This is a genomic window from Terriglobia bacterium (assembly GCA_020073185.1).
Taxonomy (GTDB): domain Bacteria; phylum Acidobacteriota; class Terriglobia; order Terriglobales; family Acidobacteriaceae; genus JAIQGF01.
The window spans coordinates 1-56,596 of the sequence record JAIQFT010000024.1; the positions used below are offsets into that span (position 1 = coordinate 1).

The window sequence follows — 56,596 nt, forward strand, 5'->3', positions numbered from 1 at the left end:
GGGCTGGAAGGACATCTGGCAACTGAGAGCAATCCTAGGAAGAGGAGAAACAGAAAAAGCTGCGACTAAGCAGGAGGTCGCGTAACATGATCCCGAGCGCCGCTCTTCAACCTCCAACTAAAAGCGGGACACTCTCCGGTTTTGCGGCGTTGCCGACACAGCCCGGACTATCGACAGCCAACATTGTGCCTACTCCGGACGGACGCTTCCACCTGCTCGACACTTATGTCACATGGAATGCCACGTCAAAGCTCACCCTCGTGGGGGAAGCCGATTACGTCATCAACCGTTCGTTCGAGCGCTCCGCGCCGGCGCACGTCACAGGCGGTGCAGCATACGCGCATTATCAACTCACACCTAAGGTGGCTCTAACGGCTCGGGCTGAATACCTGTCGGATCGTGGCGGCCTGTTCAGCGGGGTAACGCAAGCGCTGAAAGAGACCACCTTCACTACCGAATACCGTCTCGCCGAGGGGTTCCTGATGCGCGGCGAATGGAGACGCGATTTCTCCAACCAGCCGTTTTTTCTCACCGACCTTGCCAATGTGCTGAAGAAGGAACGGAACACCGCGACTCTCGGGTTGATCTGGTGGTGGGGACAAAAACAAGGGACATGGTAGTTGCAGGAGACAAGACTTATGCAGGACTTGATTTTCATCGTGGCGACCATCGCGTTCTTCGCAATGTCGATCGGATATGTGCGGTTCTGTGACCGCGTGAAGTGAGGAAGAAACGTATGCATCTGGAATCAGCAATCATGCTTGCCGTCAGCGCGCTGATGACCGTGTACCTGGTCTACGCGCTGTTGCGGCCGGAGAAGTTCTGACATGACAGCCAACGGATGGCTACAGATTGTCGTTTTCCTGCTATTGGTCCTGGCGGTGACCAAGCCGCTCGGGGTCTACATGGCGCGCGTGTTCAACCGCGAGCGGACATTCATGGATCCGGTGTTGCGTCCCCTCGAGCGGCTGCTCTACCGCGTGACGGGCGTGGACGAGGACCACGAGATGCGCTGGACCGAATACGCCGTCGCCATGCTGCTGTTCAGCCTGGTGTCGATGGTGGTGCTGTATCTGATGCAGCGGCTTCAGGGCTATCTGCCGTTTAACCCGCAGAAAATGGGCGCGGTCTCACCTCCAGCCCTGGCATTCAACACCGCTGCGTCGTTCACCACCAACACCAATTGGCAGAACTACGGTGGCGAAAGCACCATGAGCTACTTCACCCAAATGGCCGGCCTCGCCTACCACAACTTCATCTCGGCGGCGGTGGGCATTGCGCTGGCCATTGCCTTCATTCGCGGCGTCGCGCGCCGCCAGATGGAGACGATCGGCAATTTCTGGGTGGACATGGTCCGCAGTTGCCTGTGGGTGCTGCTGCCGTTCTGCATCGTGGGCGCGCTGGTCCTGGTTTCGCAGGGCGTGGTTCAGAACCTGAAGCCCTACGACACGGTCAAGCTGGTTGAACCGCAACAGGTGCAGAAGCTGGACGCGAATGCAAAGCCGGTGCTCGGCCCGGACGGCAAGCCCGTCATGGATGTGGTCACAGAGCAAACCATCGCCCAGGGGCCCGTTGCTTCGCAGGAAATCATCAAGGAACTCGGCACCAACGGCGGCGGCTTCTTCAACGCCAACAGTTCGCACCCGTTTGAGAATCCGACACCCCTGTCCAACCTGATTGAGTTGGTGTCTATTTTCGCCATCGGCTCCGGATTGACTTACACACTCGGGCGGATGACAGGATCGCCGCGCCATGGGTGGGCGGTGTGGGCCGCGATGGCGATTTTGTTTGTGGCGGGCGTGACCGTGGCGTACTGGGCTGAGGCGCGGGGCAATCCGCTGTATCCCGCAGCCGTAGCTCAACACGCCAACTCGTCACAGCCCGGCGGAAACATGGAAGGCAAAGACGTTCGCTTCGGAATTGCCAACACCGCCCTGTGGGCGACGGTTACGACCGACGCAAGCTGCGGTGCGATCAACGGTTGGCACGATTCCTTTACCCCCCTGGGTGGCATGGTGCCGCTGGTCAACATCATGTTGAGCGAAGTCATCTTCGGCGGGGTGGGCGCCGGCATGTACGGCATGCTCATCTACATTGTGCTCGCCGTATTCATTGCCGGACTAATGGTCGGGCGAACGCCGGAGTACCTGGGCAAGAAAATCGAAGGTTACGACGTGAAGATGGCCATGCTCGTGGTGCTGGTGTTCCCGCTGGTGATCCTGGTGTTCACGGCGATTTCGGCGGTGAAGCCGTTCGGCACTTCAAGCATCCTGAATGCCGGGCCGCATGGACTGTCTGAGATCCTCTACTCATTCACATCGCAGGCCGGAAACAACGGCTCCGCGTTCGCGGGACTCACCACCAATACCCTTTGGTACAACACCGCGGGCGCGTTCACCATGTTGATTGGGCGCTTCCTGATGATCATCCCCATGCTGGCAATCGCCGGCAACCTGGCGCGCAAGAAATACGTGCCGCCTTCCCTGGGCACGTTCCCGGTGACGACGCCGCTGTTCACCGTACTGCTGATCGGCGTGATCCTGATCGTCGGAGCGCTCACGTTTTTCCCGGCTCTGAGCCTGGGCCCGATTCTGGAGCACCTGCTGATGGGCGCCGGCAAGACTTTCTGAGGATTTATGGCGAGACAAAAAGCGATTTGGGAATGGAAGATCGTGCGCCGCGCGATCTGGGACGCAATCGTGAAGCTGAACCCGCGCAAGATGATGGGCAATCCCGTTATGTTTGTGGTGGAAGTGGGCAGCGTGATCACCACCGTGCTGCTGTTCCGCGGCGGCACGGCCTTCAAGTTCAACCTGCAGATCACGCTGTGGCTCTGGTTCACCGTACTGTTCGCCAATTTCGCCGAGGCGATGGCCGAAGGACGCGGCAAAGCCCAAGCGGACACGCTGCGCAAGGCCAGGGCGGAAACGGTCGCGAACCGTTTGCTCGCTAACGGGCAGATAGAAAAAGTACCCAGTTCCAAGCTGCGTGCCGGGGACATGGTCCTGGTTTCTGCCGGCGAGTTCATTCCCTCCGACGGTGAGATCACCGAGGGCGTGGCTTCGGTGGATGAATCGGCCATCACCGGCGAGTCCGCTCCCGTGATCCGCGAATCCGGCGGGGACCGCTCTGCCGTGACCGGCGGCACGCGCGTCCTTTCCGACCAAATCAAAGTCAAGATCACCTCGAACCCGGGTGAGACCTTCCTCGATCGCATGATCGCCCTGGTGGAGGGCGCCGAGCGGCAGAAGACACCCAACGAGATTGCGCTGAACATTCTGCTGGCGGGCTTGACAATCATCTTCCTGTTAGCGGTGGTGACCTTACAGCCGTTCGCGATTTACTCCGGCTCGCCCCAGACCGTGTTTGTGCTGGTATCGCTGCTGGTGTGCCTGATCCCGACCACCATCGGGGGCCTTCTGTCCGCCATCGGCATTGCCGGCATGGACCGGCTGATTCAGCACAACGTGCTTGCCATGTCCGGGCGTGCGGTGGAGGCGGCCGGTGATGTCAACACGCTGCTGCTCGACAAAACGGGAACCATCACACTGGGCAACCGGCAGGCCTCGCGCTTCATTCCCGCGCCCGGTGTTACCGAGCAGGAACTGGCGGATGCCGCCCAGCTTTCCTCGCTTGCCGACGAGACTCCGGAAGGCCGCTCGATTGTCGTGCTGGCCAAGGAGAAATATGGCCTGCGCGGACGCGAGTTGGGAAAGCACGAAGCGGAGTTCGTGCCCTTCTCCGCACAGACGCGCATGTCGGGCGTGAACATGAATGGCTTCCAGATCCGCAAGGGCGCGGTGGACGCGATCGCCAACTTTGTCAAGCAGGGAGGCCGCGACTTCCCGGTTCAGGTGCAGGCTAGCGTGGAGCAGATCGCCCGCGCCGGCGGTACGCCTCTGGTGGTGGCGGAGAAAAGCCGCGGCGCGCTGGGAGTGATCGAGCTAAAGGACATTGTCAAGGGAGGCATGAAGGAGCGCTTTGACCAGCTTCGCGCCATCGGCATCCGCACCGTCATGATTACCGGCGACAATCCGCTGACTGCTGCCGCCATCGCGCGCGAGGCCGGCGTGGATGACTTCCTCGCGCAAGCCACTCCCAAGGACAAGATGGATCTCATCAAAAGCGAGCAGGCGGGCGGCAAGCTGGTGGCGATGACCGGTGACGGCACCAACGACGCCCCGGCGCTGGCCCAGGCCGATGTGGGCGTGGCCATGAATACCGGCACGCAGGCCGCAAAAGAGGCCGGCAACATGGTGGACTTGGATTCCAACCCCACCAAGCTGATCGAGGTGGTGGAAATCGGCAAACAATTGCTGATGACGCGCGGCGCCTTGACCACGTTTTCCATCGCCAACGATGTGGCCAAATATTTCGCCATCATTCCGGCGATGTTCGCCGGCACGTTCCCGGTGTTGAACGCGCTCAACATCATGCACCTGCAGACACCGCAGTCGGCGGTGCTTTCGGCCGTAATCTTCAACGCGCTGATCATCATCGCGCTGATTCCGCTGGCGCTGCGCGGCGTGAAGTACCGCCCCATGGCCGCCGCGGCGCTGCTGCGCCGCAATCTCTGGATTTACGGGGCGGGCGGAATCATTGTTCCGTTCATCGGGATCAAGCTGATTGACATGCTGATCTCCAGCGTCCGTCTTGCATAGGAATTAGTTATGAAGAAAAATTTAATCACGGCTGTTCTGATGACCGTCGCCACCACCGTTCTCCTCGGCATCATCTACCCGCTGGTTGTGACCGGCATCGCCCGCGTCATTTTCCCGAACAAGGCCAACGGACAGCTGATCCAGCGCGACGGAACAATTGTGGGATCGCGAATTATTGGCCAGCCATTCACCGGCCCTGGATATTTTCACTCGCGACCCTCGGCGGCCGGGACCAATGGCTACGATGCCGCCAACTCCGCCGGTAGCAACCTCGGCCCCACGAACAAGGCGCTGATTGACCGCGTCCGGCAGAGTGCCGATTCCTTGCAGGCGGAGAATCCCGGCAAGCCTGTGCCCGTGGATATGGTCACGACGTCCGCGTCGGGTCTCGATCCCGAGATCACGCCCGCAGCGGCTGATTTTCAGGTGCGGCGCGTGGCGCACGAGCGCAGCATGAACGAGGACCAACTGCGCCAGTTGGTCGCAAAGCACACGGCGGGACGGCAGCTCCAGTTTCTTGGCGAGCCGCGAGTCAATGTATTGGAACTGAATCTTGATTTGGACGCGACTTACCCCCTGCAGAAGAGGGCGTCAAAATAATAACTGTTCAAAATGGCGTGACCGGATTTTCGGGCGTCTGCTACAGGTCATCGCTCTTATCGTTTTGCCGCGCCTGCTGAACCATCTCCACAAAAACGTTTCTGGTTTCCGCCGGATTGCTCGCTTCCCGCGAAAACGCAATGCGGCAGCCACGCACGCCATCCTGGGCCTTTAATCGCAGGTGAAACCCGAGCCGGTCGATCGACGTTACGGCTGCTTCCTGCGCTTCGATCCCGGCCAAAGCCCGCGCCAGTACAATCAGCGCATCCTTATGGTCTCGATTCATGTGCTCCATGATCCCGACGGCAGCGTCCGCCAGCGGGTCTGGTTGCGCGCCTTGATAGTCCGGGGCGGAGATCCAGCCCATCACGCCGAATCCACCAACGTAGTACACGTTCACCACGTCCATGCGGTAAAAGGCAAAATCCTCGAAGTCCACCCAGTATCGGCTGTTCTCGTGGCGGGCCACGTAGAGTCTGCGCGCTTCGGCGATCTCCCCTTTTTTGCCTATCGCCAAAACATTTCCCAGCAGGGTGGCCCTGGAGGCGCCCAGGGGATCGCTGCTGGCATCCGGTTGTGTTACCAGCAGGCTGGCGCGCGGATCCGCCAGCAGATTGTGGGTGTGCATGGCCATTGTGCTGATCAGGAAGATGGGGCGCCCAACCTCGTCCAGGCCATAGGGCATCACGGAACCGAAGGGAAAGCCTGGCTGTTTGCGCGAGAGGGTGGAGAGGGTGCCAATGCGGCACAAGTACAACAGGGTGCGAGCGCGCTCGGCAAACGAGGGCTCGGGGATCGCCGGCTGGTCAGTCACCGGACTACCGCTCGCGTGCTTCCTCACCGACCTCACTCGCGGCTCTCCAGTCCGTTCAAATGATCTTGTGCATCGACGTTTCGTCGCTCCTGAATTCGATGAAGCGGCGGCGGCACGGGACGAGTTTAATTCAGAAAGGGAGAAAGCCGATAATGGGTAGCTCATGCAGGCGGATTCTTGGGTAGAATTTCCTTTTCGATGAATTCTTATCTTGTTCGGGGGGCTTATGCGCAACCGACAGTGCCTCGTTCTCGCCGCCCTGCTCCTGTTATCCATTCCTGCTGCGGCCGACTCTAAGATCAAGACTCGCAACACCGTCATGGGCCACAACACGGAAAGCACGGTCTACATCAAGGGTGCCCGCGAGCGCACCGAGGGTGCGAGCATGGGCATGGGGCCCAGTCTGGTGACCGTCACGCAGTGTGATCGGAAGCGGGTCATCACTATCAATCCGCAAGCGAACACCTGCATGGTGATGCCGCTGGGCGAAGAATCCGGTAAATCGACTGTCGCTCCTGCTGCCGCCACCGGAAGCAACCGCAAAGGCGGTACCATCACGTTCAACGTCAATATCGTCGACACCGGCGAGCGTCAGAAGATGCTCGGACTTACCGCGCGCCATATCAAGACCACGATGAACGCCGAGTCCAGCTCCGATGCCTGCTCGAAAAGCAGCCTGCACACCGAGAGCGACGGCTGGTACGCCGACATTGCACCGGCGTTCTCTTGCTCCTTGGGCACAATGCCTCCGCCCTCGCGCGGTCGAAGCGGCTGCCAGGACACGGTGCGCATCAAACGCTCGGGCGCTGCCTCTCCGGGCTATCCGCTGAAACAGACGACCACCGTGCAGGCCGAGGGCCACAGCTTTACCACGATTTCGGAAGTCGTCGAACTGACCAACACCCCACTGAATGCTTCGCTCTTCGAGATGCCGGCGGGATGCAAAGTCGTCGGCAGCTACCAGGAACTGCTGAGCATGGGAGACATGGCCGCCGAAATGATGGGCGGACGTCCACCGATACCGCCCACCACAGCGGCTGCTCCAGAACCCACCGCAGAGCCTGAGCCGCCGCCTGCGCCGGCGACTCCGGCGGCTGCACCGGCTCCCGCCGTCGCCGTTAAGTCCAGCGGCGTGGTGCGCGTCGGGGTGGTCAAGATCAAGGATGCGAGCGACCAGCATCTGCCCACCGAGAATCTCCGCATCAACCTGATGAGCGAGGTCACGGTGCGCCAGATGGAGGCCGTTCCGCTCGATGCCGACGGCGATCCGGCCATCGCCGCCGAAGCCGCGCTGAAAAACTGCGACTACATTCTCTACACCGATGCCAGTCAGGTGAAAGCACCGGGCACAGGCGTCGCGTTGCCCGCCGCGCTCCGCGGCGTCTCGCTGGATAAGAACAGGTACCAGGCGCTGCTCGCGATGACGCTCTATCGCGTCGGCAAACCGCAGCCGGAGTTGAAGCAGGCGCCGCTGGCGGCTGATGGCGAGCAGATGGGCGTCAATGCGGTCATGGCCGCCTTCGAGAAGGAGGCGGACAAAGTCGCCGAGCAAGTGAAGAAGGATCGCGAGCCCGTGAAGCCGTCCAAGAAGTCACCGGCTCCAGTGAGAAAACCCGTGACGCCCAAGAAGCCGCTCACCCGCAACTGAGCGATGAATGATGGATACGTGAACGCTGCACCGTGTTGACCGGCTACTTGTCCGGATGGAACGACGCGATGAGCTGATCGAATTTCTGCCGATTGGCGGCGATGGTCTTGGCCGGGCCGGTGAACTTGACGAACAGGTTGCCGTCCGAACCTTCGAGAATCGCCCCGAGCAGGCGATAGTCCGCGACCGCCGGCTGAGCGGCAAGCGGACCGCCCATCCCGGAGTACGTGCCGGACGTGTCAATCGTGGTGATGGTCAATCCCTGCATCGTCCGCTTGGCGACCTGCGCCACTGCGGGTTTTCCGTCCGGCGCGCGGAACTGATCCTTCCACCGCTCGATGTTGGCATCAACGCTCCCGCCCTGGCCCGCGCCGAAGAAGTAGATGGCGCATTCGGCGCCGATCTTGTCCCCGGGTGCCGGCGCGACCGCGTACGTGGCCACCCGCATCGGGCGAGCGCCTTCGTTCTTCCAGCCAGCCGGGGCCGTCCAGCGCATGCCGGCGGCCGATTCGGCGACCACGGCAACCGATGTCACCGACAGCAACAGGAACACAATGAGTGTGCGCATGTCGCAAGTATACCGGCTCACGAATGGGCCGCGTTTCTCATCGTGCGCGGCTCCTTGGTAAGTCGCGTCCCAAGGAAGCCCAAGCGCATCCTTTTTCACTGATGGATTTCGTTCGGCTCGGAGGTATTCTATCGGACCGGGCGGGTAATTCTCGTAAGCTCATGGCGATCCTCCCCCAAGCGAGGAAACTTCAAGAATGAAGCTCCGCATTCTCTCCCTTAGTGCTGACCAGGAACTCACCCTGCTGCGCAAACGTGTTCTGGAATCGGCAGGACATGAAGTGCTCGCGCCGCTGTCGGACAAAGCAGCGCTGGAAGCTGCGTCCGGTGAGAACGGGTTCGACGTTGCCATTGTCTGCTACCGCATGTGGCCCGGAAAGGCGCGGCGAGTCATGCGCATCTTCCGCGAACACAATCCCGAGGGAAGGTTTCTCGTGATGGTGCGGGTGTATGGGGAAGTGCCCGAGCTTGAGGGTGATCGCTACGTCGTCGGCGCCGATGGGCCAGACGCGCTCCTGCGTGTGCTGAATGAAATGCAGATACCCGGTAAAGGCATCTGAGCCAGCGGGAAGGGAGCGGACACGGGCGGAGATGGCATCATCAAGAAGGTGCACCACCGGCGCCGGAAGTCAGCGAGGCATCCTGTCGAGGTCGCGCCCCTCTTTGCCACTGCGACAGACTCGGTGCCTCGACGCTTTGATTGGTTAAGTAACAATACTCACGCAGGACTGCGCGTCGCAGGCTCATTTCGTCTTCGAAACCGCATTCGCGCGCGTAACGGGTCACATCCCCGGGTACCGGCTGGCCCAGGCGCTCTTCGAAGTACCAGCGGCATAGATCGTCCCACGGCACTCCCACCTCGGACAGGCTGGGATTCTGCAGCCCGACCGACTCAAGCGCGCGCTCCTTGTCGCCGGCCCGTGCCGCGAGCCGGTCGTACTCGCCCGTCATGAGCAACTCGTCGACAATCCGGCTGTCCACGTCCGGCACTCCCCAGCTCTTGGTCAACTGGAGTAGCGCCTCCTCCTTCAGCATCCGACTAAACGTTTCGATGGTCAGATCATGCTCGGTGAGCCAGCGTTGAAAACGCTTCAGGTCCGCCAGATCGCGTTTGTCCCGCCACCGATCGCCAGTCTCCTGGAGCTGCTCGGCGCTGAGCAAGATGTTTTGACGAGAAGCCTCGGTGGCAGCCAGGAAACGCACCAGCGCGCCTTGCGCGACGCGCCGGTACGAGGCTTCGATTTGCATCTCCTCGCGCAGGGTGGTGGGAAGCACGGTTGACCCGCCCTTGGCACTCTCCAGCGCGCCCGGCATGGAGCTTGCGACATGCCAAATGTGTGTGTTTTCCACCGGGTAGGAGACGCGCTTGGGAGTCAATCCCGCTGCGATGCGCTGCTGCATGATTGCCAGCATCGCGCGCGCATCCTCCCGTTTCTGGTCCACCTGACCGGTCGGCAGCCACTGCTCCAGGGCGCACAACTCCGCCGCCGGCAATCCATGCAGATGCGCCTGTCGGAGCACTTCCGGATAGCACCGCTCCGGGTAGAAGAGAGCCTTGGCGATTCGGAGCAGAGCCTCTAGTGAAGCTGCAGAGATTGCGCCCGTCGCTTGGGCCTTCTTGAGCGTAATTCTGATGTTGACCATGGCCTCCGATGCCAGGCGATACCCCGTGTCTGGGGGGCCATGTCTTACCGCGACCTCGTCGTCATCCTCCAGTTCGCCGCTGCGGAACGCCTCATAGACGGCGCCCACGCCTTCCATGCCGAAGGCCTCCAGTTCAACCGCGCGTAGCGCTCCCATGCTGGCGCTGCCAAACACGTGAATCCCATTCTTCATTGCCCAGAGGATCTCTTTGTGCCAGACCGACGGGACGCGTTCGAAGTAGCCGTCGATGATGCCGATCGCGCAGGGCTGCTTGCGAGCGGCACGGTACACGTCTCCCTGCGAGACCGGCGGCAGAAACACGGCATCCAGGTACTCTCGCGCCTGCTCAGGCGGCAAACTTGGGCCGGTGAAGACGTAAACACTCATTGCTTCACTTCCATATGGGCAAGGGCACGCCGGCCATAACGGCAGTTTGGCACCACGCCTTTGGCTTCCAGACCGGGAATGATGACTCGTGCCACCGGCAACCCAAATTCCGGCTTGGTCAGATCCACCACGAAAACGTGTTCAATGCCGATGCCCTGCAATCGCTTTAGTTCCCAGGCTACATCGCCATCGAGGGTATCTCCCTCCCAGGTCGGGACCTTACGGAAATCGCGACTTGGGGTGCCAGTGGCGAGCCGTTGCCGCAGGCCGTCGATAGCCTCGGGTGACATCGCCCGGTCATACATCGTACGAAACAAATCGTCGCGCGAGCCGGAGATGCAGGCGGCACGACTCTGGGCGGCCTCGGTCAGGGCGCGCAACAGGGCGACCTCGCGTGCCGGATGACAGCCCGAACCACCGGCGGAATACAGGTCACGCAAGCCCTTGCTCTCCCGATCGACAATGCCGCATTCGAAACAGGGAAGCCCAACGTCGGTGGTCGATTCCCACACCCCAACTGTGACCCCCGCTTGCTCGTATTTGTCGAGCACCTCACGGCAACCTGGATCGTCGACTGTGTCCGGATCGATGCGCCGCCTGTCGCGCTCCTCCTCGGACAGCAGGAAGAACAGAGTTGTGGCATCCCGCTCGACGACCTCGCAGATGGCGTGGCTGATTGCCTCCAGCAAATGATTGCCGGAGGCTAAACCGTTGGATGAGGCCGCAAAATTTCCCGGACACAATGTCTTGTCCACGGTGTAAATCGTGTGCACCAGCTCGTAGGGCAGCCACACCGGCTCCTCGGCGAGAAGGTCGAAACCTTGTATCCACAGCAGCGGACGATCATGGTGGAAGAGGCAGGGATCCTCGCGCGCCATCTCCGCCACATCCGCTAAGCGGTGGGTCCGGCTCAGCTCAGCGTAGCTGTCGTACTTCAGAGGCAGAGTGGTCAAATACTCGGCGTGATAGCCCTCGACCGACTCCATCAGGCCCGAAGCTTTGGCTGCCCACAAGTCCAGCCCCTTGCCTTGCGACACGGCTATGGATCGCGAGTTGGGCCGCACCACCATCACCACCGGAACGCCGATGCAGTCCAGCCCAGTTACGTCGGCAATCCGAGTGATCCCCATGCTCGCCATGAACGGGCGAACTCGCTCGACAGTCTCTTGCGGCGAGACCAGTCGGTGCGTGCCTGCGCGGTATGCCTTGGCAAGACCGGGAGTTAAGGATGTTGCCATGCTTTCTATCCCTCTGTCGCTTTGCTGTCCGACTCAGGTCCGGACTCGACCCGCTCTGATCCGAGCAAAAGCCCTAGCATAGCTCGTTCTCTAGGGGTTAGCGCGCCGTCCCAGGCGTGCAGCTTCTCACCCAGTGCGCAGAGTTCGCTTTCATCCAACTCGATTCTCTTGCGTTCCGCGTCTTCGCGCTCGCTGGATCGCTGCGGCGGCAACGCCAGGGCGAGGTAACGGCCATCGGCTTTCGCCACCAGGCGCAACTCCATCCAGCGGCGCAGCAACGTCTCCACCTCCGCCTCCGTCCGCCCCAACTCGGCGGCCTCCTCCACCAGCGCCCTCCACGAGTGGTACCGATCAAGGAAGAGGTAGAGCGCCCGTTCTACTCCGCCCAGTCGCATCGTACGCTGAAGCGCTCCGACGCGATCATCCTGGATCGTGAGTGTGTTGCCATCGTCCCTGTGGATCAAACCGCTGCGGTTGGCATTCGCCTCCCAAGCGGCGACCGCTTCTTGAAGTCCGACGGTATAGGTGGAGGGATCGCGGCCGTCCGCGTAATCATGCTCGAAGTAATAAGCAAGGTTCGCCAGCTCGCTCTCCGGCAGGTCGTAGACGTAAGCGTACGACCGGTCGCAGCGCACGTTGCACAATCCAAACTGCTCGGGATTGACGAAAAAGGGGCTAAACCGATCCACCCGGACAGGCCCGCACCCCTGCGGTGGCTCCAAGTGGTGCAGGCCAGCAATCAGCGAGACCATTTCTTCGTACTCGCTGGATTCCTCCCCCGGAAGCCCATACATTAAGTTCCAATTGCATTTCACTCCGAATTGCTTGCACCACTTCAGCAACTCCACGTTCTGCAACGCAGTGGTACCTTTGCGGATCAGACTCAGCACGCGCGTACTGAAGCTCTCGATTCCGGGCTGAATGGTCCTAACCCCGGCCTCGCGGAGTAACGCCACCTGCTCCTTCCGCAGGTTCGCTTTGGTCTCGTAGAAGATATCGAGGGCAATTCCGCGCTTGATGAGTTCGGGAAACAAGTCGTGGAAATACTGCATGTCGAGAATGTTGTCGACCATTTCCACCTTGGGAGTTTGATAACGGGTGGTCAGCGCGATGATCTCATCCAGCGCCCGCTGCCAGCTCTTGACCCGATACTGCATGGAAAGCCCGTTGAGGCCGCAAAACGTGCAGTGCGCCTTCTCTCCCCACCAGCATCCGCGCGACGTTTCCATCAGCACGTGCCCGGAGCCTTCCGCAATCGGAGCACGGTTCTCCTCCGCGAAGTAGTCGTCATAGTCGGGATAGGGAAGCGTGTCCAGGTCCTTCACACGCTCCGGATGCAGGCTGGAAAAATAGCTGGTGCCGTCCTTGCGTGAGATCACGCCGGGAACGCCGTGTACGTCTTGCCCAGTGCGCATCCGCTCCAGTAACTGGGGAAAGCTGATGTCGGCTTCGCCACTGCAGACGAAGTCAATCGCGGGAAATGAGCGGTGGAGTTGCAGTCCCATCGCACCTTCGCAGTTGGCCCCACCGAACACAATCGGGAGCTTTGGGTAGCGTTGCTTGACGCGCTGAGCCAGAGCCAGGGAGGGCAGATTCTGGGTGAAATTGGTGGTGAATCCCACAATGTCGTACGCTGCCCAGTCCACGGCGGCCATGCACCCGTCTAGAAATGCCGGCGCGGCATCGCGCGCGCGGCGCAGCTCAGCGAAGAACACGTCCTCTCTTTGGTGGAGCCACGGCCGATAACGCCCACCCAACATCTCCAGAAAATCGCGCTGGCGTGCCCCTGCTCCATCAAAGACGCACCCTGAGAATATCCAGTCGCCGATCAGGGCTTCCGGTGGGCTGAGCCAGGCCACGGTTTGGAAGAACTCATTCCCATGGCGTTCCGCATAGCGCAAGTTGAGGTAGAGCACCTCACTCGCGAACCCCACGCGCTGCAAAAGCGCTTTGAGCAGGCTGACGCCCATGGCGGGGCGGATGGAGCCAAACGGCATGTTAACGAAGAGCACTCGCACATCAGTCCCGCCGACTGCGCACACTACAGACACCGGCCCAGGCATAGAGCCTTATCCGTGCCTTAAAGCGCCAGGATCGATCTCGATCAGATAGGGAGGCCGCTCAGCGATGAACTCGCTAACCTCACTTTTCCACGAAAGTGCCTTTGATCTTGATAGAGATGGTTGGAAACGACATAGCTGCCTGCGGGCCGCCAGAACCCTTCTCTGGGCTGTACCCCTGCTCGTCATACTTCATGCCGTAGGCTTGGACTTCGCCACCCTTGGCCGCTTTGGCGGCGTTGTCCAGCACGTCGGTAAGGAAGGCATTCTCCTTCGGGCTAAGGTTGCCGCCAAGGGCCTTCAGCTTCTTTGCCAGCTCGGAAAACTCACGTTCGGTATACGGCTCCTGCCGCTCCTGAGTCATCGTCGTTCTCCTTGCGCTGCCCCCACATCCTGGGCGAACGAGACGCGTAATCTAGACTAGCTCCGTCTGCCTGTCAAGGAGTGCAAGGGCCCTACGCTGAATCGCTCATCGGTTATGTAAAGTGCATTATCATTGCGCACCCAGGGGAATCCATGACCTCTACGCCGGCTGCAGCTCCATCCCAGCCTGCAGTCCACCCGCTCAAGATCGGGTACTTCCGCACTCTGTGGATTGTCGCGACGGTCTCGCTGCTCGGCGACCAGTTTTTTCTGGTGGCCTTGCCCTGGCTGGTGCTGAAGCTGTCCGGATCGAGCCTGGCGCTGGGGACCATTCTCATGGCGGAAGCGGTTCCGCGGGCCGCGCTCATGCTGGTGGGTGGAGCAGTCACCGATCGGTTCCTGCCGCGGAAGGTGTTGATCGCGACCGGCGCGATAAGAATTGTGCTGGTGGCAGCCATCGCCGCACTCACTGGGCTGGGAGTGATTCGGCTGTGGCACATCTACGTGTTGGCGTGCGCCTTTGGGGTTGCCGATGCTTTTTCGTCTCCCGCCAGCGCGGCACTGCTGCCCTCCCTGGTGCGGCCGGAGCAGTATGCAGCCGCCGACTCCATGCTTCAGGGCAGTGCGCAACTGACCACGATGATCGGACCGGCCCCTGCTGGATTGGCCATCAAACGTTGGGGTCTGGCGCCGGCCTTCTGGATCGATGCGGCCAGCTTTCTGGGTCCAGTTTTGGCGTTGCTGTGGATGCCGGATCAGCCGCTCCAACCAGGCGCGCCTGCAGCGGCAGCCCAGACTGTCGCACCGGCGATTGCTGCCCCGCCTAGCGTGCTGCGGTCGATCGCCGACGGGTTGCGGTATGTCGTTCAAGATCCCTCCCTGCGACTGCTGTTTGTCGTCTCAACCGTCTTGAACGTGTGCGTTGCCGGGCCGCTCGCGGTGGGGCTGGCGGCTATGGCCAACTTCCGTTTCGGATCGGCGGCGGCTTACGGGATCCTGCTCTCCTGTTTCGAAGGTGGCGCGCTGGCCGGCATGATCCTGGCGGGTGCGCTACCGCGCCTGTGGCACCGTGGTTGGCTCTTGACCGCGCTGACCTTCGCCACCGCGTTCGACCTGTTCGGTTTGGCGATGGTTTATCGGCTGGTCGCAGTGGGCGCATTGCTGGCGGTGATGGGCCTGAGTGCAGGCTTTGTGAACATCCAGATCATGTCGTGGATACAGTCACAAGTGCCCCCGAATATGCTCGGCCGTTTGATGAGCGTCCTGATGTTCTCGGCGGTGGGCTTGACCCCCATCTCGTTCGTGCTGGCAGGAGCGGCGGCCGGGGCGCATCTGGCGGCGATGTACTTGGTGGCCGGGGCGCTTGTCCTGCTAACGGGGGCCGCGATGGTGCTCACCGGGGCCAGCAGAGCCATCACGTAAGCTAGATGGCAAAGCACAATGCCGGGTGCAATCCCGCCCGCTATTGACAACGCTAACCGGGGTGGGGTATCACGACCCGCAGAGCACCGCGGAAAAACAAACCCTCATGCCAGGAGGCGGACGGACGAAACGCCAACGCGCACAACCTCAGAAACGGCGTCGTGGCGCGCGCAAGGCCACATTCGTCCAGGAGTTGCGGCGGGCCATGAGCTTGGGGGCATCCGCCAACGTCATTGCCGCACCGGTTGCGCAATCCCAACTGCTGGAGATGATCGTTCGCACCGCGAGCCGCGTGATCGATGCGCGCGCCGCTTCGCTTTGCCTGCTCGACGAAAGCGCAAAAGAGCTGGTATTCGAGGTGGTTCAGGGCGAGAAAAGCGAGGAGCTGCGCAAGATCAGGGTACCGATGGGCCATGGCATTGTTGGACTGGTCGCCGCCACCGGGCAGGCCATGGCGATATCGAATGTGGGGAGCGATCCACGTCACGCCGCCGACGTTGCTCGTCGCGTCGGCTACATGCCGCAGAGCATCCTTGCCGTGCCACTCCTTTATGCGGACCGCGTCATCGGTGTCCTCGAACTTCTGGACAAGAATGGAAAGGAATCTTTTGGCGCAGCCGACCTGGAGACCCTGGGCCTGTTCGCGAACCAGGCAGCCATCGCCATTCAGCAGTCACGCGCCCAGACTTCAATCACCTCCATGCTGATGCAATTGATTTCCGCCTTCGGCCCGGTCTCACCCGGGCGCCAGCGAGGGATCGAGAAGGCGGCAGCCGCGGTTGCGCGAGACGTAAACGATCCTGCGCACCGCCACGCCATGGAGTTGTCGGGGCTGATTCACGAGATCGTGCAATACGGAAACGGCGAAACCGCGGCCTGTCGCGCTTTGCTGGAAAGTTTCGCGAGCTACCTTCGGTCTCGCCTGGCCGGCGGGCCGCGGCGAGCCTCCGCCGACGGCGCCCTCCGCCGGTCCTGAGTGCCGCCGTCGACACTGCGGCGTGCATTGCGAGCCGATGCGCGGAGCAGCGTCTTTACCTCGAATGGAGTCAGGTGCGGGTGCTTGCTGCGCAGCAAAGCCACCAGGCCGGTAATGTGGGGAGCGGCAAAGCTGTTTCCCGTGGCCGTAATGTAGCCGCCGCCCAACCATCCCACGCGGACGTTAATGCCGGGCGCTCCGAACTCCACCGGGGGAGAGGGATTACACCAATAATTGAGCACGTCGTCGTCGCTCGCGCCCTGATAGCAGGCCACGGAAATGACGGGTGCATACAGTGAGGGAGCGCTGAGCACCCGCATGTTGTTGGCAGCGGTTACCAGAACCGTGCCACGGTAATAGGCTTGGTCGACCAGCTCGTAAAGTAGGTGGAAATAGTCCCGGACGGTTGTGCCCAGGCTAAGATTTACTACGTGCATGCCGTTCTCGACCGCCCACCGCAGCCCCTCGGCGAAGCTCTGCGCGCGCCCCACCAGGCCGGCGCCCAGCACTCGCACGCTGTAAAGCTCGGCCTCGGGCGCGATGCGATGCACTACCCCGGCGCATGCCGTCCCGTGCCCGAATGCATCCTCGTGTGGGGCGGTTTTAATCGTGAGCCCACCGTCTTCGCCGAATTCGGGTTCCACCCAACCGCGGACTGCGCCGGCCACCGCCGGGTGGGCATTGTCGACACCGCTGTCGACAATGGCGACCTTGACTCCGCGCCCAGTGCTTCCGCCGAAAACCTCCTCCGGAGTCGCCGATTCCAGGAACGGCGCGGTCTCGACAAAAGGGGTGGTCCCGGAAGGATCCTCACCCCAGCTCCATGCTGGCTCCATGTTCGCCATCGTGCGGAGAGTTTAGCACCGCTGCAACCCATCGTTGCTCGCCGTCGCTCTACGACGATGCTGCTGGCGACCGGTATAGGATTTTCTGTATCGGTACCTGGGTGGCGCAGGCCTTTAGGCCTGCGGAAAAGCCATTACCATCATTCCGGCTTCAGCCGCTGAGGTACATGAGAGGGCCACTACACTATCTCGAATCCGTTCTAAGCCGCTTTCTCCGTGGAAGTCCGCAGACACGACGTAACCTCGTCGAGGACCTTCTCGTAGTCAGCGGTCATGGCCCGTTCCACATGAATGCGGGCGCCCTTTACACCCGCTTCTTGCGTCAGCCGCTTAAAGTCAAACTGAAGAAAATTTTCCACTTGCTTCGGCGTCAGGAACGCGATGGTGACAGTGGCCGACTGGCCTGTCGAGGTCTCGATCTTCACCGAGTACGGGTATTCAGTCTGCTGCGTTTCCGGGGTCATGCGACACCTCCTCTTAAGCGACGAAAGGTGGCGGGAGAATCGGCGCTTTGTTGATCGACAAGAGTGGCGGGAAATGAATCTGTCAGATTTTAGCGCGACCCGCTGCATGAGTGGTGGTGCAGGAATCAAAAAGAGCAACCGTGCAGCAACCATCCAATGATCGGGATTATTATCCGGCTTCACCCGTGAGTTTCAGGCCCATAGCCTTGGTTAGGGCGACTAATCAACAGTGGCCCCAGACCTCGGAACCAGGACTGGAACGCTTGCGCCGTGCCTTGAGAACTAAACCGTAAAGGAACCGAAGCACGCAGGTCGTTATCTCTTCCTTCCCAGGAAGCGGATGCGGGCGGTGAAAGCGCGGCCGGTGGCGGCTTCGAACTGAAGAAAGTTGGGCGAATCAATGTTGTTGTTCACCGTGAAGGGATTGCGCCGGCCGGTGAGGTCCTCGAAACCGCCGCGCAGGGCGAGGTTGAGGCCGCGCAGGGCGAAGCGGCGCTCGAGGAAGAGGTTGAGCGCGAAGTAGTCGGGAAAGCGGCGCGAGTTGGGCGAGCCGACGATCTCCTGCTTCTGATTGACGACGCTGAAGGGGAAGCCGGTGTGCCAGTCGGCGGAGTATGCGATGTCCCACTTTTTCGTGCGGGGGAACGGTAGGAATCCCCAGGAGACGAGCTTGTTGGGCGAATCCCAGGGAAGGGCGCCGGAAGCTTGGGGGCTGAAGACAGGATTATCGAGGGTGAAATCCACGACTTCGTTGGAGCGGGCGCGTGAGCGCGTGTAGGCGATCAGGACTTCGTGGTTTTCACTGAAGGAGCGGCGGGCCGAGATCTGGAAGGCGCGGTAGTGGTCGCGGCGGGTGTTGGTGAGAAGGTACTGGCCGATGAGCGGGACGGTGGACAGGTTGGTGTACGCGAAGCCGTGCGAGCCGTCGCGCTGCATGTATTGCGCGTTGACCAGGATGGCGGCGGGCAGGCGGCGCTCAAGCCCGACGCTCCAGTTCAGAAAACGCGGAACGGCGAGCGTGTTGCGATTCAGCGAAAACGCTGTGGGGAGCGGTGGCCCGACGATGGTGGTTCCGGTTGCGTCGTAGATGTACTGCAAGCGCCCGCCCTGAAGCGGCTGGGTGACGCGTTCAAGGTTGGTGGCGTCGTGATAGATGCCGATGCCGGCGCTGAGCTTGGTGTCGCCGCTGTTGCTGAGCTTGTAGGTGACGCCAAGGCGCGGCGCGACCATGGTGCGGCCGACGAAGCGGTCGTGGTCGAATCGGATGCCGGCCTGTACAAGCAGACGGTCGGTGGGCGACCAGCGGTCCTGCAGGTAGGCGCCGAGTTCGATGTTGTCCTGCGAAAACGTGTGCGGGCCGGTGAACACGATGTGGCTGTAGAGAGTGCCGTCGGCCCGCAGGATGGAAATGGGGCTGCGTTGGATGTGCTGGGTGTCGTCAAGGCGGTCGATAACGAGGCCGACGCGGATTTCGTGACGCCCGCCGAGGTGCTGCAGCGGCAGATACAAATTGGAAATGCCTTCGATGCGGCGAGAACTGCCGCGCGTGCTCTCGAAGAAATTGCCGCGGGCCAGCCCGGGAGTCATGACATAGGGTAACGTGCCCATCGGGCGCGCGGTGTCGTCGTACTGGTTCACGGCGGCGCCGATTTCAAACAACATGCCGCTGGAAAAATAGTGCTGGTCCTTGATGGTAGCGAGGTAGGCGCCGTCGTCGCGGAGGAGGGTGGTCTCCTTCGGGGTGAAGAACGAGAGGCCGTCGAAGTCGGAGTGAAAATGATTTATCAGGTAACTGCCGCTGAGGATGTTCGCCTGCGTCAGGTTCACCTGCACCTTCGCGAGACTGCTGACGCGCCACAAAGGATTGGTGTCGGCGCCGGAGGGCAGGTCCTTGATGATGTTGTTGTCGTACTCGCCGTCGGGGGCGAGCAGGAACCAGGCTTTGCCTTTGACGATGGGGCCGGAGAGAGTGGCACGCGGCGTCCACTTGTCGAAATTGAGCCCCTTCTTGTTCTGCACCGAGGGGATGAAGTTGGTGGCAGAGAAGCGAACCCGGTCGTCGCCCATGCCGGTGGCGAAGCCGATCACGCCGGCGGATGACTGGCCGAACTCGGTGGAGTAGCGGCTTCCCTGGACGTCAATCTCGCGGACGGCGTCAGAGCTGAAGCGCAGATCGAGCGTGCCGGTAACCGGATGGCCGATGTTGAAGCCGTCGAGGGTGTCCAGAGTTTCGCAGGTGGCGCCGCCGGCGACGTGCGCCTGGCCGGAGAAGTCACGCACGACGCCGGGAATCAGCGGCAGGGCTTCGCGGATGTCGCGCGTGGTGGGGTACGGGATATCAATGATCTCCTGCGAGTCGAGCGACTGCGTGTTGGCGATCTGGGTGGGATCAATCTGCGGCGTGGAGGCGACCACGTCCACGCTTTCCTTCACCTCCTGCACGTGCGCCAGGTTCAGATCGAGATGCGAGACCTCGGGGAGGCGGAGGTCCGTGCTCAGGGCGTAGAAGCCGTCCTTATTGATGGCGAGGCGATAGGACCCGGCAGGCGCGCGGAAGGAGCAGCGGCCGGCGTGGTCGGTTTCGCAACGCAGCGCCGCCGGGCCTTGCAGTTGGATGACAGCCCCGGGGACGCCAATGCCGTTTTCGTCGGTGACGGTGAGCCGCAACGAGGAGGATTGCCCGCTGGCGGAGGCGGCCAGCAGGAGCAGGCCAACAATGGCGCAGAGTCGGAGCACGTACTGCTTAGTTTAACCGTTCGACCACGCGCGAAAGCTTCTTATCCCCTCGCGCTACTCTGACACCCGCCATTTGACTGAGAACCTGCGCCGAAGCAGCATCTGGCAAGAGCGATTAGGAACTTAGAGGTAGGGAGTCGTAGAATCCGCCAGCATGAGAGGAAGAGGACGACGTTGGATCGTTGCGGCCATTGGCGCTGCCTCGGGGGTTTGTTTTGCAGCCTTGGCCGCACGCAGCATCGGCGTCCTCGCGATAACCCCACACTTTTTCCGAGTTTCTTCAGTGGTATTCGCTGTTGTCACCGCCTGCCTGTCGTATCTGGCATTTCGGGCGGGTACATCGGGCCGGACAGATGAAGAGAGCTTCCTTCGAGCATTGGTGGGTGGCGTCGGCGGGGCGCTGGTCGGCTTAATCATCGTAGTCGTTGCGTACGCCATGTTTCGCGGAGCGACCAGAGCTTATTTCGCCCACCCGCTCGGTTTGCACTTTGCGCAGGTGACGATGCCCCGATTGCTGGTCGCCTTTCTGTGCTTGGGGTTCGGTGCTGGGTTTGTACTCCGAATGCTAACCCTGCGGAACAGGTAGGGCTCTGGTGGAGAGCACAAGGAATGCCGAATGGAGAGACCACTATCTCTGCGCTGCGCGGCGAGGATGCTCGTCCTGACCTTGTGGCTTCCGTCTTTCACTCCGACCATTGACGCGGGCCGTTATGCCGCCAGCGAGGATCACCAAAACTGGGATGGCGGAAAGGCTCGCGTCAATCTACCCGTCGCGCCGTTTTGGTGCGGCGGCGCAGCGGCAGGGCTGATCTGTGACACGCACTGCCACCAGCGAGTCGCCCGGCGCGTTATAATTTGCGGGAGAACTCCCCGCCCGTCTCTGCTCGGGGCTGATCTTGGGGACGCCGAAGTTCCATGTACACTCGCCTTGACCCTCGCCATTTAGTTCGACTGCGTGTCAGCCTTCGTGGAACGGATGGAAGCGGCCACCCGTTCGCGCAAACGGTCTTCACCCGCGATGTCAGTGCGCGTGGGGCACGCCTCTCGGGGGCACCGCCTCTTCTGGAACCTGCCTCGGTGGTCAAGGTGGAATACCGGGGCAAGGGGGCACGTTTTCGCGTGGTTTGGGTCGGCGGCATGGTTAATGACGAAGTCGGCTTGCTGAGTTTGGAACCCAGCAGATGCATCTGGGGGAAACCACTCCCCGGAAAGCCCGTCTCTGCCAATGTGTAAGCTCGTAGGGATTCTGTGTATGATTTCTGTATCGACATGGGTTTTACAGATGGCCTTCGATGGTTGGCGGTTCAGCGGCAGAATGTTCTTTGGGGATTTCGCGGGTGACGTAAAGCACCGCAATTGTCCAGCTTGGCACGAGATCGAGACCGGGTACCAATTCGGCAATAAATGACGGCAGAAACACCCAATGCCAGCCCAGCAGTTTCGTCAGCAGCCAAGCCACTGCAATGTCCAGCAAATCGTCGAGCGGCGAGAGCGCGCCTTCGGCAAATAGTGGAAACAGTGCGATCTGAATCGCATCGGCAAGCACTGCGATCGTCAGTGCAGCTTTTCGCGGATTTGACGGAAGCTCGATCACGGTGACTGTTCGCTGTGATTATGACACCCGGTCGGCCTGATTATTTTGGCGCAGATCGGAGAATCGCGGCCTATTCGCTAGGCCGCTCACAGATCAGATTTGCTACCGTCACATTAGCCAGTGTCGGATTCGCTCCCACTCGCCCCCTGCCGTCACAAATGCTCGAAACCAGTGTGCAGGGAAGTGAGCTAATCAATTGATTGGAAAGGTTGGTAGCGCTACCGGGAATCGAACCCGGGTTTGAAGATTGAGAATCTTCCGTCCTAACCCCTAGACGATAGCGCCACTCGCGGGAACTCGTGGTGATTGTAACAAGAAGTTTGCCGGCATGTCAGCGGGTGCGCGGCCGAGGACATCCGCGTTGATATCAAATTAGTACAGCCATGGTCAAAATCTGTTTCCATATGCGTAAATAGCGATGAAAGCCGCCAGCAGAGCGGCTTTTCCCGCCCTTGACAACCCTCCCTTGGCGTCGCAAAATAACTCTTGTAAGGCGAATAAAAAGCGAAACAACCCCTTCCGCTCGTCGGAAGCCCCCAGCTTCGCTTTCCGCGCCGTGCCATCCGAGGTTCTGCCATGAACGCCGCACCGGTCTCCGTCTCCTTGGAAGAAGAGGCTTCCCGTTGCACGTTGCAACTCTCACGCAGCGGAACTGCACGCGCGGTGGAACTTCCGCCGGTCATGACCGCTTCACGGCTGGTAGACAGGCCGGCGACGGCAACCGTGCTCACCGGCATCGAGCCACTCGATGTCCTTACCGGAGGCCTGCCGCGCGGCGCATTAACCGAGATCTGCGGACTGGCGTCGTCGGGGCGAACCAGCGTGTTGCTCGCACTGATGGCGGCCATGACCGCGCACGGCGAGGTCTGCGCCCTGGTGGACACCTGCGACAGCTTCGATCCCAAGTCGGCGGAAGCGGCGGGCGTGGAACTGCCGAAGTTGCTGTGGGTGCGGTGTTCGAAGAACAGGTCGATGGCCGATGGTCGATGGTCGATGGCAAAGACGGGGAACTCCGCGGCCATGGGTCATCGACCATCGACCATGGACTGCCTGGAGCAGGCGCTGAAAGCGACCGACCTGTTGTTGCAGGGCGGCGGCCTCGGCCTGGTGGTGGTGGACTTGGGAGACGTGCCGGCGCAGGCGGCGCGGCGGGTGCCGCTGACCTCCTGGTTCCGCTTCCGCCGCGCCGTCGAGAACACCCCGACCATGCTGCTGGTCATCGAGCAGGAGCCGTACGCGAAAACCTGCGCCTCGGTGGTTTTGCAGCTATCGGCTGTCCGCTCTCAGCTATCAGCCAGGCTTCAGACTTCGGGTTTCAGGCTTCAGGAAAAGCCGGAACCGGCGCACGGGCGAGTTTTGTCGGGGTTGGAGATGACAGCTGAAGTGTTGAGATCGGCGGCGCAAGGGAAGAAGCCGGTGCGGTCGGCGGGCGCGAGATTTGCCAGCCGCACGCAGTGGGCAGGGTGAGGGAATTTGTGATTTGCGATTGCTGATTGGTGATTTGCCAACCGCTGATTGCAAAACTGCGCCGCGACCCGCATTAGCTGAGAGCTGACGGCTGATAGTTGAGAGCTTGTGTATGCCTTTCGCCGCCATCTACGTGCCGGATTTTCCCGTCGAGGCCCTAGTGCGCGCCGAGCCGGAACTGCGCGAGCACGCCGTCGCGGTGGTGGAAGGCGCGCCGCCGCTGGTGCACGTCGTCGCGGTGAATGAAACCGCGGCGCAAGCAGGGGTTGAGCCGGGCATGACGAAGCTGCAGGCGGAGTCGATGGTCGACGTTCGTTGCTTGTGTGGCGCGGGCGCCCTCGCCCGCGAATCGATTCGCCAGAGATCCGCGGAGCGCGAGGCGGCGGCGCATGCCGCCTTGCTGGATTGCGCCTGCGGATTTTCGCCGCGCGTGGAAGATGCCGCGGCCGACACGGTGGTGCTGGATGTGGCCGGACTGGAACGCATCTTCGGGCCGCCGGCGAAGCTGGCGCACGACATCACCCGGCGCTGCTCGGAACTGGGGCTGGAAGCCAATGTCGCGGTCGCGTCCAACCCGGACACGGCTGTGCTGGCGGCGCGCGGCTTTGCCGGCGTGACGGTTATCGCCGAAGGAAGAGAGGCGGAGCGGCTGGGCGAACTTTCGGTGGCAGTGCTGCTCGCGGCGGACTGGGGATCACGAGTTGCGAGTTCCGAGTTGCAAGTTGCGAGTAACGACAACTCGGAAATCGCAAACCGCCAATCAGAAATTCTGGACACGCTGGAGCGCTGGGGCGTGCGCAACCTGCGGGCGCTGGCCGCGCTGCCGGAGGTCGCGGTTACCGAGCGGCTGGGACAGCAGGGCCTGCGCTTGCAGAAGCTGGCGCGCGGCCAGGCGCGGCGTCCGCTGGTCGTCGCCGAACCGCCGCTGCGCTTCGAGGAGGCGGCTGAGCTGGAGTATCCGGTGGACCTGATGGAGCCGCTGGCGTTTTTGCTCAACCGCATGATCGAGCAGTTATGCGCGCGCCTCGCCGCCCGCGCGCTGGCGACCAACGAAATCAGACTTCGCCTGGAGTTGGAATCGGAGCGCAATTGCGGAACTGTGGAACTACGGAATTGCGGAATTGAAGATAACGCCGAGAGCAATTCGGCAATTCCGCAGTTCGGCAATTCCACAATTCATGAACGCACGCTGCGGCTTCCGGTACCCATGCTCGATGCGAAGGTTTTTCTCAAGCTGCTGCAACTCGATTTGCAGGCGCATCCGCCGCCGGCGCCGGTGACGAAAATCTGGTTGCAGGCGGAGCCGGCGGAGCCGCGTCGCGCGCAAAACGGACTGTTCGTGCCGCAGGCGCCGGAAGCGGAAAAGCTCTCCGTGACGCTGGCGCGTATGGAGCGCGTGGTAGGGACGTCGACGGTCCCCTCGACTGCGCTCGGGGCAGGCTCTGGTCGGCGGTCTACGGCCGGTGGCCGGTCGCCGGGGATTGGTGGCCAGGAGCGCCGCGTTGGCTCGCCGGAGATTTTGGATACGCATCGGCCGGACGGATTTCGGATGCGCAAGTTCGTGGTGCCGTCGACCGTCGACCGTAGACCGTCGACGACAACGCAGCATTCGAAGTCTCCGCCCATCACCGCGCTCCGTGTCTTTCGTCCTCCGCTGGCGGCGGTCGTGACCCTGCGCGATGGCCGGCCGGCGCAGCTTGCCTCGCCGGACCGCCCCGCCATGCGCGGGGATGTCGTGTGGTGTGCCGGGCCGTGGCGCTCCTCCGGCGAGTGGTGGACCGAGCAAGTTTGGTCGCGCGCGGAGTGGGACGTCGCCGTGCGGAATGAAGAGGGAGTCGTCCTCTATCGCATATTTCGCGATGAGATCGGAGACAAATGGTTGGTCGAGGGAAGCTATGACTGAGGAGATTTGGTAATTGGGTAATTTCGTAATTTGGTAATTTGAAAACCAAAGCCGCTGGCATTCCTGCGGCGACAATCCCGGCCAAATTGCCCAATGACCAATTACTAGAGCTATCTCACAAATGGGTTTTGGGAAGGGCACGGCTTTCGCCGTGCCGCCCAGAGCCGCTAATAATGCGGGCTTTAGCCCCTGAGGGAATCCGCACTTTCCTGAAATGGTTCATTGTGAGATGTCTTCCAAATTACGAAATTACTAAATTGCCAAATTACGAAATCACTAAATTACCCGATGTACGTTGAACTTCATGCCGCCTCCGCCTTCAGTTTCCTCGCGGGCGCCAGTGTTCCCGAGGAACTGGCGGCGGTGTGCGCCGAGCGCGCCATGCCCGCCATGGCCGTGCTCGACCGCGACGGCGTGTACGGCGCGCCGCGTTTTCACCTTGCCATGAAAAAGGCAGGCATGAGGGCGCACATCGGGAGCGAGATCACTTTTTCACGTGGATTAAGCCGCGTTCCTCTGCTGGTCGCATCCCGCGAGGGCTACCAGAACCTCTGCCGCCTGGTCACTCGCATGAAAGCGCGTGGTCCGAAAGATGCGCCCGCCGACATCATCGCAGCCAGCGAAAACGATCTGCAAGAACATGCCTGCGGCCTGCTCTGCCTCACCGGCGGCGACGACGGCCCGCTCGCACTGGCGCTGCGCCGCGGCGGACGTGAGGAAGGGAAGCGCGAGGTCGGGCGGTTGGTCCGCCTCTTCGGCCGCGACAATGTCTACGTCGAGTTGCAGCGCCATTTTCTGCGCGACGAAGAAGCGCGCAACCTCGCCCTCGTCGAGATCGCGCGCTCCCTTGGCCTGCCGCTGGTCGCCACCAACGGCGTGCGGCACGCCAAACCCGAAGAGCGCGAAATCCTCGACGTCTTCACCTGTCTCCAGCATCACCGCACGCTCGCCACCGCCGGCCGGCTGCTGGCGTGCAACCACGAGCGCCATCTCAAGTCGCCGTCCGCGATGGCGCAGCTTTTCGCCGATCTCCCGGAGGCCATCGCCAACACCAGGGAAGTTTCCTCTCGCTTGCAGTTCACCCTCGCCGATCTTGGCTACGAATTTCCGCGCTACCCGCTGCCCGAGGGCGAAACCATGATGTCGTTTCTGCGGCAGCGCACGCAAGAAGGCTTCCAGAAACGCTACGGGCGTGCGGCGCGCGACCTGCGGGCGCGCGCCCGCCGCCAGGTGGAGCGCGAACTCGCGCTGATCGAAAAACTCAAGCTCGAAGGATATTTCCTCATCGTCTGGGACATCGTGCGCTTCTGCCGCGAGCAGGGAATTCTGGTTCAGGGGCGCGGCTCGGCCGCCAACAGCGCGGTCTGCTACTCGCTCGGCATCACGGCGGTGGATCCCGTCGGCATGGACCTGCTGTTCGAGCGCTTCCTCAGCGAGGAGCGCGGCGAGTGGCCGGATATTGATCTCGATCTCCCCAGCGGCGAGCAGCGCGAGCGCGCCATTCAATACGTGTACCGCCGCTACGGCGAGCGCGGCGCCGCCATGACCGCCAACGTCATCACCTACCGCGGGCGCATGGCGGCGCGCGAAATGGGCAAGGTGCTCGGCTTCGACGAAGACACCGTCGGCCGCCTCTCCGCGCTGGTCGGCGCCTGGGAATACAAGGACCCGGACGATACGCTGGAAAAGCAATTTCGCTGCGCCGGCTTCGATTTCCGCCATCCCCGCATGCGCAAATTCCTTGCACTCTGCCTCGCCGTTCAGGACTTACCCCGCCATCTCGGGCAGCACTCCGGCGGCATGGTCATCTGCCAGGGACAACTCGATTCGGTAGTGCCGCTGGAGCCGGCCTCGATGCCCGGCCGCGTCGTCGTGCAGTGGGACAAGGAAGACTGCGCCGACCTCGGCATCATCAAAGTGGATCTGCTGGGGCTGGGCATGATGGCGGTTCTCGAAGATTCCATCCAGTTCATCCGCGATCGCTATGGCGAGGACGTTGATCTGGCGCGCCTGCCGCCCGACGACCCCACCGTGTATGCCGCTTTGCGGAGGGCGGACACGGTCGGCATGTTCCAGATCGAAAGTCGGGCGCAGATGTCGTGCCTGCCGCGCCTGCGCCCGCGGAAGTTTTACGACATTGTCGTCCAGGTGGCCATCATCCGCCCCGGCCCGATCGTCGGAAAAATGGTGAACCCGTTTTTGCAGCGCCGTCAGGGAAGAGAAAAGGTCACCTATCCGCATCCGTCGCTGGAGCCGGTGCTGGCGCGCACGCTCGGCGTGCCCCTGTTCCAGGAACAACTGCTGCGCATGGCGATGATCACCGCCGGCTTCAGCGGCGGCGAAGCCGAAGAGTTGCGCCGCGCCATGGGCTTCAAGCGCTCGGCAAAACGCATGCGCGACATTGAGGTCAAGCTGCGCGCGGGCATGACGCGCAACGGCATCGTCCCCGGTGCGCAGGAGCAGATCATTGACTCCATCACCTCGTTCGCGCTTTACGGATTTCCCGAGTCGCACTCGGCCAGCTTTGCCCTGCTCGCCTACGCCAGCGCCTACCTGAAGACGCACTACCTGGCAGCGTTCACTGCGGCCCTGCTCAACCACCAGCCCATGGGTTTTTACCACCCCTCCACCATTGTCAAGGATGCGCAGCGCCACGGGCTGAAGGTTCTCCCCGTCGCTGTAACAAAATCGGATTGGCTGTGTACGTTGGAGCCGTCGATGGTCGATGGTCGACGGTCGTTGGCCCATCCCGCCGCTAACGACCAACGACTAACGACCAACGACTTTTCCCGTGCCACCGGCCATCGACCAACGACCATCGACCGCTTCGTCGTCCGTCTCGGCCTTCGTTACCTCCGCGGCCTCCGCCAAGACGCGGCCTGCGCCCTGCTGCGCGAACGCGAGAAGCGTCCTTTCGACTCCATCACCGATCTGGCGCGCCGCGTCCCCGAACTGCGCCGGACGGAGCTGGAAACCTTGGCCGAGATTGGGGCTCTGAACTCGATCGGAGAAGGCAATCCACCACGGAGACTCGGAGGCACGGAGAAGAATTTGCAATTTGCTACGGGTAATTTGCAAAGTGAAGGCCAACCGGGCAGCAAGGAAAATTACATATTACAAATTACAAATTGCCAATCCTCCGTGTCTCCGTGCCTCCGTGGTGGGAATGCAAGATTTCATCGCCGCGATGCGTTATGGCAGGTCGCGAGCGCCAGCCGCGGCGAGGGACCGCTGCTGCGAGACATCCCCGAACCCGACGCGCCTTCGCCGCTTCAGCCCATGGACCGCGAAGAGCGCCTGGTGGCCGATTTCCGCGGCACCGGCTTGTCCGTCGGCCCGCATCCCATGGCCTACCGCCGCGCCGAACTCAAAGCCAAAGGCATTCGCACCGCCGCCGAGCTGGAAAAAATTCCCCACGGACAATTCGTGCGCGCCGCCGGATGCGTCATCGCTCGCCAGCGTCCCGGCACCGCCCGCGGCTTTGTCTTCCTCAGCCTCGAAGACGAGACCGGCATCGCCAATGCCATCGTTACCCCGGATTTATTCGCGCAGCACCGCCTCCTCCTGGCCGGGGAAAAGTTCCTGCTCATTGAAGGCGTATTGCAGAACCTCGACAACGTGATTTCCGTCAAGGCCGAACGTGTCCTGCCCTTGCCGGTCACCGAAGCCGAAACCAAGTCGCACGATTTTCACTGATCCTCCGTCATTGATCCCGGCCGCCGCGCGCTGCCATGCGCCGGCCAGCAACGAAATCCAAACCGAACTTTTTATCGGGAAGCAGCGTGAGATGATTCTTCGGCTCGCGGGCCGGCAAACGTGGTCGAGAATTTTTTTCCGCGCGCCCACAAAATCCACAGCCGGAAAGGTTATATTTGATAAATCACGACAAGCGAGTGAACCTGCTGTGAACGCCGGTTTTACCTCAGCTTTAAACCCCCAAGGAGTTCGGTGAAATGGCCAGAGTAAAGCGTGCGCAAGTGACGAAATCCCCAGTCAAGCCGGCCAGTTCCGCTTCGGCTGAGCCAACCAACGGCAACGCCAATGCAGCTTCCGACGTGGAATCGGCGATTCGTGTCCGCGCCTACGAACTGTACGAGCAGCGCGGACGCGTCGAGGGCTTCGCCCAGGACGACTGGTTTCAAGCGGAGACGGAAGTGCGGTCACGTTTTTCGCGCACGGCGTAGCAGCGTTCCGCTTTGGCGGATGGGCCGAAAACTTCGTACCGGCGGCGCGGTGATTGCGTAGAATCCTGCTCATTGACGACAGCCCGCAGCAACTCAGTGTGCGTGGGGCCGTGTTGCGCGGCGCCGGATTCGAAATCTGCATCGCCACCACTGCGGAGAGCGCGCAAGCTCTGCTCCGCAGTGGACTGGCCTCCAGCATCGGCGCCATCGTTACCGATCACATCCTGCCGGGCGCCAGCGGCGCTCAGTTCGTCCGCCGGCTTCGCGAAGTGCAGCGCGACATTCCGGTCATCGTCATTACCGGCCTGCCGGAAGTGGAATCCGAATATGATGGATTGAACGTCATCTTTCGGCAAAAGCCCTGCCCGCCGCCGGAGCTTATCGCTCTGCTGCGCGATTCCATGAAGGACCACGCCTGACCGTTGCCGGAGGGCGCGACTCGGTGTCAGGGGCTCTTCGCCGGGCGCAACAGCGTGCCACACGAGATCCCTGGCTTCGAACCCGGCGCAGGCGGCTGGATTCCCCCGGCAATTGCCACCGCTTGCACCAGATCGCGCGGGCCGAACGGCTTCAGCAGGTACGCGGTCGCGCCGCAGTTGCCCAGGCGTATATCAATTTCGGGTTCCGGAATGCCGGTGGTCAGGATCACCGGTATGTCGTGCGTGCGCGGCGTCGCCCGGATATCCCGCAGCAGGTCCAGCCCGAGTCCACTTCCGCCCAGCAGGCAATCGAGAATGATTACGTCGGGCACGCGCTGCGCGATTTGCTCGGTGACTTCCTTCAGGGTGACGGCTTCCGCCACGGCGAAACCGACGCGCTCCAGCACTTGCCTGACCATCCGGCGCAGGTGCAAGTCTTGATCGATGACGAGAATGTTTGGCATTTTTGATCCGGGTCGCGAGTTCTGAGCTGTACGCTCACTCTCACCGTAGCTCAGCGCCACTCCGATTCATCCCGGAGACTCGGTTTAAAATACCCTTAAATTCCGATGTTGGGACGCGGTCCAGATTGGCATCGTCCTTCCTACTGCGCCTCACGCCCGGCGCGCCGCTCCAAGAATTGGAATCGCCACGCGCCGGCACGGCATCTGCTACTTAGAAGCGAAGGAATTCGGCGCCCCCATTGCTGGGTCATGTCCCTCACCCAGTTGCCCAGGGCGTGAGTTTCTGCAAGAATAATTCCCACGGGTGAGTCCTCCTAATGCCTCTACTGGGTAGTTTCTCGCTGGTCTTTGCTTTGGCCCTGAGCGTCTATTGTTTCGCTGCGGGCATAGTTGCGCTTTTTCGTCACGGCCCGAGTTATGAACGCCTGGGGGAAACCGCTCGCCGCGCCGGCATCGCCGTTTGGGCCTGCATCGCCATCGCCGCCGCGGTGCTGGTGGCCGCCAGCTTCCAGAACGACTTCTCCATCGCCTACATCCTGCACCACAGCAATCGCGACCTGAGCGCGCCCTACAAGTTCGCCGTGTTGTGGTCCGGGCAGGAAGGCTCGTTGCTGTTCTGGTCGCTGCTGCTGGCCACCTACGGCCTGGTGCTGCGTATGCGCCACAAAGTCGACACGCGCCTGGTGGCCTATGCTTCGGTGATCATTGCTGCCGTGCAGGTCTTCTTTCTGCTGCTGGTGAACTTCGCCGCGCCCCCCTTCGCGCTCACCCAGGGCGCCATCCCGCCCGACGGCAACGGCCTCAACCCGCTGTTGCAGTATCCCGAGATGGTCATCCACCCCCCGATGCTCTACCTCGGCTACGTCGGCTTCACGGTACCCTTCGCCTTCGCCCTGGGGGCGTTGATCATGCGTTATCCCGGCGAGAAGTGGATCCACATCACCCGCCGCTGGACCATGGTCACCTGGGGATTTCTCACTTGCGGCATCTTTCTCGGCGCGCACTGGGCTTACTCGGTGCTGGGCTGGGGCGGCTACTGGGGATGGGACCCGGTGGAGAATGCCTCGCTGCTGCCGTGGCTGACCGGCACGGCCTTCCTGCACTCGGTCATGATGCAGGAAAAACGCGGCATGCTGAAGATGTGGAACATGTGGCTCATCTTCTGCACCTTCCTGCTCTCCATCTTCGGCACCTTCCTGACGCGCAGCGGCGTGGTCAGCTCGGTCCATGCCTTCGCGCAATCTTCCATCGGCGACTGGTTTGTCGCCTTCCTGGCGCTTGCCTTCGCCACCTGCGTCTTCTTCTTCGTCAAGAACCGTTCGCATTTGAAGAGCGAACACCGCTTGGAATCGCTGGTCTCGCGTGAGTCCAGTTTCCTGTTCAACAACCTCATCCTTCTCGTCGCCTGCTTCACCGTGCTCTGGGGCACTCTGTTCCCCATCCTCAGCGAGTGGGTGCAGGGACACAAGATCACCGTCGGCCCGCCGTTCTTTAACCGCGTGAACATCCCGGTCGCTCTGCTGCTGCTGCTGCTGACCGCGCTCGGACCGCTGCTCGCCTGGCGCAGGACTTCGCTGGAGAGTCTGAAGCGCAACTTCCTGGTGCCGACTTTAGTCGCCGTGGCCGCCGCCGTCGTACTGATCGTGACCCCCTCGTCTTGGGGTGGGCCCTTCGGCATGCGCCCGTGGAAGGACATCTCGTATTTCTATTCGCTGATGACCATCACGCTGGCGGTGCTGGTGGCGGCGACCGTGACTTCGGAATTCATTCGCGGCGGCCGTGTCATCGCGCGTCACACCGGCTCCTCGCTGGCTGCCGGCATGGTGCAACTCACCCGCCGCAACACCCGCCGCTACGGCGGCTACATCGTGCACTTCGGCGTCATCGTCATCATGATCGGCTTCGCGGGTGCGGCCTTCAACCAGGACGTGGAACGCGAGCTCGGTAACGGCCAGCAGATGAGCGTCGGGCCCTACACGCTGACCTGTCGCTCCTATACCGACGACGACAATCCCAACTACAGCAGCCAGTGGGCCATCATTGACGTCAGTAAGGACGGCAAGCCGCTGACTACCATGTACCCCGAACGCCGTTTTTACAAGGCTAGCCAGCAGACTGCCACCATGGTCGCCAACCGCTCCACCATGCGCGAGGATCTCTACCTTGTATATAGCGGCCTCAACGACCAAACCGGCCGTCCCATTATCCGCGCGCACCTGAATCCGCTGGTGCTTTGGATCTGGATCGGCGTGCTCATCGTGATCGCCGGAACAGGAGTGGCGCTGGTGCCCAACATGGCGCCGGCTCGCGTCGCCGCGCCGGCTCGCGTTGTCGCACCCGCCGGTGAACCCGTGGGAGCAGGCCGATGACAGCGGCAACCCGAAACGTGAAACCTGCAACGTTGCGGTTTGCAGCGCGCCTGTTCGTGCTCCTCGCTGCGATCGTGTTGTTCATGGGCGCCGGCGACGACGCCTCCGGACGCTTCGACAATCTCGGCCACAAGCTCATGTGCCGCTGCGGCTGCAATCAGGTGCTGCTGGAGTGCAATCACGTCGGCTGCACTTACTCCGACGGCATGCGCAACGAGCTGATGGCTGGGCTGCAGCGCGGCGACAGCGACGATCTGGTCCTGCAGGGCTTCGTGCAAAAGTACGGCCCGACCGTGCTCGCCGCCCCCACCACCACCGGCTTCAATCGCGTCGCCTGGATCATGCCCTTCGTCGCCCTCACCGGCGGCCTGCTGCTGGTCGTGATGGTCGTCAAGACCTGGAATACGCGGCGTGCGGCGGTGGTTCGCATCCCCGCGGTTGACCCGGCCAAGCTCGACCGCCTCCGCCGCCGTGTCCACGAGGAGACCGAACTATGATTATCGCCGCCTGCGTGCTCATGGCCGCTGCGCTCTTCTTCTACATGTTTTCGCTGCCTTCGCAGGTCGATGCCGGCGAGGAGAAGACCCGCTTGGCGTTCCTCAACGAGCGCAAGGAAACCGTCTACGAGAATCTGCGCGACCTCAACTTTGAATTCAGGGCAGGGAAGTACCCCGAAGCCGATTACGAGGCGATGCGCGCGGCCCTGGAAGACGAAGCCGCCGCCCTGCTGGCCGAGATTGACGCGCTGGAAAACCCACCGCTGCAACCCAAAGGAGCGAGAGCTTGAAGTACCGTTTCACGACCAGCCAACTGCTGGCGATCGCCTTTACCACGGCGGCTTTGTTTGCCTCCGCCGCATACGCCCAAACCCTGAGCGGTACTGTCAGCAACGCGACCACCGGCAAGCCCGCTGCGGGCGACGACGTTGTCCTGCTCACGCTCGCCCAGGGCATGCAGGAATCCGGACGCACCCAAACTGATGCCCAGGGCAAGTTCACGTTTAACCTGACTGACTCCGGCGGACCGCACCTGGTCCGCGTCAATCACCAGGGCGTGAACTATTTCCCCGCTGGCGGCCCTACTCTTCCGGGCGCCACGACCACGGAGATCAAGGTGTACGATGCGGCCAAGAAGCTGGACGGCGTCGGCGAAAACGTGCGCGTCATGCGCGTGCAGGCGGCCGGCCAGGACTCGCTCCAGATCATCGAGCTGATTTCGGTGAAGAACAGCTCCGACCCGCCGCGCTCGTTGATGGCGGACCGCACCTACGAAATCACTCTTCCTGAGGGTGCCAAGGTTGACTCGGGCATTGCGCAAGGGCCCGGCGGCATGCCCGTCAACACCGCGCCCGTGCCCGACGACAAGGTAAAAGGGAAGTATTACTTCATCTTTCCCATCCGCCCCGGCGAGACGCGCTTCGAGGTCGTTTATCACCTGCCCTACTCGGGCGAAGCGACGCTGAAGCCCAAGATCACCGGCCGCCTCGAGCATTTTGCGGTCATGCTGCCCAAGAGCATGGAATTCGGCGCCAAGGTTCAAGGCCTGTTTTCCCCGGTGAGTGATGATCCGCAATCGAATTTGCAGGTCACCACGCAGGTTACTCCCGACAAGGACCTCAGCTTCCGTATCTCCGGAACCGGCGTGCTGACCGACCAGCAACAGGGCCAGGGCGGCCAGCAGCAGGCCGACACAGGCGGCGCCATGGGTGGCGGCGCCGCCGGTCGTCCCGGTGGAGGTTTGGGAACGCCCGAGGGCACTCCCGATCCTATTCACAAATATCGTTGGGCTATACTCGCAGGTGGCCTTGCCTTGTTGGCTGCCGGTGGGGGATGGGTAGCTACTCGCAACCAGTCGGCTTCTGCCTCGCAACCCGCGGCCGCCGCCGTTCCGAAGCCTGTCCGTGCCGCCGCTCCGAAACCTGCGCGCGCTGCTGCCCCGCAACCCGCGCCCGCCTCCCTTCCCGGACCTCTGCTCCAGACCTACGTGCCGCAATCCGGCATGCTCCTCCAAGGCCTCAAGGAAGAGCTCTTCCAGCTCGAAATCGAGCGCCAGCAGGGCCGCATCACGGAGGAGGAATATTTGCAAACCAAGGCCGCGCTCGATCAGACCCTGCGCCGGGCCTTGCAGCGAGCGAAGGGATTGGTTAACAGTTAGTCCCGAGTCGCGAGCGCTCCGTGGAGTCTCGTTCGCGCCTCGTGACCTCTACGTCACTCGCTGTGGCCGGCCCTGCGGCAAGCCTGCAGCTATATCCCCTTGCCAGCAACCTAGGGTCTCCTCACCCTTACCTGTGACGAGCATCACGGCAGCCAGCCAACCTCCGGCGTACAAGGAATGCGTGCGTCGAAGGTTCTTACGGGCATGAAGAATCAGCCGAACGTTCGCGGCAAATCCGGCGAGGCCTTCACCGGCCATCCCGACCTGCGCGCCGGCTTCGAGACCCTTGCTCCCTCCACCTTCTACCCGCGAGGCACTACCCTTTTTCGCCAGGGTGAGCCCTCCCGCGGCGTCTATTTGCTCCTGCGCGGCAAGGCGAACCTCTCGCTGCGCGCCGACAACGGCCGCACCATGACCTTTCGCAACGTCGGTCCTGGTTACGTGCTCGGCCTTCCTGGCGCCATCCTCAACCGCACCTATCTCTTTACCGCCGAGTTGATTGATGACTCGCAGGTTGCCTTCATACCTGGCGCTGAGGTGGTGGAGTTCCTGAAGAAGCGCGGCGACCTCTGCTTTGAAATTGTGCAGATGCTCGGTGGCGAACTCCTGACTCTACCGCGGGTGGCGAACCAGAAGGCGACGCGCAAGAAGAGAACCAACGCTTAGAGCCATCTCATCTTTTGTGTGGCCGATGTCATCCCGAGCGAGAAAGGGCTCCCGCGCGTTCTTACCGGGGTCCCCTGCACGCCTGCCTTTGCGTGCTGGGTGGTCGTGAGCGGGAAACCCGAGTCGAGGGATCTCTAACCTAAAGCCCGAAGCCTGAATCCCGAAGCCTGAAGCCTACCTCGGCCTCGCCAGCACCAGCGTCATGTCGTCGGGCTGCTCGCTGCCGCCAATCCAATCCAGCACCGCCGACATCACCAGGTCGGAAATCCGCGCCAGCGGCAGATTCCGGTTTTCGCGCACCAGTTCCACCAGCCGCTGCTCGCCGAATTCGCCAAAATCATTTTCCGGTTCGGTGATGCCGTCGCTGTAGGCAACAAGGATGTCGCCCGGCGAGAGCGCGACCTGCGTCTCGTCATAGTTCACGCCGTCGAACAGCCCCACCACCGTTCCCCCGGCGTCGAGCCGCGAGGCGGTGCCGTCGGCGTGGAGTACCAGCGGCGGCAGATGTCCCCCGTTGCAGTAGTTCACGGTGCAGCTGTGACCGTCATAGGTACCGAAGAACAGCGTTGCGTATTTCTCGCTCGGGGTGCTGCGATAGAGCTGCCGATTCAGCAGCGACATCAGCGCCGCCGGCGAAAGATCGCCATTGGCGTACGCCAGCGCGCTCCCGTGAAACGCCGTCCCGCCGCCCCCGACCGAGGCCGGCAACGCCGGCGCCACCGCCGCTTCCAGGCTGTATGCCCGGACCGCGGAGTGGATTGTCGCCATCAACAGGGCCGCGGATATTCCTTTCCCGCTGACGTCGCCTACCGCCAGCCCGACTTTGTCGCTGTCCATCGGCAGGAAGTCGTAATAATCGCCGCTCACCGTCCGCGCCGGACGGCAAATCCCGTGCAGCTCCAGCGCCGCCAGATCGGCTGATTCCCGCGGGAACAACTGCGCCTGCACTTCCTGCGCGATGACCAACTCGTTCTCTAGCCGCTGCTTCTCTTTCTGCTCCTGCAGCAGCCGTTCCAGAGACGTGGTCATGGAATTGAACGAGCTTTCCAGCGCCGCCAGTTGGTCTTCGCTGAGGATCTCGATGCGATGCGCGAAATCACCACGGTTGACTTGCTGCGTCCCGCGATACAGCGCCGCCACCGACCGGGTAATCGTCCTCGTCAGGCGCACCCCGATGAACAGCGCCAGCAGTTCGATCACTCCGAACAGCGCCACCACCGCCACCAGGACTGCCATAATGAACGTCGCCGACTGCCCCACCGTGCGGAACAGCCGGTCGTACAGCAGCGACGGCCGCGTCACCACCGCCAGCAGTGCCGTGCGTTCTTGGCCCGACTTCCAGTCCAGCACCTTCAGTAAACTTCCGCCGGTAATCTCGCGATCGAAGCGGTTCGCGGGCGGCGGCAGTTTCCCCGCCTTGACCGCTGCGGGTGTGTCGGCCGCCGCGTCACTCTTGATGTCCAACCGCTCATCTCCAATCACGATCTGCGGACGGTTGTTCGCGTCCTTGTCCTTCGCGTCTGTCGCCCTCCGCAACCGATTCGAGGAAAACAGGGACACCGACACCTCGCCGAGCCGCGCGCCCACTCGCGCCAGCAATTTCTCATCCAGGGGGACGTTCGAAATCAGTACCAGCTCGTCTTTGCCTGCGGGCACGGTATCGGCGACCCGCAGCAGCAGCCGCCCCCCGTCCTGCGCGAAGTTACGTACTTCTTTTGCCCCGCGTGGCGGCGCTGCGGCCACGGCGTTCGCCGGCAGCACGTAGGATTTCCCGCGGTACCAGGCCGTGATCTCGCGGTCCAGGTACACGGGCTCACGTCCGCTGGCCTGCTGCAAAAGCGCTTCGCTCGGTGCCGCGCCCTTTGCGATGCGGTCGGCCATATTCACCGCGACCCGGTTATTCACCGCCGCGAGCGTCGATATTTCTGTGTGGAAATCGGACGTAGCGACGTACGTAGCGAATTGCCACGCAAACAGGTAGGCGGTGATCACCCCGATCGCCAGCAGCAGAATCACCGGAATCACGCCGATAAAAACATAGGTGACGATCAGCCGGTTCCGCAGCCGCCACATCACCTTGCGCCGCAGCCAACGCAGTCCCAACACCGCCGCCAAGCACCCGGTCACATAGGCCAGGAACCTCGCCCACCCGAGCAGACTCGCGCTCCCGCCCGGTTTCGCCAGCAGGGAAATAGACCAGATTACAAGCAGCAGCAGGTCCACTGCGGCAAAGTACGCCGTGACCCGGGCCAGACGGCCCATCCACGGCCAGTACAGGTAGAACTGGCGGCGCACGTAACCATTGACGGCGGATAGCATGATCGGTGAATCTGATTATAGCTTCACGCTGCTGCCCAAGCCGACGCGCTCAAATCTCCGGGTACAGGTCGAAAAATGCTTCCACGCTGAGGCGCAGTTGTTTCTCGATGTCTTCCTTGCTGCCTTCCAGGATGTGCAAAGAGACGCGCGCTGTGCGCTCGTGCTTCAGCTTGATCGTTGCATCGTTGACTTCCTCGATGTCCTCCGACGGCAGCAGGCGCATTCCGTACACTAGACAAAGTTTTGCCATGCGGACGATTATAGGCTTCAGGCGTCGGGCTCCAGGCTTCAGGTTGCCCGGCATGAAGTACAAATCGGATGCTCGGACCAGCGTGCCTCGACGGTGGGTGCGCCTGTAGCCTGCAGCCCGAAGCCTGCACCTGGTTTAGAATGCAGCCGTGCTCCAACTCACCAGCGCGTTCCTGCTGATGTGCGCCGTCATTGCCTGCGCTCAGCAGCCGCCCAAGCCGTCGCCAGCGCAACCGCCGCCCATGCGCGTCAACGTCCTCAACGTCTGCGCGCCCACCGACGCCGAGCAAAAAGAGATCGCGGCGGCGCTGGCCCGCATCCCGCAGCGCGCCAGTTTCACCCGCGATTACGAAGTGACGCGCGGCCATACCACCGATGAGGGCGGCAACGGCTCCGACTGGGTGCGCGTTCGACGTGAATTCCCCAAGGCCATGCCGTTGCTTGCGGTGCAGTTTTCCTACATTGCCGATGCCAAGGAGAGCCAGGAGACCGCGGTCTTTTATGCGCGCGAAAGCAAGAGCAACGGCGTGATGCAGGTCGCGATCGAGGACCGGGTCTCGGCCGGCGTCAGCGCGGCCAACGTGCTCGCCGCCGACACGCCCGTCGACCACATTCGCGTTGAGCGCTACGGTAAGTCGTCGCTGGTGCTGGCGCGCTGTCCCAATGACGACCAGACCGCGTACGAGCCGCTGTTTCGCACCGCGTCCCAGATCATGGCCGCCTACCGCGCGCGCCTCGACGTCAAGCGGCTTGTCCCGGCCGAACTGGGACGCCTATCGACAGGCAACGGCGGGCGCCGCCCGATCAACGTCAAACCCATGGGCAGCCAGCGCGCGCCCGAATCGAAATGAGGAAAGCGTAATCCAACAAACATGGACAATGTCAAAAAGACAATCATTATCGGCTCCGGCTGCGCCGGGCTAACTGCTGCCATCTACGCCGCGCGCGCCAACCTCAAGCCGCTGGTCATTCAGGGGCACGAACCTGGCGGCCAGTTGTCGCTCACCACGCTGGTGGAAAATTTTCCCGGATTTCCCGAAGGCATCCAGGGCCCGGAGCTGATCGAAAACATGCGCCGCCAAGCCGAGCGCTTCGGCGCCGAATACCTCACCGGCGACCTCGTCAGCGCCGACCTGAAGAACTATCCGTTCTCCTTGCAGGTTGGCAAGGACGTTTTGCGCGCCGAAACTCTGATCATCGCCAGCGGGGCCTCGGCGCGCTGGCTCGGCCTGCCCAGCGAGCACGCGCTCATCGGCCACGGCGTCAGCTCCTGCGCCACCTGCGACGGTTTTTTCTTCGGCGGCAAGGATATCGCTGTCGTCGGCGGCGGCGATTCCGCCATGGAAGAAGCGCTGTTCCTCACCCGCTTCGCCACCAAGGTCACCCTGATTCACCGCCGCGAGCAGTTCCGCGCCAGCAAGATCATGCTCGACCGGGCTCGCGCTCATCCGCAGATCGAATTCTTGCTCGACACCGTAGTGGACGACGTCTACGACGTTTCCAAGAAAGAAGTGACCGGCTTGCGACTGCGCAACGTCAAGACGGGCGAGTCGTGGGACTTTCCCACCAGCGCCATGTTTCTCGGTATCGGCCACATCCCCAACACCAGAATGTTCGCCGACCAGCTCGACCTCGACCAGGACGGCTACCTCATCACCCGCGACTACGTGTTCACCCGTGTCCCCGGCGTCTTCGCGTGCGGTGACGTGCAGGATCGCCGCTACCGCCAGGCCGTCACCGCCGCCGGAACCGGCTGCATGGCCGCCCTCGAGGTCGAAAAATTCCTCGAGGCTCGTGGGGAATGAAATAAGTGTCGAGTACCGAACACTTAGCTTCGAGTATCCGTAGATCGACCCGCCGCGGGTTTCCGGCAAGCCACGGCAAACCGCCAACGACCAACGACTAACGACTACCAACAATCGCCCATCGGCCACAAACATCCCCCTGTGACGCGCATCCTACTCACCAACCTCCCGCCGTGTGATAAAAACATGAGTGCCTCCAGATGCTACGGGAACTCTTCATAGGCCTCTCCACCAGCCGCGCGCTACGCGCTTTCGCTGAGCGTTCACCGATCGGGCAGAAGATGTCACGGCGCTTTGTCGCCGGCACCACCGTCGAGGAACTGCTCGCCGCCGCCGAAGCCGTCAACGCCAAAGGCATGGCCGTCAGCGTGGACAATCTTGGTGAGAACGTCACCAACGCCGCCGAGGCCGAAGCCAGCGCCCAGCTCTACCACCGGTTGCTCGACCTCATCACCCAGCGTGGTCTGAAGGCCAACGTCAGCCTCAAGCTCACCCACATGGGCCTCGATGTGGACCCCAAGCTCTGTGAACAGCTCGTCTGCGATCTCGTGGACCACGCCCAGCGCCTCGACAACTTTGTCCGCATTGACATGGAAGGCGCGCCGTACGCCCAGCGAACTCTCGATTTCGTGCACGAATTACATCGTCGTTATCCCGGCCACACCGGCGCCGTTTTGCAGGCTTACATGCGGCGTAGCGAGGCCGACGCCGGAAAGCTGATTGCCGGCAAAATCCGCATCCGCCTATGCAAGGGTGCCTACAAGGAACCACCGGAGATCGCCTATCAGAAAAAAGCCGAGGTTGACGGCAACTACCTGAAGCTCGCGAAAATGCTGCTCCAGAGCGGCATTTATCACGGCATCGCCACTCATGACGAGCGTCTCATCCAGCAGATTATGCTGTTTGCGGAAAAAGAAAAGATTGCGCGCGACTCCTTCGAGTTCCAGATGCTCCACGGCATCCGCCGCGACTTGCAGGAGCGCATCGTGCGCGAAGGCTGGCGCATGCGCGTCTACATTCCCTTCGGCACCGAGTGGTATCCGTATCTTATGCGGCGCCTCGCCGAGCGTCCCGCCAACGTCTTCTTCATCGCGAAGAACATTTTCCGGGGATAGTCTTTTTAATCGGAAGGACATGCAATGAAGTTTAATTTGCGAAACTTAGAGAAGTTCCTGAACAAGGCGTTGATTACGAAACTCGAACGCGATCTTCTCAAGCTGAGAATGGTAAAGGAAGCCGACCTTGAGTGCCGGGTCTACTATCACCTTTCGCATTTGCTTGTGAAGTACCGCGAGTGGAAACTTTTTGCAAGAAAGTATTCCAGGCACACAGGCACGTTTAGTGATTTTCTTTTGTTTGAAAACGAGCAGCCGCGTGTGGCCATTGAACTGAAGTGGAACCGGTCAGAAATCTCTAAGAAGGACCGAAAAAGTTTGGGTCTTTGTATAAAACAGCTCCGTGTAAACAAGGCGTATTTTATTACAACGCTTATTGGTGGCCGAAAGTACCGCAAGATCAGCAAACAAGCATCGGAAAAGAATTACTTATTCGAACTCGTTGTCCAACTTCCATTGGCAGGCTCTGAGTTGGAGCGTTGGAAACGCGAACGCGGATTGTACATGTCACAGATGCAGTTTCGAACAAGGAGACGGGACCGCGCCGTGAAGAACAAAGCTGTTCGGCGTAAGCGAAGTGGTAATTCCTAATTCCAGTGCTTGTAGTGGCTCCAGACCTTTCGCAGGTCGAACTTCGCGCCCCGGCATAGATAGATAGGCGTGTTTTCTTCCGCCATCCCGAAGCGGTCGTAATGATCGAACGCCTGCCAACTCGCACAATTGTCCCGGACATCTTCCTGACTGAACTGCAGAAAGATGAAATTGCGGTAGTCCTCGGTGGGCGGGCCCCAGTACCAGTGAGTCTGGTGGCGGGAGAATGCGCGCGGGAGGCCATACTGGGGACCGAACATGTTCATGGCGCCGGCCTCGCCGTAGTTGCCGGCCAGGATGCCGGTCCGGGCGCGCTCCTCCGGCGGTAGTGCGTTGTAAATGTCGGCGACCTCACGCGCCATTTCCGGCCACCCGAACTGGTCTCCGATCGGCTGCGGCAACGGGCCCGCGTGATTGACCTCCGCCTTGGGCGGCTTGAACCCCAGCGCCTTCGTGTACGCCATGTAACTCTCCGGCGAAAGCATCCAGGTCGCCAGCGGCAGTGTGGGCAGGGTGGCAATCAGTAGGATCGCCACCACCGCGGCTCTCGTCCATGCAGCGCGCGCCGCCAACCACCGTTCGATCGCCACTCCGCCGGCGGCGAAGAGCATGGGGTATATCGGGAACAGGTAATAATCCTTGGCGTGCGCGGTTTCCATGCTCACGAAGAAAACCAGGAAGGTCAGCCCCAGCACGCGCCGCCGTTGCTCCCACAGCAGCCACATGAGCCCGGTCAGCCAAACCGGGAACAGAATTGGGTGCGTGGCGATGATCTGTTCCTTGGTAAAGGCCAGCGGACCGAGGACAACGTTCTTGCCTGACCGGCGAACGTTTTCCAGGTCTTCGATCGTCGGGAAATGGTGCCGGATTTGCCAGATCAGGTTGGGTACGAATAGCGCCACCGCGAGCGCGCCCGCAATCCAGATCCACGGCTTCAGAAACTCCCGCCGATACTGGGTTAGCAGGAGCGCTACTGTCACCGCAAATCCGAAGAACAGCGTGGAGTGCTTGTTCTCCAGCCCCAGTCCGGCGAGCACTCCGAACCACACCCACAGGCGCGAATCGCCGCTGCGCAGCATGCGCGCGATCACCAATAAGCAGCCCATCCAGAACAGCGGCTCGAACGCGTTCATGGTCAACAGGCTGTTCATGACTAGCAGGCCGGGACACATCAGGACGGCCAAGCCGGTGAGGAACTGGGCATAGCGTCCTCCGCCCAACTCGCGCGCGATCAGCATCGAGAGCGCCACCAGCGCCGTGCCCGCCAGCGCCGGCAGGATGCGCAGCGCCGCCAGCGATCCGCCCATCAGCAACGCTGCCTTGGCATACAACGCGATCAGCGGCGCGCAATCCACGTAGCCCCAGTCAAGGTGCCGCGCCAAGTCGAGGTAGTAGAGCTCGTCGCGAAAGTAGCCGTAGTGCCGCACGCTGGTGAAAATGTGCAGCAGCAGCTTGGCCGCGCACAGGCCGATCAACGCTCCCGTTGCTATGCGTGGAAGCGGCTGGCTCTCGGTATCAACATGAATTTCTACGGCGCTGCTTGACATGGCTGAAATGGCATTTCCTCGCGGACTATGCCGGTTCGATGGCCCTACGCGGCGAATTTATCCTGAGCAACAATTCTGCAGGCGATGCAGCGAAATCCGAGCCCCAGCGGGGCGAATGACAATAACCCGCCGCTTCAGCGGCGGGTTGGAGTGGGAGGAATCGCTGGAGTGCCGTAGGCACGGCTGAAGTTCTCACACGGGCTCAGCAGTGCCGGAGACGCTCACCGGGCAAGGCCCGTTAAGGACGACCAGCAGGAATCCGCTAATCCGCCGCCGCCCGTTCCCCCGCTTCCTCGACGTACGGCTTGCTCATCATTTCCGGCAGGCAATAGGCGACGAACGACACGCCGAACCCGACAAACCACGAATAGTCGTACAACACCCGCAGCGCCGGAACCACCAATCCAATCCACGCCGCGGCACAGCCCAGCAGCGTGGCGACGATTCCGCGCCGGTTCCATCCGCCATAGATGCCGTTGCCCAGGTAGAGATCGTCAACCTCGAGCCGCCGCCGGCGCACAAGCCAGTAGTCGGCGATGAGCACGCCCGCAATCGAGCCCAGCCCGCCGGAATATCCCAGCAGCCATTTGAAGATGTAGCCCGATGGATCGGCCAGCAGCTTCCAGGGCTGCATCGCGATTCCAATCAGCCCAGTCAGCAGCCCTCCGCGCCGGAAGGTGATGAGCCGCGGAAAGGCGTTGGCAAAATCGTTGGCCGGTGAAACCACGTTGGCGGCGATGTTCACCGACAGCGTCGCTACCACCACCGTGAACATCGAAATCGCCACGATCCACGGCTGGGTGAACTTTCCCACCAGCTCAACCGGGTCCCAGATCGCCTTGCCATAAATGATGGCGGTCGCGCTGGTGATCACCACGCCCATAAAGGCAAAAACCGTCATCGTGGTCGGCAGCGCAACCACCTGCCCGACCGCCTGCTCGCGCTGGCTGCGGCCGAAGCGCGTGAAATCCGGCATATTCAGCGACAGCGTCGCCCAGAATCCGATCATCGCACTGAGCGACGGCACGAACACCGGCCAAAATTCACGCCACGTCGCGAACTTGCCCTTCTGCGCCAAGATGGGTCCGAGCCCGTGCGCTCGCCCCAGCGCCCACCACACCAGCAGCGCGGTCATCACCAGCACAAACGGCGCCGCCCAGTTTTCCACCTTTCTCAGCAGGTCCATTCCCCGATAGACCACCAGGATATTCAGACCCCAGAACAGCAGGAAGGAAATCCATTCCGTCGGCGTGTGGCCGCCGAAGTTGCCGGGAATCGCCGTCGTCCATCCCGGCCAGAGCACGCGGAAGAACACGTGGAGCGCCTGCCCCCCGATCCAAGCCTGTATGCCGAACCAACCGCAGGCCACCAGCGCCCGCATCAGCGCCGGCAAGTTCGATCCGCGCGTCCCGTACGCTGCTCGCGCAAACACCGGAAACGGAATGCCGTACTTGGTGCCCGCATGGGAATTGAGCAGGATCGGAACCAGCACGATGGTGTTGCCGAGCAGGATCGTCAGCAGAGCCTGTTTCCAGTCCATGCCCGCGCCGATCAGGCCTGAGGCCAGCATGTAGGTCGGAATGCAGTGCGCCATCGCGATCCACAGCGCGGCATAGTTGTACGTGCCCCAGGTGCGCCGCGCCGGATCGGTCGGCGCCAAGTCCTTGTTGTAGAGCGGGCTCGATTCAATCGAGCGCTTCGGCGGAGACATTCCTGAGAACCCCACGTTCAGGGCATTGTACCCGGGAAGACGAAGCGTCTCAGCGAAATTTTCTGCACCAACGTTATATGTATATACATCTATCTATCCATGATCGCTACCTCGTTACCGACGCTGGCTTGCATGTGCGCCAGCTTTCGCCGGGCGTCGCGGGCGCTCACCCAGCTCTACGACGAAGCGCTTCGGCCCGTTGGCCTGCGCGCCACCCAGTTCACCGTCTTGCAGGCACTCTCGCGGGCCGGGGAGGTATCGCAGGGCGAACTCGGCCGCATTCTGGCCATGGACAGCACGACGCTGACGCGGACGCTGGTCATCATGGCGAGACATCGCTGGATCGAGAAGGACCACGGCAAGGATCGACGGCAACGCCTGCTCCGCCTCAGCAAGCCCGGACATGAACAACTCAAGCGTGCACTTCCCGCTTGGCAGGACGCGCAAGTGCTGCTGCGCCGCCGTCTCGGAGGCGCACACTGGCGCGAACTGCTCAACCTGACCACCGAACTCACAAAGGTAGTTACAACCTAGGAGATCCGTTATGACCAACTATGGAAAGTTCGCGATCACGCTGATCGCCGCCTGGTTTCTCGCTTCACTGGCCGCGTCAGCGGCACATCTATTCGAGAGCGACAGCGCCCAGCTTGCGTTCCCGGTGGCAATAGCTGCGCTTACACCGCTCGTCCTGTTTGGGGTGTGGTTCGCCATCTCGCCGGGGTTTCAGCGGTTCACCCGCTCGCTGGATCCGCGCCTCCTCACGATCGTTCAGACTTGGAGGATAGGCGGCCTTGTCTTCGTCGTTCTGTATGCCTTCGGCCTCCTTCCCGGCGTCTTTGCGCTGCCGGCGGGCTGGGGAGACTTCGCCATCGGAGTGACGGCGCCCTGGATCGCGTGGAGGCTTGCCAGTCCCGGCCACCGCATCGGCTTCATCCTCTGGCAAGTGCTCGGCATGATTGACTTGGTCAACGCCGTGTCGCTGGGCACGACCGCAAGGCTCATCAGCCCGAGTGCTCCGTCCATGCAGCCTTTGACTGTGCTGCCCCTGAGCATGATCCCGACCTTCGTCGTCCCCTTGCTCCTGATCTTCCACTTCATTTGCATTGCGCAAGCCAGGCAGTGGCAAGCGGACCGGAACTCAGCCGCCGGACGGCAGCTTCAGTCCTCCGCCGCATGAGTGGCGACATGGCATGTCTCGGGAGAGGTTTAACGCGAGCTCAGGTCCGAGGACCGCTTGCAGTTAGTTCCTCTCCCCGTTGCCACTCTCGGTCCCGGATATCTTGGCAGCATCATTCTCGTACCCCGACATGTCGCTGGTGTGGCACGGATCCCGCGCGTTTTGCAACATGCTGCGAAAAGGTTCGGATTTCGAGGAGTAAGGAAGCGTTCCCGCCTTAGCGAGACTCTGTGGCGGAAGCAGCATGATCGGCAGGTTGGGTGGTTTGACTCTTTGCGCATCCATGAACGCTTCCGGCGGCCCTCGCCATCTCGTTTCTTGCTACCATGAGGTTGTGCCGCGCGATCAACAATCCGGGGCCGTGGCGGAGGCCTTTGCCTCCCTGGTGGGCCCGCACGTCGACGATGAGCGCATTCCGCTGGATCGAGCCGCCCTGACCATTGCCCGCACCGAATACCCCGATCTCGACTTCGACCCGTATCTTGGCCGGCTCGAGGAACTGGCGCGCTGCGCAAAAGCCCGCCTGCCGCGAGTTGCGGAGCCCGGCGAAACCATCGCCGCGCTCAACTACGTGCTGTTCGAGCAGGAGGGGTTCCGCGGCAATCGCGAGGACTACTACGATCCGCGCAACTCGTTCCTTAACGACGTGCTCCAGCGCAAGCTCGGCATTCCCATCACCCTGGCGCTGGTCTACATGGAAGTCGCGCGGCGGATCGGGTTTCCGCTATTCGGTGTCGGCATGCCGGGACATTTTCTGCTCAAGCACTACGATGTCGAAGGCCGCGAAACCCTGATTGACGCGTTCAACCGCGGCGCCATCGTGACCGCGCGCGAATGTCAGAATCGGCTGGACGAAATTTATTCCGGACAACTGCCACTGCAGCCGCAGTTCCTGCTCTCGGTGAGCCGACGGCAGATGTTGACCCGCATTCTGAACAACTTGAAAAACGTGTACCGGGCGGCGCGCAATCTTCGCAAGGCTCTGGTCGTAGTGGACCTGATCTGCGCGATTTATCCGCGCTCGCCCGAGGACGTGAAGCAGCGCGCGTTGCTGCGCTACAGCGTGGGCCAGTTGCGCGGCGCAGTCGAGGATCTGGAAGAGTATCTGAAAATGTCGCCGGACGCCTCCGATGCGGATGAAGTCCGCCACACCGCGCTGTCCATCCGGCGATCCCTGGCGACGAGGAATTAGGCTCCGGTTTGCGGTTGTCGGTTTCAGGTACCGTTAAACCGCTCTACCGTGGCGGCGGTTGCGGCCCGCGATTGGGATTGGGTGTGATGCCGATCGTGCTCATGCCGCGCAGCAAGCCGCGCTCTTGTTCTGAATAGTTGTCGCGGTACTCGGGCGAGTCGAGGACCTTCTGGCGCTCCTCGGGGCTCAAGCCCTGCAACTGCTGGAAGGCGCGATGCAGTTCATTCTGGCGGTCCTGCGGCAGGGCGCGGAACTGGTGGAACATCTCGCGCAGGCGCTGCCGCTGTTCGGGAGGAAGGTGCTCAAAGGTCTCCATGCGCTGCAGAATGCGGTCCTTCTGCTCTGGAGGAAGGTGGGTGAAGTTCTGCAGACGCTGGCGCATGCGCTGCTGACGCTCGGGCGCAAGGCGTAGGAACTCTGGGTCCTGCTCCAGTTTGCGCAACTGCTGGTCGGGCGGAAGGTTTTCATTGTGGCGGAGCCAGTCGCCCATGTGCGGGCCAGGACCACGAAACACGGGTCCTTGCGGCCGTACCGGAGAAACGAAGCGGGGCGCGCTTACCGGCGGCGGCGGCGGCGCGTCCTTGCGCTTCTCGCCTTTTTTCCCGGGCGGACCGCCACCCTGAGCCGCGGCCATGCCCACGCTCAAGGCGAGCACCCCGATCACGGCAATGAATTTCCGGCCCAACTTCATCTCTCCCCTAATTCTGTACCGTAGCTGGTGTCATTTCCAAATCGTCAAGCATATCGAAATCGGCCAGCAGATCGTGATTGCGGTCGAGATACTCCAGATCGCCGACCGCGGTGCCTGGCCTGAGCGCCACACTGGTCCGATTGGAGCCATTATCCTTCACATCCCGGCTTCCCTGGAAGAGGCTGATGCTGGCAACCATGAGGACCATCAACGTGACCGCCCAGGCAGGCTTGCGAAACCAAGCCAGCCAGTTGGCGGGACGCGCCTGCTCCTCGCGCACACGGGCGCGTAGGCGCGTCATAAAATACGGGCTGAGGTCAGTCGGCGCTTTCCACTCTTCTAACAGCCCCATGGTCTGGCGCAGGGAAGCCAGTTCGGCGGCGCAGGAAGCGCACCCGGCCAGATGGTCCCGCAGTTCGCCGGGACCGGTCTCTCCGTCCATCAAGTCCAGCAGACGCTCGCGAATCTGTTTGCAGTTCATGACAACACACCCTTAAATAAAATCCTTCAGCTTCTCGCGCAGCGTTTCGTAGGCGCGGAAAAGCAGCGACTTGGTCGCCGACTCGCTCAACTTGAGCACTTCGGCGATTTGCCGGTAGTCCATCCCCTGGTACTTGTGCATGAGCACGGCCAACCGCTGGCGTTCGGGCAGATTGTGCACGTGCTGGCGAATCGCAGCCAGCCTCTCCTGCCGCAACAGCACTTGTTCGGCGGAGGGAGCGCCGTCGGCGAGGTCAGGGGTCTGCCCGGTTTCGCTGTCGGCCTCGTCCAGGTGCACGGCTAGTTCCGGCTTCTCGTACTTCGTGTCGCGCGCGTGGTTCACCGCCAGGTTGGTGGCGATGCGGTACAGCCAGGTGCTGAACTTGGCTTCCGCATTGTAGGTGGCGCGTGAGCGATACACCCGCAGGAAAACTTCCTGCACCAGCTCTTCGGTCACCGAACTATTGCGCGCCATGCGGTACATGAAACTCAGCATGGGGCGGCGAAACTTGGTGACCAGGTACTCAAAGGCCGCGTCGTCGCCGTGTTTAACGCGGAGCATGACGTCGGCGTCGGTCATGGCTTCATAGCTGACCGGCGCAGATACCTGCAACCCCGCCTCGCTGCGACGCCGGTCGCCCGGGAGCAACCCTCGGTCGATGGCCACGCTGCTCACACCTGATCTAACCCCAATGGGGGAAGAAAGTTGTGGGTCGGAAGGGCGCCTGGGAGCGGGTCTGGGGCCGCTTTTCAGGGAGTCGGGTTTGGGTTTGAATTCGGCCATTCGGACGGGGGTGAAACCCCGTTCCGACATTATCTCAAAGACGCGCAAAATTGCAGAATCGGCGCAGATCGCCATACTACCTCGACGATGGTGGCCGCATCTAATGGCAACTCGGTGGCACTGGTTTTGTGCCAGGCAGGGAGGCCGCATGCCCGCAAACCCCGAGTACCTGAGCGTCCTCTCGCAAGTTGTTGCCTGCATCCGGCAAGCCCTGGACGATGCCAGGCTTCCCGATCTCACCCCCGAAGAAGTGGCCGACTGGCTGCACAGCATGACCGTCGAGGAGGTGCGCGCGGTCTGGCAGAGCAAAGGCCGCGCTGCTTGATTCTTGACCCATTTCCGCCCGCACGTACGCGAGTTGGCGCTCCCGCTCGCCCGCTCGAGGTGTCTAGAAACGGTTGGACACCGGTTGCGAGTCCGGTGTAATCTGGCTTTGGGTGCGCGTTCTAAAGCGCGTAAGCCTTTTCTCCTCTGTACCCGCCGGAAGCACGAAGGCGCAGGCGTGGGGCGCTTAACTCAGCGGTAGAGTGCCATCTTCACACGGTGGAAGTCACTGGTTCGAATCCAGTAGCGCCCACCATTTCTCAGGGCTTCGGCCTTTAGCCTTCAAGCGCGTGAGCCCGAGACGAGCCGAAGCACAGTATCCGCAACCGTAGCAAACGCCTTACTCCCCGGATCAATCACATCGAAGTGGTTGGCCTTCGGGAGGGGGACGAACTCCACCTGCTCGCCGCGGTTTTTTTTCACTGCGGCGTAATCGCGGCTGATGGCGACGGGCACGACCTCGTCGGCGAGGCCGTGCACGATCGCTTGGCGCGCGTTCTGGATGTTCAATTCCAGCGGCGACGCTTCGCGGTAGTACTCCGGCGCCTGCTCGGGGGTGCCGCCGAGGAATTCGACGACGGCATCGTTGCTGAGGTGCAGTTGCCAAGCCCGCCGCAGGTCGAGGACACCGGCCAGCGAGATGCAGTGGCGGACGGTCTTCTCGTGGGCCGCAAGGCAGAGCGCCAACTGGCCTCCGGCGGAATGTCCGAGGATGACGGCGGGTGCGGCCGCGATGCCCAGTTCAGCAGCGCGCTGCATCAGGTCGCGATAGGCGGAGCGGACATCCTGGAAGGTGCGCGGCCAGCTTGGAGATGGCAGGCCTTTGGGCCGAGACTCGGCCCACACCGAGCCGACGCGCCGGTATTCGATGTTGGCGGTGTTGATGCCGCGAGCGGCCAGCGCGGCGCAGAAGGGGCTGGCGTGGATGAGGTCGTAAGCGGCGCGCCAGTATCCGCCGTGGAGGTTGATGGCCAGCGGGGCGCGCGACTTGTCGCAGGCGAAGTAGAGATCGGCGAATTGTTCCGGCTCGGGCCCGTAGCGGATGCGCTGGTCGGCTGGGGCAGGTGGCTCGCGGAGGATGTCGTCTCTTGGCATCGTTCATAGACCAGCGGATCGAGATTCGCCGCAACACGCGGACGCCACAGTACCGCCGAGTATATTCCGTCCCGAACCGGGCTGGAATTCAGCCTTCCTTCCCTGGAGTGCTTCCAACCGCATTCGGCCCAGTTATGCCGCTGGCCCGGAGCACTTCATTAGGGGTAATGTCGTAATAGAGAATTTAGACACTATTCCTCATTCGCATTGGGCTTGCGTTTCCATAGCGGCGGCGGGTAGTATCAATATCGGCTTCCGAGCGGTACTCTCCCGTACCGCAGTCCGCGCGCAGCAATTGCCAAGCGTCAAGCGGACGAGAATGGTTCACGAGTTTCCATCCGCACCCGGAATGAAGGCATCCGGATAATGCGTGACCAGTGGGCGTCTCCGACGGAGTGATTCAACTCAGCGTAAATAATGTTCCCGCTCCCCAGCGGGACTGAAGAGAGCATCATGAATTTTGGACCGAAGCATCCCTCAGGCCACGGAGGGAAGGGCAAGCGCCGCCGCGGCCGTCGCGGCCCCGGAGGTCGCCCTGGCGGCTCCCAAGCCGGCAAGGGTCAGCACAAACAACAGCACAACAATCCCGGCGGAGTCTTTACCCATCCCATGGACCACAGCTACCGCGCCGCGCTGCAGGGCAACAACGTTCCCGGAAAACGCGCTGCCGGCACGCAGTATCTGCAGCCCGACCCGGAGCCGCTGCCGCAGCAACACGAGAACGCCGCCGCGCGCATCTTCGTTTTCATTGACGACCTGTTCTTCCTGGCCAAAATCCAGGAGACGTCGCGCAAGCTGAACGTCAAGGTGGAATACGTCAAAACGGAGAAGGACATCCTGGAGCGGATGGCTCAGAACGGCAACGACAAGCCGTCGCTGATCATCTTCGACCTCAACAATGTCGGCGCCAAGCCTCTGACCACCATTCCCCGGCTGAAGAAAGAACTGAAGAAGGGCACCACCATCATCGGGTTCCTGTCGCACGTGCAGGGCGACCTGAAAGTGAAGGCGATGGAGGCGGGTTGCGACATGGTGATCCCGCGCTCCGCCTTTTCGCAGAACCTCCCGTCGCTGCTGCGCCGCCATGGCGCGCCGGAAGAGCAGGATATTCAGTAGGCTCCAGGCTGCAGGCGCAAGGCTTCAGGCAGCTGTGTGCACCTGCGCGATGCCTGAAAGCTAAAGGCTCCTTCATCCCGGCGGCCACTTCATGTCGCGCCCGCCGATCAAGTGCAGATGCAGGTGGAAGACGGATTGGCCGGAGCGCGGCCCGACGTTGTATACCGTGCGATAGCCGTCCTCGATACCGCGCTCCCGCGCGATCTGCGCCGCCACCCGGTGGGAGTGCCCGATGATCTGCGCGTCCTCCGGTGCTGCTTCCTTGAGCCCGCGGATGTGCTTCTTGGGGATGATGAGCACGTGCGTGGGCGCCTGCGGGCGGATGTCCTCGATGACCAAGACCTGCTCGTCTTCGAACACCTTACGGCACGGCGTCTTGCCGGCGATCATGTTGCAGAACAGGCAGTCAGTGTGAATCATTAAGGAGCGCCAGTTTTTGTCTTGACTTCATATCCACTGTCCGCTTACAGCCATTCCCGCAACAAATGCAAAGGGCAGAGCGATCCATTCGAGAAACAACGAAATAGAAATGCTCAGCCACCGGAGATGCTTCATCCGCCACGCGTCAGGCACGAGTTTACTCGAACCCGACTAGTCCAGTCTTACCAGAAACGTGTGCTCTCGCGCCGCGGGGCTGCTGCCGGCGACCTCCTCGGCGCGGTGCTTGTCGTCGCCCAGCACGCGCACCCGCACCCACCAATCGCCGACCGGGCTGCTGAAAGCCAGCACCTTGGCAGTGTGATAGCGGCGGGAGAGCTTGTCCTGGATGCGGCGCGCCTCTTCTTCTTCAGGGAAGCCACCCAGTTGCACCGCCCATCGTCCGCCGCTGCGAATGTCCGCCGGCGACTGCAGGACTTCCAGCTTGACCAGGGCCGTGCCGTGCCGCCACACGTCAATCGCCTTGGCGGCTGCCATCGAAAGATCGATGATGCGGTCCTCCACGAAGGGCCCGCGGTCGGTGATCCGCACCACTACCGCCTGCCCGGTTTTCATGTTGGTCACCCGCACGATGGAATTTAGCGGCAGCGTAAGATGCGCGGCGGTGAGCGCGTTCATGTCATAGACTTCGCCATTGGATCCCTTGCGATTGTGAAAGGGCGCGCCATACCAACTCGCTTTCCCCATCTGCACAAACAATGGCTTGGCATTGGACGGCGCCGCCGGCTGCGCTTTCGCGGTCTCCTTCGGAGTTTCTACGGCGGGTGCAATCGGGGGCGGCGGCGGGAGTCTCTGCGCCTCCTTCTTATGGCCGCAGCCGAGGGAAAACAAGGCCACGAAGGCACAGAGCCACGGAAGAAACCAGGCAGCCGTCGATGGACGTTGGTCGTTAGTCGTTGGCCGCTTTGACATCCGAGAACTGGTTGGGGAATCAACCATCGGCACTTTGCAGGAAGGCGCCGCTAGCCTTCTTGCCATCGGACATCGACCATCGACCATCGACTGGCTGCCATCGGACATCGACCATCGACCATCGACTAACGGCCGGTTTTCTTCGTTTCTTCCAGGTAGTCGGCGAATTTCTCCAGCTCTTTGGAAGCTCGGCGCAGGCCGCGGCTGGAGTGCTCGCGAACTTCCGGCACTACCTCGTCGTTCAGGTACCGGATGAACTTCTCCGTCTCCTGCTCCAGACGACGGGCCGCTTCCTCTAGTTTGCGTCCGGCGTCCTCGAAAGGAGGGCGCGAAGATTGGCGCTTGTCGGATTGAGTCATCGCAATAGTCCACGCTCGTGGCGCACAGCCAAGCTCGATCATTATCGGCCGCCATGAATTCTGAGGTCAATCTGTTCGTACCTTTTCTGTTACTGGCACTCTCAGTTAAGATGCCGACGTTCCCGGGCTGCTTTCGTCCCCCCAGGCGCCCGCCTCCGCCACATGCCTGCCGGATTTACCAATTCTCCTTGTTTTTCAAGCAGTTAGCCGCCGGATTGTGACGCCGTTTAATGCACATGAGTGCCACTAAGCAGCCAAATCTTTCCTTTTCATGCTTTCCGAATGAGGGAGCACGGGGCCAGCCAATATCATAAGGAGCGCGGGGTATTGCGCCGCCCGTGGGGACGGCAGGGTGAATTGGTTCATCCACGTTGGGGTGTATTTCATCAGTACGTCAGTACGTCGTAAATGCGTTGCCACCGCGAAGGGGTGATAGACGATGCCTAAGCCGATTAAGTTTGTCGAGTTGGGATTGGTGTATGCCGCCAAGGCGGCCTGGAAGGGATTTGAATTCGGCAATCGCTTCAAGCAGAAGCCTTCCTTCACGCCCAAATGGTCCGACAAACCTCTCCTGAAATCCTACGAAAAGCAAAAGCCTCCACTCGGTTGGCCGCGCACTACCGACTCCCTTTGCCCGAAGTGCGTGCCCGAAATCCGGCAGCAGGTCCTCGACGGCAAATTGCCGCACGAGATCCTGCTCAACGAGAAGGTCGGCGAGATCAAGGCGCAGATCGTCGAGCGCGACGGCAAGATCCTGATGGTGAAGGATTGCCCCAAGCACGGGCACTTCGAAGATGTCATGTCGATTGACTCGGCGATGTTCAAGCACATCGAGGCAGTCTTTCCCGGCCGCGACATCCGCTCGCACAACGACGAGAAGCTGCATCATCACGGCACCAGCACGGTGAAGTGGGGCCGCGGCGCGGTGCTCACCATCGACCTGACCAACCGCTGCAACATGATGTGCGATCCCTGCTTTATGGACGCCAACCAGGTCGGGTTTGTGCACGAACTGACGTGGGAAGAGATTAAGACGCTGCTCGATAACGCCATTTCCATCAAGCCGAAGCGGCAGATGTCGGTGCAGTTCTCCGGCGGCGAGCCCACGCTCTCGCCCTATTTCCTCGACGCCGTTCGCTACGCGCGCAAGGTTGGCTATACCTCGGTGCAGGCGGCGACCAACGGCATCGAGTTCGCCAAGAGCAAGGAATTCTGCAAGCAGGCGGCGGAAGCGGGCCTGCGCTATGCCTACCTGCAGTTCGACGGCATCGGCAATGCCGCCAACGCGCACCGCAAGGTCGGCAACCTGTTTGACGTGAAGTTGAAGGCGATCGAGAACCTGTTCGAAGCGGGCGTGGACATCGTGCCCGTGGTCACCATCGTCAACGGGATTAACAACGAACAGGTCGGGAACCTGGTGAAATTTGCGCTCGACAACCCGAAGGTGATCTCGTTCATCTCCTTCCAGCCCGTCTCGTTCACTGGACGCGATGAGGCTATTACCGATGAACGCCGCACTGCGCAGCGCTACACCCTGGCGCACCTGGCGCACGACGTGAAAAACCGGACTGGCCTGGGCGAACCCGCGCGTGATTGGTTCCCGCTTTCCTTCATGGGCACCTTCTCCGACTGGGCTGACCTGGTGCACGGGCCCACCGCCGAGTGGGGACAACTGAGTTGTGGCTGCCATCCCAATTGCGGCGTCGGCATGGGCATCATGGTGGACAAGATCACCAAGGAAGCCGCGCCGATCACTGCATTCATCAATGCCGACCAGTTTGCCAAGGACGTGGCCAAGGTCACCGACGGCGGCCGCAGCAAGTTCTGGTCCGCGGTGGGGATGGCGTTGGCGATCACACGCAACTACAGCCCGTTCAAGACCACCACCCACTTCACGATTTTCGAGTTCCTGAAAAAGCTCGACAAGAGTTTCGGCGTCAGCAAGAAGGCGCAGAGCGGCGGCTACGGCAAGACCACTGCCGACCGCACCCTGGAAGACGTGGAGAAGCGCCGCGACGATCGCTGGAACGTCCTGTTCGTCGCCGGCATGTGGTTCCAGGACCTGTACAACTACGATTTCCGGCGCACCGAGCAGTGCATCATTCCTTACGCCACGCAGGAGGGCGAGATCAGCTTCTGCGCCTATAACACGGGCGTCGGCTGGCGCAACATCATCGAGAAGATGCACATGACCGCTACCCTTACCAAGTGGTACGAGGAACATGGGCGGCACGAAATCTTTGCCGGCGGCAAGAAGGTTTCGATCAGCGACGGCGTGCAACTGAAGGCGCTCAAGCTGAACCGCGACCTGATCACCGAAGAAGAGCCAAGAACGCGCGCGAGGAGAAGACCCGCGCCCGCGACGCCAAGCAGAAGAACGATCCCGCGTATAACGAAAAGATGGCCAAGATGTACCGGGAAGTCGTGCTGAAGGAAAAACAGCCGGAAGGATTCATCCCGCTGACCACTCTTGTTCCCGCCAACGGGAATGGAAACGGAAAGTCAAACGGGAATGGCGACGGTCACGCCAAGCACGAAGAGCAAGAGGCGGTGCTCGGCGACTGAGTTGGAGCGCGTTCGCCCTCGAACGCGATTGAAGAGCTGGAGCGCGTTCGCCCTCGAACGCGACGAACATCAATACGCAGGCTCAACCCACGACCACGGATATTCTTCTTCCGTACGTGCCAAACCGCGCCGAACGGGATTCAAGCAGATGTAGTCCATATACCGCTCGAACTCGCCGTGGCGCAGCAGACGATCGAAAAAGTCGCGATCCCAAACCGGTCCACGACGCTTCAGGAGCTTATTGATCGCGTGCGCGGAGGGCCCGCGCAAGCCATTCATAATCTCAGCCAAGCCAAAACATTCGCCTGTCTGGTCCGGCAATGGTGCGAACAAGGCATGCACATGGTCGGGCATCACAACTGCGGCGTATAAGAACACCCGGTTGTTGTGCTCGCGCCGGAAATTGTCGAGAACAATTGTCCTCGCCTCGGGCGGCAGGACCCAGCGCTTTCGGGTGGTCATCGTGACAAAGAGAGTGGTT

53 protein-coding genes and 2 tRNA genes (1 of these 55 cut by a window edge) are annotated in these 56,596 nt (G+C 61.7%); 31 read left to right on the forward strand and 24 right to left on the reverse strand.

What is annotated here, in order from left to right:
• Positions 1–86 precede the first annotated feature (86 nt).
• The 5 genes from LAN64_10400 to kdpC all read left to right on the forward strand — a co-directional run bounded on the left by LAN64_10400 (position 87) and on the right by kdpC (position 5,261).
• A complete protein-coding gene (locus LAN64_10400; protein MBZ5568245.1) occupies positions 87–620 on the forward strand; it encodes a porin in 534 nt (177 codons plus the stop codon).
• Positions 621–736: 116 nt separating this feature from the next.
• On the forward strand, positions 737–826 hold the full coding sequence (gene kdpF, locus LAN64_10405) for a K(+)-transporting ATPase subunit F (protein ID MBZ5568246.1): 90 nt from the start codon (positions 737–739) through the stop codon (positions 824–826).
• Between the two features lies 1 nt (position 827).
• The gene (gene kdpA, locus LAN64_10410; GenBank protein MBZ5568247.1) at positions 828–2,630 is read left to right on the forward strand and encodes a potassium-transporting ATPase subunit KdpA; all 1,803 of its coding nucleotides are present in this window, start codon (positions 828–830) and stop codon (positions 2,628–2,630) included.
• 6 nt (positions 2,631–2,636) lie between these two features.
• Entirely contained in the window at positions 2,637–4,661 is a 2,025-nt protein-coding gene (kdpB, locus tag LAN64_10415; GenBank protein MBZ5568248.1) for a potassium-transporting ATPase subunit KdpB, read from the forward strand.
• Between the two features lie 9 nt (positions 4,662–4,670).
• Positions 4,671–5,261 (forward strand): potassium-transporting ATPase subunit KdpC, encoded by a 591-nt coding sequence (kdpC, locus tag LAN64_10420; GenBank protein ID MBZ5568249.1) that lies wholly within the window; start codon positions 4,671–4,673, stop codon positions 5,259–5,261.
• A gap of 40 nt (positions 5,262–5,301) precedes the next feature.
• On the opposite strand, the gene LAN64_10425 is transcribed toward kdpC, so the two are convergent.
• Complete coding sequence (locus LAN64_10425) at positions 5,302–6,240, reverse strand: DUF2470 domain-containing protein (GenBank protein MBZ5568250.1); 939 nt, start codon at positions 6,238–6,240, stop codon at positions 5,302–5,304.
• Between the two features lie 61 nt (positions 6,241–6,301).
• Between LAN64_10425 and LAN64_10430 the strand changes: the two genes are divergently transcribed.
• Positions 6,302–7,723, forward strand: coding sequence for a DUF4412 domain-containing protein (locus tag LAN64_10430; protein MBZ5568251.1), 1,422 nt, complete (start codon positions 6,302–6,304; stop codon positions 7,721–7,723).
• A 43-nt stretch (positions 7,724–7,766) separates the two neighbouring features.
• Here LAN64_10430 and LAN64_10435 read toward each other — a convergent pair whose 3' ends face one another.
• On the reverse strand, positions 7,767–8,291 hold the full coding sequence (locus LAN64_10435; GenBank protein ID MBZ5568252.1) for a hypothetical protein: 525 nt from the start codon (positions 8,289–8,291) through the stop codon (positions 7,767–7,769).
• A 196-nt stretch (positions 8,292–8,487) separates the two neighbouring features.
• On the opposite strand from LAN64_10435, the gene LAN64_10440 reads away from it, so the two are divergent.
• Entirely contained in the window at positions 8,488–8,850 is a 363-nt protein-coding gene (locus LAN64_10440) for a hypothetical protein (protein MBZ5568253.1), read from the forward strand.
• Positions 8,851–8,890: 40 nt separating this feature from the next.
• Here the strand turns inward: LAN64_10440 and LAN64_10445 are convergent, their stop codons facing one another.
• The 4 genes from LAN64_10445 to LAN64_10460 form a co-directional block, all read right to left on the reverse strand.
• Positions 8,891–10,321: a hypothetical protein gene (locus LAN64_10445; protein MBZ5568254.1), complete on the reverse strand. Its 1,431-nt coding sequence runs from the start codon at positions 10,319–10,321 to the stop codon at positions 8,891–8,893.
• Positions 10,318–11,559 (reverse strand): YcaO-like family protein, encoded by a 1,242-nt coding sequence (locus tag LAN64_10450; GenBank protein MBZ5568255.1) that lies wholly within the window; start codon positions 11,557–11,559, stop codon positions 10,318–10,320. The genes LAN64_10445 and LAN64_10450 overlap by 4 nt, the downstream gene beginning before the upstream one ends.
• 5 nt (positions 11,560–11,564) lie before the next feature.
• On the reverse strand, positions 11,565–13,571 hold the full coding sequence (locus tag LAN64_10455) for a RiPP maturation radical SAM C-methyltransferase (GenBank protein MBZ5568256.1): 2,007 nt from the start codon (positions 13,569–13,571) through the stop codon (positions 11,565–11,567).
• Positions 13,572–13,701: 130 nt separating this feature from the next.
• Positions 13,702–13,983 carry a hypothetical protein gene (locus LAN64_10460; GenBank protein MBZ5568257.1) on the reverse strand — a complete coding sequence of 94 codons (282 nt, stop codon included), beginning with the start codon at positions 13,981–13,983 and terminating at the stop codon, positions 13,702–13,704.
• A gap of 152 nt (positions 13,984–14,135) precedes the next feature.
• Between LAN64_10460 and LAN64_10465 the strand changes: the two genes are divergently transcribed.
• Positions 14,136–15,404 (forward strand): MFS transporter, encoded by a 1,269-nt coding sequence (locus LAN64_10465; protein ID MBZ5568258.1) that lies wholly within the window; start codon positions 14,136–14,138, stop codon positions 15,402–15,404.
• 205 nt (positions 15,405–15,609) lie between these two features.
• Positions 15,610–16,380, forward strand: a complete 771-nt coding sequence (locus tag LAN64_10470) for a GAF domain-containing protein (GenBank protein MBZ5568259.1) — start codon at positions 15,610–15,612, stop codon at positions 16,378–16,380.
• On the opposite strand, the gene LAN64_10475 is transcribed toward LAN64_10470, so the two are convergent.
• The 5 genes from LAN64_10475 to LAN64_10495 all read right to left on the reverse strand — a co-directional run bounded on the left by LAN64_10475 (position 16,311) and on the right by LAN64_10495 (position 22,304).
• Entirely contained in the window at positions 16,311–17,216 is a 906-nt protein-coding gene (locus LAN64_10475; GenBank protein MBZ5568260.1) for a S8 family serine peptidase, read from the reverse strand. The two genes, LAN64_10470 and LAN64_10475, sit on opposite strands and share 70 nt — an antisense overlap.
• Positions 17,217–17,425: 209 nt before the next feature.
• Positions 17,426–17,689, reverse strand: a complete 264-nt coding sequence (locus LAN64_10480; GenBank protein MBZ5568261.1) for a hypothetical protein — start codon at positions 17,687–17,689, stop codon at positions 17,426–17,428.
• 315 nt (positions 17,690–18,004) lie between these two features.
• Positions 18,005–20,425, reverse strand: coding sequence for a TonB-dependent receptor (locus tag LAN64_10485; GenBank protein ID MBZ5568262.1), 2,421 nt, complete (start codon positions 20,423–20,425; stop codon positions 18,005–18,007).
• A 1,276-nt stretch (positions 20,426–21,701) separates the two neighbouring features.
• A complete protein-coding gene (locus LAN64_10490) occupies positions 21,702–22,019 on the reverse strand; it encodes a hypothetical protein (protein ID MBZ5568263.1) in 318 nt (105 codons plus the stop codon).
• Positions 22,020–22,229: 210 nt separating this feature from the next.
• A tRNA-Glu gene (locus LAN64_10495) sits at positions 22,230–22,304 on the reverse strand.
• 291 nt (positions 22,305–22,595) lie between these two features.
• Here LAN64_10495 and LAN64_10500 point away from each other — a divergent pair.
• The 5 genes from LAN64_10500 (at position 22,596) to LAN64_10520 (ending at position 29,992) form a co-directional block, all read left to right on the forward strand.
• Positions 22,596–23,486, forward strand: coding sequence for a DNA recombination/repair protein RecA (locus tag LAN64_10500; GenBank protein MBZ5568264.1), 891 nt, complete (start codon positions 22,596–22,598; stop codon positions 23,484–23,486).
• Between the two features lie 112 nt (positions 23,487–23,598).
• Positions 23,599–25,389: a DNA polymerase Y family protein gene (locus LAN64_10505; GenBank protein ID MBZ5568265.1), complete on the forward strand. Its 1,791-nt coding sequence runs from the start codon at positions 23,599–23,601 to the stop codon at positions 25,387–25,389.
• Between the two features lie 288 nt (positions 25,390–25,677).
• The gene (locus LAN64_10510) at positions 25,678–29,085 is read left to right on the forward strand and encodes an error-prone DNA polymerase (protein ID MBZ5568266.1); all 3,408 of its coding nucleotides are present in this window, start codon (positions 25,678–25,680) and stop codon (positions 29,083–29,085) included.
• Positions 29,086–29,342: 257 nt separating this feature from the next.
• The gene (locus LAN64_10515; GenBank protein ID MBZ5568267.1) at positions 29,343–29,573 is read left to right on the forward strand and encodes a DUF2934 domain-containing protein; all 231 of its coding nucleotides are present in this window, start codon (positions 29,343–29,345) and stop codon (positions 29,571–29,573) included.
• A 53-nt stretch (positions 29,574–29,626) separates the two neighbouring features.
• Positions 29,627–29,992, forward strand: a complete 366-nt coding sequence (locus LAN64_10520; GenBank protein MBZ5568268.1) for a response regulator — start codon at positions 29,627–29,629, stop codon at positions 29,990–29,992.
• Between the two features lie 26 nt (positions 29,993–30,018).
• Here the strand turns inward: LAN64_10520 and LAN64_10525 are convergent, their stop codons facing one another.
• Positions 30,019–30,456 (reverse strand): response regulator, encoded by a 438-nt coding sequence (locus tag LAN64_10525; GenBank protein MBZ5568269.1) that lies wholly within the window; start codon positions 30,454–30,456, stop codon positions 30,019–30,021.
• A gap of 317 nt (positions 30,457–30,773) precedes the next feature.
• On the opposite strand from LAN64_10525, the gene LAN64_10530 reads away from it, so the two are divergent.
• From LAN64_10530 to LAN64_10550, 5 genes are all read left to right on the forward strand, one after another.
• A complete protein-coding gene (locus LAN64_10530; protein MBZ5568270.1) occupies positions 30,774–32,825 on the forward strand; it encodes a heme lyase CcmF/NrfE family subunit in 2,052 nt (683 codons plus the stop codon).
• Positions 32,822–33,322 carry a cytochrome c-type biogenesis protein CcmH gene (locus LAN64_10535; GenBank protein MBZ5568271.1) on the forward strand — a complete coding sequence of 167 codons (501 nt, stop codon included), beginning with the start codon at positions 32,822–32,824 and terminating at the stop codon, positions 33,320–33,322. Before LAN64_10530 ends, LAN64_10535 begins: the two co-directional genes overlap by 4 nt.
• Positions 33,319–33,612, forward strand: a complete 294-nt coding sequence (locus tag LAN64_10540) for a hypothetical protein (GenBank protein MBZ5568272.1) — start codon at positions 33,319–33,321, stop codon at positions 33,610–33,612. Before LAN64_10535 ends, LAN64_10540 begins: the two co-directional genes overlap by 4 nt.
• Positions 33,609–34,979 carry a carboxypeptidase-like regulatory domain-containing protein gene (locus tag LAN64_10545; GenBank protein ID MBZ5568273.1) on the forward strand — a complete coding sequence of 457 codons (1,371 nt, stop codon included), beginning with the start codon at positions 33,609–33,611 and terminating at the stop codon, positions 34,977–34,979. Before LAN64_10540 ends, LAN64_10545 begins: the two co-directional genes overlap by 4 nt.
• A 204-nt stretch (positions 34,980–35,183) precedes the next feature.
• Positions 35,184–35,645 (forward strand): cyclic nucleotide-binding domain-containing protein, encoded by a 462-nt coding sequence (locus LAN64_10550; GenBank protein ID MBZ5568274.1) that lies wholly within the window; start codon positions 35,184–35,186, stop codon positions 35,643–35,645.
• A gap of 174 nt (positions 35,646–35,819) precedes the next feature.
• Here the strand turns inward: LAN64_10550 and LAN64_10555 are convergent, their stop codons facing one another.
• Complete coding sequence (locus LAN64_10555) at positions 35,820–37,964, reverse strand: PP2C family protein-serine/threonine phosphatase (protein MBZ5568275.1); 2,145 nt, start codon at positions 37,962–37,964, stop codon at positions 35,820–35,822.
• A gap of 49 nt (positions 37,965–38,013) precedes the next feature.
• Positions 38,014–38,214 carry an allantoinase gene (locus tag LAN64_10560; GenBank protein MBZ5568276.1) on the reverse strand — a complete coding sequence of 67 codons (201 nt, stop codon included), beginning with the start codon at positions 38,212–38,214 and terminating at the stop codon, positions 38,014–38,016.
• A gap of 148 nt (positions 38,215–38,362) precedes the next feature.
• On the opposite strand from LAN64_10560, the gene LAN64_10565 reads away from it, so the two are divergent.
• From LAN64_10565 to LAN64_10580, 4 genes are all read left to right on the forward strand, one after another.
• Complete coding sequence (locus tag LAN64_10565; protein ID MBZ5568277.1) at positions 38,363–39,064, forward strand: hypothetical protein; 702 nt, start codon at positions 38,363–38,365, stop codon at positions 39,062–39,064.
• 21 nt (positions 39,065–39,085) lie between these two features.
• Positions 39,086–40,018 carry a thioredoxin-disulfide reductase gene (gene trxB, locus LAN64_10570; GenBank protein MBZ5568278.1) on the forward strand — a complete coding sequence of 311 codons (933 nt, stop codon included), beginning with the start codon at positions 39,086–39,088 and terminating at the stop codon, positions 40,016–40,018.
• Positions 40,019–40,218: 200 nt separating this feature from the next.
• On the forward strand, positions 40,219–41,133 hold the full coding sequence (locus LAN64_10575) for a proline dehydrogenase family protein (GenBank protein MBZ5568279.1): 915 nt from the start codon (positions 40,219–40,221) through the stop codon (positions 41,131–41,133).
• A 24-nt stretch (positions 41,134–41,157) separates the two neighbouring features.
• Complete coding sequence (locus tag LAN64_10580) at positions 41,158–41,724, forward strand: hypothetical protein (GenBank protein MBZ5568280.1); 567 nt, start codon at positions 41,158–41,160, stop codon at positions 41,722–41,724.
• Here the strand turns inward: LAN64_10580 and LAN64_10585 are convergent.
• Together LAN64_10585 and LAN64_10590 are read right to left on the reverse strand one after the other, a co-directional pair.
• A complete protein-coding gene (locus tag LAN64_10585; GenBank protein MBZ5568281.1) occupies positions 41,721–43,271 on the reverse strand; it encodes a glycosyltransferase family 39 protein in 1,551 nt (516 codons plus the stop codon). The genes LAN64_10580 and LAN64_10585 overlap by 4 nt on opposite strands.
• Positions 43,272–43,533: 262 nt before the next feature.
• Complete coding sequence (locus tag LAN64_10590; protein MBZ5568282.1) at positions 43,534–44,982, reverse strand: NCS1 family nucleobase:cation symporter-1; 1,449 nt, start codon at positions 44,980–44,982, stop codon at positions 43,534–43,536.
• A gap of 132 nt (positions 44,983–45,114) precedes the next feature.
• On the opposite strand from LAN64_10590, the gene LAN64_10595 reads away from it, so the two are divergent.
• The 3 genes from LAN64_10595 to LAN64_10605 all read left to right on the forward strand — a co-directional run bounded on the left by LAN64_10595 (position 45,115) and on the right by LAN64_10605 (position 47,351).
• Complete coding sequence (locus tag LAN64_10595) at positions 45,115–45,516, forward strand: MarR family transcriptional regulator (protein ID MBZ5568283.1); 402 nt, start codon at positions 45,115–45,117, stop codon at positions 45,514–45,516.
• A gap of 10 nt (positions 45,517–45,526) precedes the next feature.
• On the forward strand, positions 45,527–46,159 hold the full coding sequence (locus LAN64_10600; GenBank protein ID MBZ5568284.1) for a hypothetical protein: 633 nt from the start codon (positions 45,527–45,529) through the stop codon (positions 46,157–46,159).
• Positions 46,160–46,442: 283 nt separating this feature from the next.
• Positions 46,443–47,351, forward strand: coding sequence for a transglutaminase-like domain-containing protein (locus LAN64_10605; GenBank protein ID MBZ5568285.1), 909 nt, complete (start codon positions 46,443–46,445; stop codon positions 47,349–47,351).
• Positions 47,352–47,394: 43 nt separating this feature from the next.
• Here the strand turns inward: LAN64_10605 and LAN64_10610 are convergent, their stop codons facing one another.
• From LAN64_10610 to LAN64_10620, 3 genes are read right to left on the reverse strand one after another with little or no spacing between them, the layout of a single operon-like run.
• Positions 47,395–48,042: a DUF3106 domain-containing protein gene (locus tag LAN64_10610; GenBank protein MBZ5568286.1), complete on the reverse strand. Its 648-nt coding sequence runs from the start codon at positions 48,040–48,042 to the stop codon at positions 47,395–47,397.
• A gap of 7 nt (positions 48,043–48,049) precedes the next feature.
• Positions 48,050–48,523: a zf-HC2 domain-containing protein gene (locus LAN64_10615; GenBank protein ID MBZ5568287.1), complete on the reverse strand. Its 474-nt coding sequence runs from the start codon at positions 48,521–48,523 to the stop codon at positions 48,050–48,052.
• A gap of 12 nt (positions 48,524–48,535) precedes the next feature.
• A complete protein-coding gene (locus tag LAN64_10620; GenBank protein ID MBZ5568288.1) occupies positions 48,536–49,306 on the reverse strand; it encodes a sigma-70 family RNA polymerase sigma factor in 771 nt (256 codons plus the stop codon).
• A 148-nt stretch (positions 49,307–49,454) separates the two neighbouring features.
• Here LAN64_10620 and LAN64_10625 point away from each other — a divergent pair, with 148 nt between their 5' ends.
• Positions 49,455–49,631 carry a hypothetical protein gene (locus LAN64_10625; GenBank protein ID MBZ5568289.1) on the forward strand — a complete coding sequence of 59 codons (177 nt, stop codon included), beginning with the start codon at positions 49,455–49,457 and terminating at the stop codon, positions 49,629–49,631.
• Positions 49,632–49,811: 180 nt separating this feature from the next.
• Positions 49,812–49,886: transfer RNA gene (locus LAN64_10630), tRNA-Val, on the forward strand.
• Between the two features lie 26 nt (positions 49,887–49,912).
• On the opposite strand, the gene LAN64_10635 is transcribed toward LAN64_10630, so the two are convergent.
• Positions 49,913–50,725 carry an alpha/beta fold hydrolase gene (locus LAN64_10635; GenBank protein MBZ5568290.1) on the reverse strand — a complete coding sequence of 271 codons (813 nt, stop codon included), beginning with the start codon at positions 50,723–50,725 and terminating at the stop codon, positions 49,913–49,915.
• A 453-nt stretch (positions 50,726–51,178) separates the two neighbouring features.
• On the opposite strand from LAN64_10635, the gene LAN64_10640 reads away from it, so the two are divergent.
• On the forward strand, positions 51,179–51,841 hold the full coding sequence (locus tag LAN64_10640) for a hypothetical protein (protein MBZ5568291.1): 663 nt from the start codon (positions 51,179–51,181) through the stop codon (positions 51,839–51,841).
• 72 nt (positions 51,842–51,913) lie between these two features.
• Here LAN64_10640 and LAN64_10645 read toward each other — a convergent pair whose 3' ends face one another.
• The 3 genes from LAN64_10645 to LAN64_10655 form a co-directional block, all read right to left on the reverse strand.
• Entirely contained in the window at positions 51,914–52,261 is a 348-nt protein-coding gene (locus LAN64_10645) for a histidine triad nucleotide-binding protein (GenBank protein MBZ5568292.1), read from the reverse strand.
• A 171-nt stretch (positions 52,262–52,432) separates the two neighbouring features.
• Positions 52,433–53,116 carry a septal ring lytic transglycosylase RlpA family protein gene (locus LAN64_10650; protein ID MBZ5568293.1) on the reverse strand — a complete coding sequence of 228 codons (684 nt, stop codon included), beginning with the start codon at positions 53,114–53,116 and terminating at the stop codon, positions 52,433–52,435.
• 200 nt (positions 53,117–53,316) lie between these two features.
• Positions 53,317–53,550 (reverse strand): hypothetical protein, encoded by a 234-nt coding sequence (locus LAN64_10655; GenBank protein MBZ5568294.1) that lies wholly within the window; start codon positions 53,548–53,550, stop codon positions 53,317–53,319.
• 439 nt (positions 53,551–53,989) lie between these two features.
• On the opposite strand from LAN64_10655, the gene LAN64_10660 reads away from it, so the two are divergent.
• Positions 53,990–55,981, forward strand: a complete 1,992-nt coding sequence (locus tag LAN64_10660; GenBank protein MBZ5568295.1) for a radical SAM protein — start codon at positions 53,990–53,992, stop codon at positions 55,979–55,981.
• The gene (locus LAN64_10665; protein ID MBZ5568296.1) at positions 55,951–56,115 is read left to right on the forward strand and encodes a hypothetical protein; all 165 of its coding nucleotides are present in this window, start codon (positions 55,951–55,953) and stop codon (positions 56,113–56,115) included. The genes LAN64_10660 and LAN64_10665 overlap by 31 nt, the downstream gene beginning before the upstream one ends.
• A gap of 69 nt (positions 56,116–56,184) precedes the next feature.
• On the opposite strand, the gene LAN64_10670 is transcribed toward LAN64_10665, so the two are convergent.
• Positions 56,185–56,596: the 3' portion of a transposase gene (locus LAN64_10670; GenBank protein ID MBZ5568297.1), read on the reverse strand. The gene runs 65 nt beyond the window's last position; 412 of the gene's 477 nt are visible here — the last part of the coding sequence; its start codon lies off the right edge, out of view; its stop codon occupies positions 56,185–56,187.

Bases quoted from the DNA above. Each gene is read 5' to 3' on its own strand.
- LAN64_10430 (MBZ5568251.1), top strand. From the start codon at position 6,302: ATGCGCAACCGACAGTGCCTCGTTCTCGCCGCCCTGCTCCTGTTATCC.
- LAN64_10400 (MBZ5568245.1), top strand. From the start codon at position 87: ATGATCCCGAGCGCCGCTCTTCAACCTCCAACTAAAAGCGGGACACTC.
- kdpB (MBZ5568248.1), top strand. From the start codon at position 2,637: ATGGCGAGACAAAAAGCGATTTGGGAATGGAAGATCGTGCGCCGCGCG.
- LAN64_10425 (MBZ5568250.1), bottom strand. From the start codon at position 6,240: ATGAGCTACCCATTATCGGCTTTCTCCCTTTCTGAATTAAACTCGTCC.
- LAN64_10555 (MBZ5568275.1), bottom strand. From the start codon at position 37,964: ATGCTATCCGCCGTCAATGGTTACGTGCGCCGCCAGTTCTACCTGTAC.
- LAN64_10660 (MBZ5568295.1), top strand. From the start codon at position 53,990: ATGCCTAAGCCGATTAAGTTTGTCGAGTTGGGATTGGTGTATGCCGCC.
- LAN64_10585 (MBZ5568281.1), bottom strand. From the start codon at position 43,271: ATGTCAAGCAGCGCCGTAGAAATTCATGTTGATACCGAGAGCCAGCCG.
- LAN64_10560 (MBZ5568276.1), bottom strand. From the start codon at position 38,214: ATGGCAAAACTTTGTCTAGTGTACGGAATGCGCCTGCTGCCGTCGGAG.
- LAN64_10530 (MBZ5568270.1), top strand. From the start codon at position 30,774: ATGCCTCTACTGGGTAGTTTCTCGCTGGTCTTTGCTTTGGCCCTGAGC.
- kdpF (MBZ5568246.1), top strand. From the start codon at position 737: ATGCATCTGGAATCAGCAATCATGCTTGCCGTCAGCGCGCTGATGACC.
- LAN64_10475 (MBZ5568260.1), bottom strand. From the start codon at position 17,216: ATGGAGCCAGCATGGAGCTGGGGTGAGGATCCTTCCGGGACCACCCCT.
- LAN64_10635 (MBZ5568290.1), bottom strand. From the start codon at position 50,725: ATGCCAAGAGACGACATCCTCCGCGAGCCACCTGCCCCAGCCGACCAG.
- LAN64_10615 (MBZ5568287.1), bottom strand. From the start codon at position 48,523: ATGAACTGCAAACAGATTCGCGAGCGTCTGCTGGACTTGATGGACGGA.
- LAN64_10620 (MBZ5568288.1), bottom strand. From the start codon at position 49,306: ATGGCCGAATTCAAACCCAAACCCGACTCCCTGAAAAGCGGCCCCAGA.
- LAN64_10445 (MBZ5568254.1), bottom strand. From the start codon at position 10,321: ATGAGTGTTTACGTCTTCACCGGCCCAAGTTTGCCGCCTGAGCAGGCG.
- LAN64_10470 (MBZ5568259.1), top strand. From the start codon at position 15,610: ATGAGCTTGGGGGCATCCGCCAACGTCATTGCCGCACCGGTTGCGCAA.
- LAN64_10595 (MBZ5568283.1), top strand. From the start codon at position 45,115: ATGTGCGCCAGCTTTCGCCGGGCGTCGCGGGCGCTCACCCAGCTCTAC.
- LAN64_10605 (MBZ5568285.1), top strand. From the start codon at position 46,443: ATGAACGCTTCCGGCGGCCCTCGCCATCTCGTTTCTTGCTACCATGAG.
- kdpC (MBZ5568249.1), top strand. From the start codon at position 4,671: ATGAAGAAAAATTTAATCACGGCTGTTCTGATGACCGTCGCCACCACC.
- LAN64_10435 (MBZ5568252.1), bottom strand. From the start codon at position 8,291: ATGCGCACACTCATTGTGTTCCTGTTGCTGTCGGTGACATCGGTTGCC.
- LAN64_10510 (MBZ5568266.1), top strand. From the start codon at position 25,678: ATGTACGTTGAACTTCATGCCGCCTCCGCCTTCAGTTTCCTCGCGGGC.
- LAN64_10625 (MBZ5568289.1), top strand. From the start codon at position 49,455: ATGCCCGCAAACCCCGAGTACCTGAGCGTCCTCTCGCAAGTTGTTGCC.
- LAN64_10575 (MBZ5568279.1), top strand. From the start codon at position 40,219: ATGCTACGGGAACTCTTCATAGGCCTCTCCACCAGCCGCGCGCTACGC.
- LAN64_10665 (MBZ5568296.1), top strand. From the start codon at position 55,951: ATGGCCAAGATGTACCGGGAAGTCGTGCTGAAGGAAAAACAGCCGGAA.
- LAN64_10460 (MBZ5568257.1), bottom strand. From the start codon at position 13,983: ATGACTCAGGAGCGGCAGGAGCCGTATACCGAACGTGAGTTTTCCGAG.
- LAN64_10645 (MBZ5568292.1), bottom strand. From the start codon at position 52,261: ATGATTCACACTGACTGCCTGTTCTGCAACATGATCGCCGGCAAGACG.
- LAN64_10500 (MBZ5568264.1), top strand. From the start codon at position 22,596: ATGAACGCCGCACCGGTCTCCGTCTCCTTGGAAGAAGAGGCTTCCCGT.
- trxB (MBZ5568278.1), top strand. From the start codon at position 39,086: ATGGACAATGTCAAAAAGACAATCATTATCGGCTCCGGCTGCGCCGGG.
- LAN64_10655 (MBZ5568294.1), bottom strand. From the start codon at position 53,550: ATGACTCAATCCGACAAGCGCCAATCTTCGCGCCCTCCTTTCGAGGAC.
- LAN64_10540 (MBZ5568272.1), top strand. From the start codon at position 33,319: ATGATTATCGCCGCCTGCGTGCTCATGGCCGCTGCGCTCTTCTTCTAC.
- LAN64_10440 (MBZ5568253.1), top strand. From the start codon at position 8,488: ATGAAGCTCCGCATTCTCTCCCTTAGTGCTGACCAGGAACTCACCCTG.
- LAN64_10600 (MBZ5568284.1), top strand. From the start codon at position 45,527: ATGACCAACTATGGAAAGTTCGCGATCACGCTGATCGCCGCCTGGTTT.
- LAN64_10590 (MBZ5568282.1), bottom strand. From the start codon at position 44,982: ATGTCTCCGCCGAAGCGCTCGATTGAATCGAGCCCGCTCTACAACAAG.
- LAN64_10640 (MBZ5568291.1), top strand. From the start codon at position 51,179: ATGAATTTTGGACCGAAGCATCCCTCAGGCCACGGAGGGAAGGGCAAG.
- LAN64_10465 (MBZ5568258.1), top strand. From the start codon at position 14,136: ATGACCTCTACGCCGGCTGCAGCTCCATCCCAGCCTGCAGTCCACCCG.
- LAN64_10550 (MBZ5568274.1), top strand. From the start codon at position 35,184: ATGAAGAATCAGCCGAACGTTCGCGGCAAATCCGGCGAGGCCTTCACC.
- LAN64_10610 (MBZ5568286.1), bottom strand. From the start codon at position 48,042: ATGAAGTTGGGCCGGAAATTCATTGCCGTGATCGGGGTGCTCGCCTTG.
- kdpA (MBZ5568247.1), top strand. From the start codon at position 828: ATGACAGCCAACGGATGGCTACAGATTGTCGTTTTCCTGCTATTGGTC.
- LAN64_10450 (MBZ5568255.1), bottom strand. From the start codon at position 11,559: ATGGCAACATCCTTAACTCCCGGTCTTGCCAAGGCATACCGCGCAGGC.
- LAN64_10505 (MBZ5568265.1), top strand. From the start codon at position 23,599: ATGCCTTTCGCCGCCATCTACGTGCCGGATTTTCCCGTCGAGGCCCTA.
- LAN64_10580 (MBZ5568280.1), top strand. From the start codon at position 41,158: ATGAAGTTTAATTTGCGAAACTTAGAGAAGTTCCTGAACAAGGCGTTG.
- LAN64_10480 (MBZ5568261.1), bottom strand. From the start codon at position 17,689: ATGACCCCGGAAACGCAGCAGACTGAATACCCGTACTCGGTGAAGATC.
- LAN64_10515 (MBZ5568267.1), top strand. From the start codon at position 29,343: ATGGCCAGAGTAAAGCGTGCGCAAGTGACGAAATCCCCAGTCAAGCCG.
- LAN64_10525 (MBZ5568269.1), bottom strand. From the start codon at position 30,456: ATGCCAAACATTCTCGTCATCGATCAAGACTTGCACCTGCGCCGGATG.
- LAN64_10535 (MBZ5568271.1), top strand. From the start codon at position 32,822: ATGACAGCGGCAACCCGAAACGTGAAACCTGCAACGTTGCGGTTTGCA.